Raw genomic sequence first — 57,671 nt, 5'->3', positions numbered from 1 at the left:
ATTATGATTTGCGGGATAGTTTGAAGGACGCCATCCACGAAGTCTTTGGCGAACAGATCTGGCTGGAATGCAATCAGAACTACTGGTTTGATTCCCGCTATATCAGCCGTGAAGACCTTGTGGAAAGTTGCATCAGCCAGATGATTTTAGGCGCGGACGTTTCAGTGCAGAAAAGGTGAGCTTGTCACCTTATTCGCAGACGCCATCCAGCGACGCGAAATTATTCAGCTCTCGATACGACTCAATCCTTTGGCCTCCGAATTTCTTATCATTGTACTTAAAGAAATAGCGCGATTCCGTGGGGATGCCGGCATTTTCATAAGCCTGGGCATCCGTATCGGTATTGCCGAAGGCATACGCGATTTCAAAGCCTTTATCGACCAAACGATTCAGAGCATCCGACTTATAAGCCGCAGCCTTACTGCCGGTCAGACCAAGGAGCGAAGCCAGACTGGTTTCAATGCGGCCGTCCGGAAACGCGCGTTCCTCAACAAAATCCCGCGTCCGTTGCACCGATAGCTCCGGACGCGCCGTCAGGTAAACCGGACGATAACCTTTGCTCACCAAACCTTTCAAGGCCTCGGCCGCTCCATCATTGGCATCGGGTGTGGCACCGGTTATGGTGGATCCCAATTCTGCCAGTTCCGAAGTGGTCAAGGTCCCATCCACATCGCTGACAAAAAGAGGCACGCCGGCCGGCATGACTTCGATAAACATTTCCGTAGTCGTATGATCCCCGGCGACGACAAGGTGCACGCGATGCCGTCCGACATCCAGCTGTTTATCGACCGGGATCTGGAAGTAGACACGACCGCCATCGTCTGGAATGCCCTCAATGGTGGCGCCACCGCCGTGGGTTGTCACTCCAGTGCCTAATTTTTCCCAAGTATCCCCACAGCCGCGCAGCAGATAGATATCCACCTCTTCGCCCTGCAGGTCCTTGCGCGCGAGCAAATTTCCGTAATTGAATTTGCCGATGATCCACTGGTCATCACCCTGCTTGAAGTACTGATCATGACCCCGGTGCCAGGCATTGCCACTCGGTTTTCGATTTTGAAAGGGACGGAACGCTCCGGGATCAGGTGCCTTGGCGTCGCAGGCTGGAATCGCCCGACAGTTATAGGCAAGCGAGGATGCGTCCTGCATCTGACTCGAATCAGAGGGTTGGCACCCACTCATTACCATACCGAGACCGAATACATAAATCATGGAATGGGCGTGAATCCGCATGAAAACTCCTTTTTTGATCCTGATTATCTGCTTGAAGTGGAGGTACCATAACGCAGAAGACCGGAAAAAAAGAAGTGGCAAACGCTGAAGAAAGATCAATATCTTGAATTGACGCTCGGGAGCTTATGCAGGAGGCGAGGGCCAAGGGATCCACTGGATCCCTGACAGGAGATTAAGCCGGATCAGACGCTGGCGCCATGGCAACCGGAGCCGTTGGGGAGCGAACCGGAGGAAGCTTATCAGCATCGGGATTCATACTCACAACCAGACCTTCGGCAATCTCACGCAAGGCTGTGACAGCTTCTTTGTTCTTGGTTTTGACCAAAGGAGTTTTGCCTTCCATCAGCTGGCGGGTCCGGTGCGAGGCAACCGCGACGAGCGCAAAGCGGTTCTCGATATATTGGAGGCAGTCTTCTATGGAAACGCGGGCCATGTACCACTCCTTTGAAATAAAGAAAGGCTGAAAGGCTATTATAAACAATCAGCTGAGTCAATCAAGTTATGTCTGCATATCCTGCAAGTTTTTTAGGCAGCAACCGGTCAAAAATGCCCACCTTAGCGCTATACCAGTCTCTTTGGTATAATCAAACGAGACAGAAGAACGTACCACGTAAAGAGGCTTGATGAAGGCACTGATCCAGACCGCTGGTCTTGTGACCGCCCTCTGGGGGATATCCATCCCTTTGGCAGGGCTTGTGCCGTCGTCACCCTTGTGGGCGGCCGCCGTCAAGACTCCAGCCAAAAACGCCGTGCTCCAAAAACTTTTCCGCCGCGGCATGGATGCTTATGAAGCCAAGTCCTACGACGATGCCGTGGACCTGTTTTCCCAACTCCTGCAAAAGCAGCCGGATTACGCGCCAGCCAAAATCCAGCTGGCTCGCTCCCTTTACCAACTGAAACGATTCACAGAATCGTACAAACTCTTCCAGCAGGTCGAGGATATTAGCATACTCGAGCCAGATCCGAGCTACGAATATGGCCAATCGGCTTTTCGTTCCGATGATTATGCCAATGCCCTGAAGGCCTTTCGCAATGTTCCCAACGGCCATCCCCTGTTTGACCTGGCAGGTTACTACGGTGGGATCGCAGCCTTCAAACAGGGTGAATATCAGCTCGCGCTCGACCTTTTCGAGCAAGCCGTTGTCCTGCCATCCAAACTTTTGAAGTCGCAAAAGCTTTATCAAAAGGAAGCGGAAAAGCTGCTGATCCAGCAGCAAAAGCAGGAGCTGCAGAACACTGTGCCACCTGCCACGAATCGACCCAATGGTGCTGGGACTGCAGAAGCCGCAGAGCCACCCAAGCCCTTCCGTTTTCTGTCGGCGAAGCGTCAGGTCCAGTTCATTCCACGAGCCAGCACGCAGACCCGTCAGCGCGTGGATAATCAGAGCAGCGAGCATCAGATCAAGAGCGGAACCCTGCAGCTGGATTTAGGCGCTGAGCGCAATGCGTCGGCACAGAAGGCTCCCCATTGGATCTTTCAAGCTGATATATCCGTACTTGGTATTGAAGGTGGGACCGACGAAGTCCTCGTCCTTCCCGATGCACGCACCGAGCAGGAACGCTTTCTTCTACAAAAAAATAAGCCGCGAGGCCTGTTCTGCGTTGGGGTGGGTGCGGCCGTGGAATGGTCCATCGCCACAGGAACCAGTCTCGGGTTGAACCTTGGCGGCCGTGGGCTCGTGCCCGGTGGTGCGGATGAACCGCAAGGCGCCGGCATCCCGCAGGTTGGGATTTTCCTGGCCCAGAAAAATAACAACCTGGAGACTCTGCTGAAAACAGATTTCCATGGTTACATCTATGATGGCGATTTTCTCTTTTCGAATGCTCGACAGGTCGGGCGCATCGAATATGTCGCCATGAATCGCATTCGCTTCGGTCTGCAGGGCGAACTTTCGGAATACGCCTACAACGTGGATCGCGTCAATGGACCCGATTGGCAAGGCCGGATTCTTTCGGAAATCGGTTATGGCCATGATCAGGGATTCCGCGCTGCCATTGGAGCATTCTTTGAAATCACTGAGGGTCAAAGGTTTCACGACCTTGGCGAGGTTTCGGTAATCGAATTCAATCACAATACGTTTGGCGCCCGATTCCGTTCGGACGTCACGTTGGTGAAAGCGGTTGATATCGGTTTGGAAGCCTCGGTCATGGATCGCAGCACGACCGGACTCAGTCCCAGCAATGAAAATACCATAGCGGCCCAACGCGCGATTTTCCCAACTGTGGTCTCGACACTTTCATTGCATATCAATATCCACACAGGTTTCTAAAAAATTTTAAGGAGGTGGGTCATGGATCGTCAATGGGTCAAGATCCTTGCCCAAGCGAGCCTTGAGGGTGGTGCGTGGAAACTCGGCAACCCGGCGGCTGCCCATGAACATAGTCGGGCGACCTTGCAGAAAACGGTCACGCAGCTGTTTCAGAACACCAAGGAAGCGGTGGCGATCTTCAATGACAATAGCCGCAAGGATAAAAAGCTGAGTCTTTTTCCGGTTTATGCCAAAGGCCGGGAAACCATGGCTGGCTTTGTGCTTGTCCTGGGTCGCCTGCAGCTGCAGCTCATGCAAACTGACCTGAGTCTTGAAATCCATCTGTCGCGACTGCAGGGTTTTCAGCAGAGCAATGAGCTTCTCCATCGATTCGATCCCCACTGCGACCCGTTTGGAGGAATCTCCTGGATCATGGATCAAAAATCTATTATGACAGATGAAATGATTGTGAAACAGCTTCTCCATGACCTTTGCCGGGAAGCTTATGCCAGCGAATGGTAATCCTGGTGTGATAAGGAAATCTTCATGCAGATCCAGTTCTCCGATAGCGATCCTCAATCTGTCATAAAAAAACTGGAAGACGCCATGGGCGGCCGCCAGCTGGGCAATATGGTCCAATTCGGTATGAGTGGCAATGACATGATCGTCACCATTTCCAAACTGGGCACCTCCACTCTGACCTTCAAATGCGATCAAACCCCCAAAGGTTGCCATTTCGCCCTGACCAAGGAAAAAATTGCCCTGACGCATCGGCCGCTCAAGGGTGAAGTCACCGATAAAATCGTCAAGGTCATCCAAAAAGCCGGTGGCCAGGTTAGCGGAAACTAATCCGTGATCTGGGCTGGCCAGGTCGCTCGAGACATCGATCATCTCACGACGACGCTGCATGGTGTCCCCTCGCTCGACCTGATGGAAGAGGCGGGGCTTGGCGTTGCGCGACTGGCCATGGAAATTTGGAAACCTGGACTCTCCATCCTCGTGGTGGCGGGTGCGGGAAACAACGGCGGTGACGCTTTGGTCGCAGCCCGATATTTGAAAGAAGCGGGTTTTGCGCCTGCGGTTTTTGATGTCAGGGCGGCAGACACTCAGGAAACACCCGATCGCCAAACCCAACGCCTGCGTTATGAAAAGCTCGGCACACCCTGCCTTCCCTATCGTGATGCTCACGATTTTTCATCGTTCCCATCATCCACTTTGATCATCGATGGCCTTGTGGGCCTTGGCCCCAAACAGCTGTTGCGCCCAGGTTTGGTGCGTCAGTGCCTGATCGATCTTAGGGCCCTGAAAGCGGAGCGGGTCCTGGCTATCGATTTACCATCAGGTATGCTGGCAGATGTCTGGCAGCCGGATGAAGTTCTCTTGCCTGCCACGCACACGATCACGTTCGGATCTGCCAAACTTTTACACGTTCTGGAACCCGCACGGTCCTTCTGCGGTGAACTGCGCATCATGCCTTTACCGTTCCATCCCGAGGCCATTCAGAGCTGTTTGAAGCAGCAAGGCTTTCATCTGGATCACGATACAGCTGTTCTGCCTCGCGTTTCGCCCTGGCATGATCTGCCTGCGGATGCCCACAAATTTACCCGTGGGCACCTGCTGATCATCGGCGGCAGCCAGGGAAAACTGGGAGCCCCTCTTCTTGCTGCCGAAGCAGCCATGCGAGCCGGCGCCGGCTGGGTCAGTGTTGCTCTTCTGGATGCCCGCGATCGACCTGCTTTGCCACGTTTCTTGACCTATGAAGACTGCGGTGCCGATCCTCAAAAACTGCTGCCCTTTCTTCGCGAACGTCGGGTCAAGGCGCTGGTCATCGGCCCAGGAACCATGCAGAATCCTTTGACGCCTGAACTCCTTAAGGCCTTGCAAACCGAGCAGCAGAATTCAGGACTTTTTCTGGTCTTTGATGCAGGCGCCTTGAAAAATTGGAGCACAATGGCTCGAGGTCTCATCTTTGATTCCGATCGCACGCTCCTGACCCCACACCCTGGCGAGTGGCGAGCCATCGATAGCTCCCACAGCGACTTGAAAAATTTGGAATCACTGACTCAGGCCTGGACATTCTGCGAGACGTTTGGTGTCAGTGTTTTCTATAAAAGTGCCACACCCTTTACAATGGCATCACAGAACGGCAGGCGTTTTCTGCTGAATACCGATGGTTCACGTGCCCTGGGCAAAGCAGGAAGCGGTGATGTTCTGGCAGGAGTGGCGGCGGCCTTCGGTTGCGCCGGACGCAGTGCGCCCCTGGTTGGCAACGAAGCCCAAAGAGCAGTGGCCAAGGCAGCCCAAAAAGCGGTATTGCAGTGGGGAAGAGATGGGCTTGGACCCGAGGATTTGATTCAAAATCTGGGGCAGGCTTTTAAGGAGTGATCAATGTATCTCATGCCAGGATCCACCCTTCTGCCTTATAAGGGCAAACTGCCGACTCTCGGCAAGGGCGTATTTGTTGCCAGCGGTGCTCACATTATCGGCGATACAGAAATCGGCGAGGACAGCAGCATCTGGTTCAACGTCGTCATTCGCGGTGACTGCAATTACATCCGGATTGGCAAGCGCACCAACATTCAGGATGGAACGGTGATTCACGTCACCAACACCTATTTCCCTACATTCGTCGGGGATGATGTCACGGTGGGCCACGGCGCGGTGCTGCATGGATGTCGGATCGGCAATCACTGCTTGATCGGCATGGGCGCAACGGTGATGGACGATGTAACAATTCCCGAGCGTTGCGTGGTCGCTGCTGGATCACTTGTGCCTCCGGGAAAAAAATACAATCCCGGCACCTTGATTAAAGGCAATCCTGCGCGCGAAGCTCGGCCATTAACTGATAAAGAACTTGCCGATCTGGATCGTTCAGTTCAGTATTACCTCGAGTATAAGCGAGGTTATGAGCCAAATTGAGACTGAGCAAAGATTTGCCATTGGCCGCCCTGAACATCCCACATCTCCCGATGGTGATCGAAGAGGCTTTTGCTGTGCTTTGCTGGCAGTCTGGCTCAAGACAGGACAAGACAACCGAAGACGTACATCACTGGACGATCGCTGACCTTGCCGATCGCGCCCGCATGCCTCTGGAAGGAGTCGTAAAAAGATTGGAACAGATAGCCACGATAGCCGATGAGATTGAAATCAGCGCCATATCCCTGAAGGACCTTCTGCAAAAAAACCCGGAACGGATTTTTCTTTTGGATGTACGGGAACCCTGGGAATTTGAAATCTGCCGCGTACCGGGCTCACAATTGATGGCTCGTATGGATCTGGCTAGAATTTTTGAAGGCTTGAAGGAGCTGACGGTTGTCACCATCTGTCACCACGGGGTGCGTTCTTTGTCGGCCGCTTTCTATCTGCAGGAAGCGGGTTTAAGGCGGGTCAAATCCCTGCAAGGGGGCGTGGAAAGCTGGGCGACGCAGGTCGAGCCCAGCATGATACGTTACTGATTACTTCTTGGCGCTCAGGCGGTCTTCCGCCTGGGTCGCTGCTGGATAATAATAATCCATCGTGGCTTTGATATTCAGTTGATCCGCTGTTTTCAGATGAAAACGCTCGGAATTCGCCAGCTCATGCAAATAGGCTTCGCGCTCCGCCTGCAGAGTGCCATCCAAACCCATCAAATCCTTCATGCGAATCACGGCAAAATTCTGCCGACAATGAACTTCAAGTTCATGGGCCAGAGTTGAACCCAAAAGAGCCCAGCTGGTGAATGCTGCGGGTCCGACTGTCACATCGAGTTTGCTGCCCCAACCGTTCAAGGTTGTCAGGCCGCGGTCTTCCAAAGTCATATCCAAACGGGGTGCATTGGCGTTGACCGGCACCTTGATTTCAAAGAGTTCCATGGCGATATCAATGCTTTCTTGAGTCATCGCTGGTTTGGTCGAAGGCGGCACAACCGTGACCGAGCGCAGTTCTTTCGCAAAATGCTCGCGCTGATCCATGGACTGCTTGGCGAGAAAAATGCCACCAGCAGCTGAAAATACTAGGCTTAGGGCCAGGATTCGGAACATCGATGTGGAAGCAGCATTCAGAAGCATAACAACTCCGCAACAGAAGGAGAACATCTCCCGTTATCTGTTGCAAGCCGAAGGCCAGACCCAAGTCCCTGAATCCATAGTTTAACTTTCCGATTGCGTGCCAGAAAATAAGGGCAGCTGTCTGAGGCTCTGACACTTACTTTTAAGAAAGGAATATCAAAGAAAAAAGCGGCGATCCGGAGATCGCCGCCCAATCACAAGGAGTATGACTCAGAGATATTCATTACAGGCACTTGGCCCATAAGACTTCAAAACGATAGGGGCTACTGCCCTCGATGCGCAGGTCCCCATGGGAGCCGGACCCACTGGAATTCAAGGACAATGCGGTATCGATCCGCAATTCGCTCTGACCACTGCAGCTGGACCATACGATGTTCTGATCCGCGACGGTGTGATCCAAACGCAGGGGCTTGTCCGAATAACGAGTCTCCAGAGTCTTCTGGATGACCAAAGGATTTTTATCTTGGATGCCATAGGATCCATCAAAAACTGCCTGGGAATCAACAGGAATTTGACCCATGAGCGGAACTTCGACCCGGCGGATGGCAAAGGCGTAACCCTTTTTATAGGCGACCCGGATCTGCATGCGGCAGCGGGCGGCCTGGTCTTGCAGATGCATCGATGCCAAGTTCATATCCCAGGAAGCCAGGGACACATCATTCATGCCACCTGCCGTAAATTTTTCCAGGCATATCCCGTCGTGGTTCTGCACAATGCCATTGTCATCAAAACGCGGATTCAACCACGAATTTTGCTGTATAACCACGATCTGGCCCACAGCGAGATTTGCGGTCTGGCATTCCTGGCTTTGGTTGACGCCATCAATATTGCATTGGAGATTGGTATCGATTTGAGTTTGGGCTGTGGAATCAGAACTCTGGTTTTCAATAACCACAGGCACGTTTTTCTCGGTTTTCTTTGTGCCGCAAGCGAGGATAAAACAGGCTGGAATCAATGCTGTTGCCATGATCACATGTTTCATGAAGAACCCCTTGCTGGATAAATCCGTCTAAGTGACCAGCTTTATGACACAGCAATATCGACATGGCAACAGTTTTTTTATTCAATTGTTTCATCTACTTGGGAGGACCCTCATAAAGGAGTAGCCCTCCAGCGTCGCCAGAACCCGGCCCCAGCTCCATAACCCAGTCTGCCGCCTGGATCACCTGTTGGTCGTGCTCAACGATAACCAGAGTTGCACCCTGTGCCACCAGAGATTGCAGCTGATCCAACAGCAAAGCTACATCACGGAAATGCAAACCGGCAGTGGGTTCGTCCATGAGCAGCACCGTTCCGGGCACTGTTTTTTTCGCCAGATAAGGGACGAGTTTCAAACGCTGGGATTCACCACCCGACAAGCTGGAGGTGGGCTGACCCAGCTTCAAATAGCCAAGGCCCAGTTGAACGGCTGGTAAAAGGCGCCTTTGAATCAGGCGATGGGTTTGAAACATTTCCACCGCCTCGGCGATCGACAGTTCCAGAACTTCCGACAGATTCAAGCCTCCGTACCGCACCTCCAAAACCTGGGGCTTATAACGCTTGCCGGCACAGATGGGACAAGGCACCTCGGCATCCGAGAGAAATTTCATGGTCAGGATCAGCTTGCCTCGGCCCTTGCATTCCGGGCAGCGTCCCTCTTCATGCGAAAGGGAAAAGGATCCGGCATCCAGACCCATGATTTGGGCTTCCGGAACGCTGGCAAAGAGCTGACGCAATTCGGTGAAGATGTCGAGCCAGGTTGCAGGCATGCTGACTGATGATTTCGCAATCGGCTTGCGTGATATCAGAGTACAGGCCGTCACCGCATCGGCACCTTCGATCCGACTGACAGCAATCGGCGCTTTGCGAGGGCCTTCCCGCAGGATCTGCTCGATATTGCGATACAGGGTTTTCAAGACGAGGCTGCTTTTCCCGGCACCGCTGACGCCTGTCACCACCGTCATGGCCTGCATGGGAAACCGGGCTTTTTTGATCCGAAGATTATAGAGCTGGGGTTCATGCAGCGTAATGTAATGATCGAAGCTGCGGCGCTTGCTCGACTTCTGAACCGGAGCCTCCTTCTGTCCCGCCAGATAACGGGCGGTGAGCGATTCATTCTTATAGAGTGCCGCATCCTTCGGCGCAAACTGTGCGAGCAGATGCCCACCCTGACGACCCCCATCAGGTCCAAGATCAATGATCCAATCACTGGCCTGCATGATATGCGGATCATGATCCACCACCAGAACCGTATTGCCCTGATCACGCAGGCGCCGCAGGGCTTCGTTGATGCGTTCGATTTCACTGGAATGAAGGCCCTGACTGGGTTCATCCAGGACATACAGCACGCCGCGCAGCTGTTCGCTCAGGATGCTGCTGAGACGAAGCCTCTGCGCCTCGCCGTTGGAAAGCGAAAGAATACGCCGGCCAAGGCCCAGGTATTCAAGACCAAGATTTTTGAGTCGGCGCAGGTGCTGGACCAGCTGCTCCAGAACCAGTTTTTGGGCGGCTGTATCCGGGGGAAGACTGACGAGGGCGTCATGGAAAAAGCTTTCAAGTTCGGCTATCGAACTTTGATAGGCCCGATGAATCGAACGACCCCGAAATAAAATCGCCTTAAGGTCAACCAGCAGTCCGGTTCCACCGCAGGTCCGGCAAGGATCCGGTTCAAAAAAATCACTGCTGGTGTCCAGCTCATCATCATCCTTTTGCAAGCCCCGTCCCTCACAGGATGCACAGCGACCCAGCGAGTTGGGTGAAAAATGCCGGGAATCCAGTTTCGGCCAGCTAAAGGAGCACACAGGACAGCCGGCATGCAGTGACAGATGCTGCCTTGTTTTTTTATCAAGCACACCTTTGGCATCAGCCTGACACAGGACTGCGGTGCCTTCACCCAGGGTCAGCGCCGTCTCCAAGGATCGTCGCAGACGAGCCTCGCGACTCGGTTCCACCTTGGTGACATCGATGACGATATCGATATCGTGCTTTTCCTCTTTGGCCAGAACCGGGATGGGTTCGAGCGTCACGAGATCACCGTCGATATAGGCGCGGGCATAGCCTTTTTTCTGATAGTCCTCCAGGACCTTGCGGAACTGGCCTTTTTTCTGATCAGCAACACAGACCAGGACAGCGACTGTTTTACCAAACAGCTGAGCGCGGGCATGGCCAACCAGATCTTCGATGCTGCGGGATTCTGTCGGCAGATCGTGTTTGGGACAGCGTTTTTCGGCAAAACGCGAGAAAAGAATGCCCAGCAGTTCACCAATATCGGTAAGGCTTGCCACCGTGGCTCGCACAGATGGCTGCGTTTCATTTTGCGCCAGGGCAATCGCGGGTGATAATCCACTGGCCGAGCGCAGAGCCGGCCTCGAACCGAGATCCAGAAATTGCCGGGAATAGTGGGACAGAGTGTAAAAAAAACGTCGATTGGCTTCGGCCAGAATCGTATCAAAGGCCAGCGAACTTTTTCCTGATCCGCTCACCCCGGTAATGACCGTGATCCGCCCGCGCGGAATGTTCAGATCCAAATGCTTCAGGTTATGCTCAAAGGCGCCACGAATTTCAATTGTGCTGCGTTCCATAGCTTTTACCACCCTAGATAGTGACGAGCCTGCTGCAAAGCCAAACGGAAACTGTCTGAACGCGCTTCATTGCGGCCATAAAGTTCGGCGGCCGGACCATGATCCGGGGACAGGCGCAAATGCGCAAGACCCCCGGTGACGTTGATGGCATCATAAAAATGCAGGGATTTGAGCGGCCCCAGGCCCTGGTCATGATACATGGCCAGAACCCCATCAAAGGCGCCGGAATAAGCCCTAAAAAATATCGTATCGGCCGGTAAAGGACCCACGATGTCAAGCCCCAATCGTTTGGCTTCCTCAACCGCAGGGACCAGAATACGCGTATCTTCGTCGCCAAAGAGCCCGCCGTCCCCACAATGCGGATTGAGTCCGGCCACCGCCAGCCGAGGTTTTTGCAGACCAAAAATACGTTGCAAAGAACCCTGCAAAAGACGGGCTTTTTGCACGATCAAATCCGATCGGATCGCCGCCGGCACATCACGCAATGCCAGATGATTGGTGGCCAGCGCGACCCGCAACTTGCTTCCCGCCAGAATCATGATGCCCTGCGCGCCCCACAGGTCTTCAAAAAATTCGGTCTGGCCTGGGAAGCGAAATCCAGCTTTGGCGCAGCAGGATTTATCGATGGGACTGGTCATGATCGCGAGTGATTTTTGATCCGGCGGCAGGGAACGTAGCGCAGAAAGCGCTGCAAAAGCTACCTGCCCACGCTGCTCATCCGTCAATTGCCTGGGATCCACAGCCGGACAATCGGGACTGCTATCGAAAAAATACAGGCCCGGCCCCGAGATCGCCGCCCACTGTTTGATTTCCTTGAACCTGAAGGGGACAGAAGACTGCTGCAACCATTGGGTGCGCGCGCCAACCACCACCACAATACGGGTCGGATCATCGGCCCAGAGGTTTTTTTCCCGCACCAGGCATTCCACCGCGACACTCAGGGGATCGCCCAGGGTAATAATCAACACAATCAGACCCTCCAGTGCCGCAAAATGTAACGGGGTTCGGGGTTGAATTCCAACCCATGCCCCAATCGGGTCAGTCCGGTGCCTACGAGCAGCGCATCAATCCCGTAATTTTTCGCTCCGAGTATATCCGTTTCCAATTGGTCACCGATCATCAGCAGTTTTTTATGACCGGCTCTGCGTTCCGCCTCGGCAAAAATCGGTGCAAAAGGCTTGCCGAGTTTGGCAAAAATCGGTGCATCCTGGCCCAGTCGCAGTTTCAAACCGGCTTCAAGTAACAGCGCCAGGGATCCTGCCGTAAATCCATAACTCTGTCCGGATTTGGGATAAATCAGATCCGGATTGGTCAGAATGAGGTAACAAGGTCGTCCGGCCTCAACTCGAAGACAGACATGAGTCAGCACCGCATCCAAGGTTTCGAGCAGCGGGTATTCGGTTTGATTGGCTATGATGACCACGGCATAATCATGATGCTCGAGGGCTCCACAGGGAATGCCTCCGGCTTTTCGCACCAGTTCATGCGTCGCGGATGTGCCGAGGACGCAGGTCAGCTGCCCACGCAAGCCTTGCTCTTCGAAATAACGAGGCAGAAGGGAACCGGACGTGATGACCTCATCCAGAGTCACATCAAGTCCCATGGCCCGATACGCTTCGGTTGCCTGTTCGGGTGTTCGTGAGCTGCCATTGGTCAAAATCCAGCAGGATTTGCCGCGTTTACGCAGGTCATGCCACACCTGAGCCGCGGCTGGAATCAGACCCGATCCATCGAGCAGAACGCCATAGGCATCGAATAAAAATCCTTCATAGCTGTTCTCAATTTCATCCAAGGAACTCAGTTCGTGCGATGCCATTTCTTTTGCCTTCGCGCTTTGCCTCGACTATGATCCCCACCAGCCACAAGCCCGCGGAGACTGCCGTTTTATGCAGGAATATGTGTTGGCCTTGGGGGCCAATCTCGGTGATCGAGAGTATTACATAGGTCAGGCCATCGAAGCTATCCGCACAAGTTGCGGCCCTATCCAGCGCCAGTCAAGGCTACTGGAGACGGAAGCGATGGGCGCGGCGGACCGTCCTTTTTTGAATGGCGCGCTGGTCATTGCCAGCGAACTGACCCCCGCAGCCCTCCTCACGCACCTCCTCCAGATTGAGCAAAGCCTGGGCCGCACCCGCGAGCTTCGCTGGGGCAATCGCACGATCGATCTCGATATCATTTTGTGGAAGGATGCGCGTGGGCGGTATCCAAGCGTCAAAACTTCGACGCTGACCATCCCCCATCCGGAGATGCAGAACAGACTCTTCGTCCTGGAACCGGTGGCAGAAGTGGCTGCCGACTGGCTGCATGCGGAACGGCACATAACAGTGGCCGAACTGCTCAGGGAAAAACAAAAAAGCGGCTAAAAAGCCGCTTTTCTTTAAGACTCCTACGCGGAACTTTGGTCAAGCCCCACGGAGTCCCAACACTCAGACCATATCTTTCAGAGCTTTCAGAGCGCGAACTTTGACCACGTTGCGTGCTGGCTTGGCTTTGAAGGTCATCTCTTCACCAGTGAAGGGATTGGTGCCTTTGCGAGCTTTGGTGGCGGGTTTACGAACCACGGTAACTTTCATCAGACCAGGAACGGTGAAGGTTCCTGGGCCTTTTTTCAAGTCATGGCCGATCAGCTCGCCCAGAGTTTCAAACAGGGAGCTGACTTCCTTTTTGGACAGGCCGGTGTTGTCAGAAATGGAAGCCAAAACCTGGCTCTTGGTGCGGGTTTTGCTGACTTTATCGAAATTTTTTGGGCCAGTGGGGACGACCCGTGGCTCTTTTTTCTTTTCAGCTTTAACCTTGGTTCCGCCTGCTTTTTTAACAGTTTTCTTGCCAGCTGCTTTTTTTGTTCCGGCCTTCTTCTTCGCCATAAAAACTCGACCTCCTAAAAAGTATGAAAGTGCGATGGGTGCATACCCTATAAATTACGTTAAGCCAGCAGTGAAAATCAAGCTTCATTGATAGCATCTGCTGCGAAACAGAGAAGATGCAATACCAAAGAACATTGGATAGAGGCAACTGTTTTGGGCAAAATAAGGCGTTTTTTTACAACTGGAGCCCCCACCCCTAGGGTTCCTCAGGGTGATCGACTCAATTTTTCCTGATAAACGCCGAAACCTAAGCTGGTCCTTCAGGGAGAAAAGTCATGAAATCCGGGTTTGGGGCCCGCAATTTCCTCGGGAATCAAAGCGTTCTTATCATAGAGCCGACCCTGAACTATAAAAACTCTATGAAAGGCTTTCTCAGTAATCTGAAGATTACCAACTACAAATTCGTGTCCACGGTTCGCGATGCCAAAATCAGCCTTCTGACGATGGACGTCGGGCTTTTCATCTGCGAATGGAGCCTGAAGGACATGAATGGCATCCAGTTCTGCCGGGAAATTAAAGAAAATCCCCGTCATCAGCAGACTCCCTTTTTGCTACTTTCTGTGGAAAACCTCAAGAAAGACATCATCTTGGCCAGTGAGGTCGGGATCGACGGCTACCTCCTGAAACCTTTCAGTTTCGAGGAATTTCGTGACAGTGTGATGAGCGTCCTGCGGGTCAAGCGTGCCCCCAATCTCATCAATAAGACCATTGATGAAGCCCTGGAATTGGTGCGGCTCAATGAAATCGATCGCGGCGAACTCCTCTTTGAACAGGCCAGGCAGGCCAATCCTCAATCCGCTCGCGCGCTCTGTGGACTGGCTCAGATCGCTGAATTACGCAACGATTCAGCCCGGGCCATCATGCTTTTGAAGCAGGCGCACCATGCCAATCCCGATTACGTCGACGCCATTCGCCATCTGGTGGAACTCTATTTGATCCGCGGACCCGCGCGCGAACTGATCGAGATGGCCGAGAAAGCCCATAAAATCAGCCCGGAAAATCCCAAATATACCCTGATCCTGGCCAAGGCATTTTTGGAAGAAGAAGACCTGCCCAAGTCGGAACTCTTCTTTAAAAAGACCATTCGCCTGTCCCCAAAATTGGCCCAGGCCTATAAGGGTCTCGGCCGGCTTTATTTGATTCAGGATGACTATGATTCGGCCATGAAGAACTTCGAAAAAGCCCTGGATTTCGATGAAAAAGACGTGAGCGTCTTGAACTCTTTGGGCCTGGCCTATGTCAAGCTGGAGAAATACCCTGAGGGTATTGAAAAATACATGGCCGCACTCAGAATGCGGCCGAATGATTTTCGGATCATCTTTAATTTGGGATATGCCAAGGAAAAACTAGGCGATCTCGAAGCCGCCCGTTTTTACTATCAGCAGGTTCTGACTCATAATCCCGAATTTGACAAGGCCAAACGTCGACTCAAGAACCTCGGTGCCGCCTAACGCCAGCGCTCGTATTCCTGCAAACACTCTGGATTGACAATCGCCGACACATTATCGAGTGCCTCCCGATGCAGAATTCGGGTCACCGCCAGTTCGAGTTTTTTCCCACTCCGGGTATAGGGAATATCATGGACCTGATGGATGGCGGCGGGCACATGCCTTGGCGAAAGCTTTTGTCGTAGCTCCTGCTTGATGTTCCGCACCAGCTCATCCTGGAGCTGCAGACCTTCTTTTAATTTTACAAAGAGGACCATCTCCGCATCGCCGTCTCTTTGTCGCGAAACGGCCAGAGAATCCTGAACTTCGGGGAACTGTTCCACCTGGCGATAGATTTCGGCCGTTCCAATGCGAACACCACCCGGATTCAATGTCGCGTCGGAGCGACCATAAACGGTAATCCCGCCGTGTTCGGTGATTTCGATAAAATCACCGTGTCGCCACACTTCCACATGGGGATAAAAGTTGAAGTACGCGTCCTGATACCTGGTCCCATCCTCCCGCCAGAAACCGATGGGCATCACCGGGAAAGGCTTGGTGCAGACCAATTCCCCGCGTTGCTGCCGGAGCGGATGACCGTCTTCATCCCAGCAATCGACGGCCATGCCGAGACCAGGCCCTTGAATCTCGCCCATGTAAACAGGCAGCCAGGGATTGCCCAGCATGAAACAGGAAACAATATCGGTTCCACCACTGATGGACGCCAGATGAAGGTCCGATTTCACGGCCTGGTAGACCCATTGAAAATGTTCGGGCATCAGCGGTGAACCCGTGGATAGCATGGTTTCCAGGCGCTCCAGGCGCAGCGTGGAACCCGGTTCAAGCCCGGCTTTCATGCAGGATGCAAGAAATTTGGGGCTGGTGCCGAAACAGGTGACGCCATGATCGGCCACGGCCTGCCAGAGCACTCCAAAATTCTGTCGATTGATGGAGCCTTCAAAAAGGACCAGATCGGCTCCGGTCGCTAAAGCTGACACCATCCAATTCCACATCATCCAGCCACATGTCGTGAAATAAAGCAGGCGCTTCGCCGGCCCCAAATCGGTGTGCAGCATCAGTTCTTTTTTATGCTGAAGCAGGGTTCCCCCCACGGAATGCACGATGCACTTGGGTTTGCCGGTGGTGCCAGAGGAGAAAAGAATAAACAGAGGATGATCAAATGGGGTGGCGACCGGTTCAAATGCGGCGAGAGCCTCTTGGGGTTCCACCTGAGCCAGAAAATTTTGCCAGGATACAAAGGGCGCCGGGTGCTCTCCCACACTCAAGGGATCGATCATGATGCAGGACTTCACCGTGGGAAGCTGCCGGCTTACATTCAGCGCTGTGTCCGCACAATCGATGAATTTATCGCTGTAAGAGTAGGCGCGAGTGGCGAACAGTACCGTAGGCTCGATCTGGGTGAAGCGGTCCAGGATTCCTTCACTGCCGAAGTCAGGGGAACAGGATGACCAGATGGCTCCGAGCGCACTGGTTGCCAGCATGGCAACGATGGCTTCGCTGGTGTTCGGACAGATTCCAGCGACACGATCACCGGACTTTACCCCAACCTTCTCCAAGGCAGCTGTGCATTGAGCCACCTGGGTTTTCAGGTCCTCACTTGAAAGAACGACGGGGTCCCGCAGACCTTCTATTATAGATATGATCTTGGCCGGATTTCCATCCTGATGAGCTAACAGATTTCGAGCAAAACTCAACCGACCATCGGGAAACCACTGACCGCCTCGCATTTTTCCAGCGGGTGGCGCCTGGAACACCTTGGATGCAGGCTGATCCCAGATGATCCCCAGATAGTCGGCAGCAGCGCCCCAGAACGTCGAAGGGTGATCAATCGACCATTGATGCAACTCATGATAATTGGAGAAGGAGACACCCGTTTGGGCTTCCACACGGCTCTTGAATTTCCACATGTGGCTGGCATGCAAACGCTCGCGCCCTGCCTGCCACAACGCATTATCGTCCCTGGCCATACTGCCTAACCCCCTTGGCGAGAACCTCCTGTGCCTAGGATTTATAGGCGAGACTCAGTCGTAATGTCAGCAAAAAAGCTCGGATTGGTGGGATTTTAAGGATCAACCGATTTATCGATTTTTCGTGCGATGGCGCGGAGTCGACTGAGTCCTTCGCTGGATTTCGGCGTCGCTGGTTTCGCGGCCGATTCCTCTTCGCGCCGATAGTGGGAAGCCGCCACCGATTTCTGCGCTTTTTCCAGACTGCTTTGCTGGGGCTTCGGTGTAGGCTTTGGTGCGGGCTTCGCCGCGGGCTCCGCTGCTGGCGTCTGTGCAGCTTCAGTCTGAGTCGCGACGAGCTCAAGCTGGGCAAGACGCTGCTCCATCAATTCCGGACGAACGTTAAAAAACGCGGCCGTGTCACGAGCGGTTCCCAGGGTTGCATAAGCTTTCTTTACCATTCCACGCGGCATCAAGAGGGCATTTGCAAAAGCATCCGCTTGCAACTCTTCAGGTGTGCCTGATGGCTTTTTGAGAAAACGACCAAGCGCGCCGCTGCGCTCCCGCACTTCATGTGTTTTCAGTTCACCCTTGGCCATAAGCGGCTGGATTTCACACAGGAAATGCCCGAAGAGGTGCGCCAAGGTAAAGTTCACTTCACCGGGATCACGAAGACTGGGTGAAAGGATCAGTGATGCATGCCAGGCCCCACGGTGATCAGCTGCAAAGAGTCGCGCAGCATCCCCGATATCATCCCGTGATAATTCCAATCCGGCATTGATCAATAAGGGTTCCACCCGTAGGCGTGGACTATAGATCTGCTTATCCGCGAAATATTTTCGAACCAAACACGCCAGAGTTTCCAGATCGCCGCTGTTGACCATATGAAGAATCTCTGGGAATAAGGCGAGCATGATCATCTTCCTTCGCTTGTTTATTTTATTGTACCAGACTTCAAAAATTCCCGATTTCCACCACCCTGCAATGCTCGCTGTAACAGCATGAAATTAAAAAATGAATTGGCTTTTTTCAAGTTCCTTGCGTGGTCGCCGATAGTGTATTTAAGTCACCGCTTACACATGGGGGAAAGCTATATGGGGGATCCGGCATTGGATGAACAGAGGCGATCGCCTCGTCGCGTACTCACGAAACTACTCCCGGGACCCTTGCTCGATCATGAGCAAAAGATCCTTCACTGTCGTCCCATTGACCTTTCCCAGGACGGCTTGTCGATCCTCACGGAGGTCCAGCTGAGCATCGGTGCGCAGCTGACCTTGAAAACCCACAATCAGATAGTGGCCCTTGAGGTCATGTGGCAAAGACCGGATTTTGGCAAGCAGGGTCTGACTCGTTACGGACTCCGCTCCATCGATCCGACGTTCGATCTTGAACAAATGTTTCGTTCCGCAGGCTGCCTCAAGTGAAACAGTTGCGGCTCATGCCGCACACCACTCTCTGATCACCCACCTCTGACCACCTCACTCCAGAAAATTCCACAGGTCGATCAATGCACATCGTGAAAAAGAATTTTTTTTCTTCGATAAAGATTGAAATGCGAATTATTTTTCGGTAACACTATACCTAGCACAGTCAAGCGATAGCTCAACTCTTAGGAGAGAACCTTGGAAGAGAACATGAACGCCGAAGAAGGCCAACAAGAAGCGAAGACCACCAAGAAGAAACGTTCCGGCAAGAAGAAAAAAGCTGGCAAGAAAAAAGCCGCTAAGAAGACCGTAACGAAGAAGAAGTCTGGCAAGAAGAAGGCAGCTAAAAAGGCTACCAAGAAAAAGGCCGCTGGAAAAGCGACCAAGAAGAAAGCCGGAAAGAAAAAAGCAGCCGGAAAGAAAAAAGTAGCTAAAAAAGCTACCAAGAAAAAAGCTGCAAAGAAGAAAGCCAGAAAGAAGAAGTAATCTTTCCTGGATTTCAGTCGTCTGAGCGGTCTACGCGGCCGTTCTTGCGAAACAGCGCGGGTTAGGGAGCTATTTTGCCCTCTATTCCGCGTTTTGCTTTTGGGGGCCTCAAGTGCCTAAATGGCAGAGAATTCTGAGTCTTATCGTCCAGCACAATAAACAAAGCTTCACCCGTATCCGCTATGACTGGGGCCGTGAACTGGTTGTGATCGCCAGTACAGGAATTCTCCTCGGGCTTTTCTACTATATGTTCCATGACTTTCTTCAGGATAAACTGCAGGGTCTCCCCACCAGCCTACGCGAAATGATTGCGATAAGGCTGCGGGCGGCTGTGATGCTGGGCCTTGGACTTTGGGTCGGCGGCCGTCTGTCCAATCTCTTTCGTGACGAGCCTAGTTGGGCGAATTTTGCTCAAAGATCCGGGGAAGACCCGTGGGTGGTCAACGCCTTTCGCCTGGGCCAGGCTTTGATCCTGATCCTTGTGAGCTACGGAATTTTCTGGCGCTTTTTCGCCCCGAGTCTGGCGCTGCAATGCGGAAGTCTGGCTTTGGCCGGCTTAACCTTTGCCATCATGCGGACGAAAAAGGAAGGCCAGGGGACCCAGAGTTTGAAGCCCATCCTTCGCGATGTCGAGGAAAGTCGCTCGCGCACACTCCGGAGCTGGCGCTGGTTTCAAATCGTTCAAAGAAATCGCCTCTGCCGCCTCTGTCTCGGGATGAGTCTGGTTCTGCAGCTTTTGATTGGGGTGATGCATGGCTTCGGCTGGCCGCTCTTCCTGACCGTTCTCGCCACCATGCTGGCCAGTGCGTTGCTGTCCTGGTCCGTAGCCTTTCAACTGGAAGAGGATATGCGCGCGGTCTGGTTTGAACGGCAACTCGGTTGTTCCCATGAAGAGTTCGTGAAAGTTTACCAGGAAATTTGCTGGATGCTCGGCCTTGGCCTTGCAGCGCTTTCGCTCGTAACCGCTCTGATCACCGGCGTTCCCGGCCGCGCTCCCCTCTCGGAGTGGCTTAAACTCCTGCCCATAGCAGCGCTCTTTCCCATCATCACGCCGGCCGTCATGTTTCAGGTGGCGCCGGAGCGTCCCTTGCTGCAGATTCTGATCACGGGTTTGATTGGGCTGTTTTTGGGAACCGCGATTTACGCCCACTACCTTTCCGTCTTCCTGGTCCCCATCGCCATCACTTATGCCAAAAATTATCAGAAAGATAATTTTTATCGTTCGTAGGGAGAACCCCGCATGCTGACACTTGAGATCGCCTCCCTGAGCAAAACCTTTGCCCAGAGCCAGTTCCGTCTGGGTCCCATGAATCTCCAGATGCACGAAGGCGACAGCCTTGCACTCTTTGGTAAAAACGGAGCCGGCAAGTCCACTCTCTTTCACCTGATCACCGGTCACCTGCGGCCTGACGAGGGTCGTATTCAGGTCTTTGGTGAAACCATGAAGGTCGATGCCTTTGCTTTGAAAAGACGAATGGGATATCTGCCGCAGAATCTGGATCTGCCGCGGTGGGTGAGTGGCTTCGACATCATCACCTATGCCATGAAATTGCATGGCATGCAGCCGCTGGCGGCGACACGTGACCGTATTCTCGAATACTGGGATTGCACGAGCTTCGCGCATAAACCACTCGCCGCCTGTTCCTATGGAATGCAAAAACGTATTGCCCTGGCTTTGGCGTCGATGCATAAGCCGGATCTTCTGATTCTTGACGAACCGTTTTCCGGCCTCGATCTCTTTCATATTCGGGCGTTGGAAAATCTTTTGGAAGAACGCCGCGGTCGACAGCTGACGATTGTCAGCACGCATGTGGCGGCTTATGCCGCCAAGCTGAGCAACAGAGCCGCGACGATGCGTGAGGGTCAGGTGGCGGAACTCCAGCGCTGGCCTGAGGCAGACTTTATGGCTCGCATTCGTCTCATGGAGGAGCAGTTTTTTGTTCCAGGATCTGAGGTCAGGACATGATCAGTGTCAGCCTTCGACGCTTCACTCGACTCTTCGCCGTTGAACTTTGGCCCTGGTACCTGGGTGGAACGATTTTCCTGGCTATCACCAACATCATCTCTCTGGAAATTCCCCAGCTGGCCAAAGAAGTCGTCAATGCCTTGCAAAATCAGTTAGGCAGCGATGATGGGCACCTGACGCGGGTGGCTTTGGCCATCATCGGCCTCGGCTTGACTCAGATTATTGTGCGCAGCTTTTCCCGCATTCTCATCTTCTGGCCCGGGCGCAAGCTGGAAGCCACGTCCAAGTCCTATCTCTTTGCCCGAGCCCTTCAGCTACCCCAAACTTTTTATGATCGCTTTGGAATGGGTGATCTGATCTCGCGCCTATCGAATGACCTGGGTCAGCTCCGGATCTTTTATGCCTTCGCGGTCCTGCAAGTCCTGAACCTCATATTCATTTCCGTCTTCACTCTCTACAAAATGCTGAGCGTTCATCCGCAGCTGACTATGGTTGCGCTGTCGCCCATTCTGGTTATGCTGGTCATTACCCGCTACGTGATGCCGCAGCTGCAGAAGTTTACCAAGAAAAACCAGGAGGCCATCGGCACCCTCACCAATCGCGTAATGGAAAGTTTTACCAACATTCATGTCATCCAATCCAATGCCGCGGAGCGCAGCTTTCACCGCCTGATTGAGGCGGAAAACCAAAAGGTTTTTGACTCCGATATGAAGGTGCTACTGCTGCGGACTCTATTTTTTCCCTTGATCAGCAGCATGACAGGACTGGCTCAACTGATTGTGCTGTTTCTGGGCGGCAGGCTGGTGGTTCGTGGTGAATTATCCGTGGGGGATATTCTTGCCTTTAACATTTACCTCTCGTATATGGCCTTTCCATTAACCTCGATCGGCATCATTATTTCCATCTATCAACGCTCGAAAACCGCTCTGGAACGACTCGAACCCTTGTTTGTGGAACCTCAGGAAGGACCTGCGGAAGCCCGCGCGAAAGCCAGCACGGATGAGCCTATCCTGTCGCTTCACAACCTGAGTTTTCAGTATCCAGACACCGCACAGACGGTCCTCAAGGGCATAACCCTGAAGGTCAAGTCCGGTGAGATGGTCGGCATCTGTGGACCGGTGGGTTCAGGAAAAAGTACGCTCTTTCAACTCCTCACCCGCATTTATAATCCCCCCGACGGGACCGTTTTTTATCGAGGCGTGGATATCAATCAACTGCCGCCGGAACAGCTGCGCACCGAAATTGGTTTCGGCCTGCAAAGGGTGCATCTTTTTTCGGCGAGCATCCGCGAGAATCTCGGCTTCGGCATGGAACCCAAACCTACGGAGGCACAGCTCGATGCCGCCGCACGCTCAGCGCAGATTGATCGGGAAATCGCCTCGTTTGTGGAAGGCTGGGAGACGCAGATCGGGGAAAAGGGCATTCGCCTTTCCGGTGGTCAGAAGCAGCGTCTGGCCTTGGCTCGTCTGTTTCTGCGTCATGCGCCGGTCCTGCTGCTCGATGACGTTCTCTCGGCGGTCGATAATATTACCGAGGCGCGCCTGATTACGGAATTGCGTAAGCGGGCCAGCACCATGTTGATCTGTTCGCACCGCAGCTCCGTGCTCCATCTCTGTGATCGAGTGCTTCTGCTCAAAGACGGCCAATTGCTCGATGAAGGCAGCTTCCAGGATCTCATGCGCCGTCACCCTGAGCTTCAAGAGGAAATTCATGACGAACCCAGCCCTGAATCAGTTTAAAAACCTCGGCTCGGATTTTAAACAGTTGAAAAAACTTTGGCCCTTCCTGTCCCAACAGAAGGGTACAATCCTGGTCGCCTGCTTTTTGATTCCGGTGATATCACTGCTCCAGATGGCCATCCCCTTTATTCTGAAACGAACCGTGGATCAGGGCGTGTTGGCCGGCAATCTGGATGCCATCACCTGGGGTGCCCTCACCTACCTGGCTGTTGTCCTCGTTGAGTACGCAACCCGCGCCAGCCAAACCATCTTGACGTCACGCGCCGTTTTTCGAATGGTTCGCTCGATGCGCATGAGCCTGATCGAACACATCATGCGACTCTCCGCACGCTTTCATGACCGCACCATGAGTGGGGCACTTGTCACCCGGGCTACAAGCGACTTCGATAATCTGAACGAATCGCTGAATCAGGGTGTATTGAGTTCAGTGGTGGATCTTGCCGTGCTTGTGGGCGCTCTGGTGGGACTTTTTCTGTTGGATTGGAAACTGGCCTCGGTCACTCTGATCATTTTGCCGATTACAGTGATGATTATTGTCCTCTTCTCCCGTGCCCTCAAACACTCGATGCTGCTCGCCCGCGTGAAAATCGCCGCGTTGAATGCTTTCACCCAGGAATGCCTCTATGGAAGCGGCACGATCAAGCTTTTGAATGCCCACAAGGACAGCAATCAAAGGTTTCAAAAGCTGACCATTGAGTACCGCGACGCCCAAATGAAATCCGTGGTCGCGGATGCCGTGCTGTTTGCCATGCTCGACGGCGTGTCCTCGATTACGATCGGGATCGTCCTTTGGCTCGCGGTTTCAGAAATCTATGGCAGCGCCGTCCTGAGTGCTGGTGTCATGATCGCTTTCGTGCAGTATGTGCAGAACCTGTTTGATCCTTTGAAACAGTTGGGCAACAAGATCGCCATGCTGCAAGGTGCTTTTACGGCGATCGACCGGATTTTTGGAATCTTCGAAACCCGCGAATTCGTCCAAGGTGATGCTCCGGTCGCAGGATTGGAAGGCACGGTGGAATTCAAAAATGTCAGCTTTCAGTACCTGGCGGACCAAAAAACATTGCGCGATGTTTCGTTCCGTTTGCGTCAGGGTCAATCCTTGGCCATCGTGGGTGCGACAGGTTCCGGCAAATCCACGATTATCAAGCTGCTCAGCAAGCTCTATGATGGCTATGAGGGAACCATTACGGTGGATGGACTGAACCTGCATGCAATGAGTGGGCAGGAACTCAGGCGGCATATTGCCATCGTACCCCAGGATATTGTGATTTTTCAGGGCACGGTGGCGTTCAATATTGGTTTGGGGGAAGAACAAACCGATATGGAACGCATACGCTCCGCCGCCCGTTTCGTGGGTGCGGATCGCTTTATCGAACAGCTGCCTCAAGGTTATGAATTCATCGTGCGGGAAGGGGGCGATAACCTATCCCAAGGGCAAAGACAGCTGCTGGCCTTTGCCCGCGCGATTGCCAAGAATCCTCGTATCATGATTCTGGATGAAGCGACGTCGTCGGTGGATCCAGCCTCTGAGGCTCTGATTCAACAGGCCATCGAGCGGATTTTTACTGGACGCACATTGATAGTGATCGCACACCGTCTTTCCACCATTCGGAAGTGTAACCAGATCATGGTTCTGGAGCAGGGTGAGGTGATGGAAGTGGGATCTCATGATGAGCTGTTGGCCAGGCGCGGACGCTACCATGAACTGCATCAGAAAATGGCACGCGGAGCGGAATGAAAAACGGGGACTTTCGTCCCCGTTCCAAGTGTTCATCGTTGATTGTTATTTCTTTTCAGGCTTGGGCGGGTTCTTGTTATCACTCACCGACTTGTCGCCTTTGCCAGCGGGCTTGGTCGTCTGCGCTGCAATCATGGCAGGCAAGGCCGGTTGACCTTCCAGCTTTTGCTTGCGAAGCAGCTGCACATAGTCCGCGGCCACACGCAGAGTTTCTTGCAAATAAACGTCATCCTTGAGTGAGAACTCGGTGGACTCGTTCAGCAGTTCCTCTTCCTTGGCCTCTTTCTTGTCTTTCTTGTCGTCCTCTTTTTTCTCTTTCAGCGAGACGCGGGAACGTTCTTCCTTGTTCTTTCTGAACTTCTCGATCTCGTCCTTGACCTTCTTGAACTCGCCATCGGTGGCCATCCGCGTATCCGAACGACGCTTCAGCTCAGGAACAAAAGGTTTCGTCAGATTGAATTTGGAATACTTGGCCGTTTTGATCTCTTCGTAAGGCAGAGCGTAGTCATAATACTTTTCGCCGATTTCCAGCTCATCCACGATACTCGGCAGAACCAGGTCCGAATTCACACCCTTCAGCTGGGTGGAAGCACCCGAGGCGCGATAGAACTGATTCACAGTAACCTTCACCGCACCGAGCTTTTGAGCCAGATCGTTCAGGTTCTGCACGGTGCCTTTGCCAAACGTATGCGAGTCGCCCACGATCAGACCGCGGCCATAATCCTGGATGGCGCCCGCAAAGATTTCCGAGGCGGATGCCGAATGACGGTTGATCATGACCACCAGCGGACCTTCGTACCAGGTGCTTTCATCAGGATCGTAATAGGTTTCCGTTTCGCCGTTCGAAGCTTTCACCTGCACGACTGGACCGGCGCCAAAGAAGAGACCGGCTGTGCTGATCGATTCATCCAGACCACCGCCGCCGTTGCTGCGCAAGTCGAGGATCACAGCATCCACACCTTTATCCTTCAAAGCCTTGAGCTGTTCCTTGGTATCATTGGACGAGGAACGATAGTTTTTCAGACGTTTTTGTCGGCCTTCAAAGTCGATATAGAAGGACGGCAGCGTAATCACGCCCACTTTCAGATGTTTGGTCTTGCCGCCTTCTCTGGTATCCACTCCCACCACATGGGAGGACGCCTGCTGCTCGACCAACTGGATCTTTTCGCGAACAATCGGCACGACTACCTTTTTCGAGGTATTCGATTCTTCCCGCAGAACAGTCAGCTTGACGACGGTACCGCGAGCCCCGCGAATTTTCTTGACCACTTCCTGAAGATCCATATCGATCACGTCCGTGGCTTCGCCATTTTCCTGACCGACGGCAATGATCTTATCGTTGACCTTCAGCATGCCGCTTTTTTCAGCGGCCCCGCCTTTCACAAGGTTGGCTACGATGGTAAAGCCATCTTCACTTCGCAGACTGGCGCCGATCCCTTCCAGCGACAGGCGGGTGCGGATGCGGAAGTCTTCCAAATCTTCGGCAGGCATATAACTGGAGTGGGGATCCAGCGCCGCGGAGAAGGCATTGAGGAACACCCCATAAACCTTGTCCTTGGTCAAATCGTTATGCCGCCTAACCAGGAGCTCGTAGCGTTTTTTCAGCTTTTCGCGAGCTTTTTCGACCGTATCAACGCTCATCTTCAAGTTCAAAAGCTGGAACTTGATCTGCTTGCGCCAGCGCTCGTTGACCTCTTCCACGGTCTTGGGATAGGCCATGTTCTTACGGTCCACATTTAAGTATTCATCGATGGTGAAATCATGCTTTTCGTCGATCACCCGATTCACGAACTGACTGCGCTCGTTGAATCTCTGGGTATACTTATTCATGATTTCATCGATCACCGAGCAGTTCATGTCGCGACCGATGAGATCATCGAGACGGTTGGCGTATTTGCCGGTGAAGTCATCAAAATCAGACTGATAGAAATACATTTTCCCTGGATCCCACGACTTCAGGAAATTGTCGAGAGTCCGGCGGGAAATATCATCTGTGAAGGAGTTGTAAGAAAAGTGCATCTTGAAGTACAAAAGCACGAGCTGCCTCACCTCTGAACACGTCAGGGCAGATGCAGGCCCTGAGCTACAGAGCAGCAAGACGGCCAACAGTGAATACCGCAGATACCGCCCAACTCTGTTCGCTTGTAATAGCATTCCGTCAACCTCCCAAGAAATCCCCCAGGTCCCCGCCAGCGAAACCTATTCCACCAGTATAGCAAACCGCTCATTTTTCGTATGGATCATTTTTACACAGCGAACGGGCCATCGGCAGAGACTGCCCAGGGTATAGCTCTTTTCTTTGTAACAGGAGTCCAGGGATTAGGGTATGGGAAAGTGTAGAGGAAAACGGTGAGAATGGCTTAAGAGAAGCCGGACGGGAAGCCCCGTCCGGTGTTGATCACCAGGCTGTTTCCACTGCGGATTTTGCACGTTTTTTGCGGGCTTTCGGCAGCGTCGTTGAAACCTGACTCACAGCCAGATTCCAGACATCGGTCACGTCACGGGTTTCCTCTTGAACAGGGGCCTGGGCTACAACAGTTGCCAGTCCTGTGACAGACGAAAACTCTTCGGCCGCACCAGCGTCGTCGCGGTAAAGTTTTTCCTCTTCGACTTCGTACATCTTATAGGCTGAACGACGGCGGAGCAGCACGACCAGGAAACCAGAGACCAGCATGAGGCCCAAGGCCGAGCCGGAATAAATCAGATCTTTATAGCGCTTGGGTGCAGTCCCGTTCAATTCCGTGGAGAGCATGGCATTCCAAGCCTGGTTCATGGCGTCTTCATTGTTCTGAAAGGCGTCAGCCAGATCCGTATAGGTCAGGAGCGCTGAGTTTTTGGAGCCCGAAAGAAAGATATGCATCTGACTCATCGGAAAACCGTTCAACTGAAACGCAGTATAAAGCAGAATGCCATCGGCTTTTTGTCGATAATCGATGAAACGGTGTTCAAGCACTTGAAAGTCCCTAACCCCAGCAGCTTGACCGAAATCCTTTTCCAGCTTGGTGCGCAGGGTCAGGGCTTCGGTTTCGTCGATCGGTCGCGCTTCATGGATAACAGCTAAGGTGATATTCCGATTATAAATCGGCTTGCTGTAGTCTTTGATTTTCTCCTGTTTAGGAACAGGCTGAAGCACGAGGGTTTTGCCCATGTGATTGGGTTGAATCTGCCAACCTGTGGGTGGCGTCAGACTCACACCGATATCAGGTGCCATCCAGGGGCGACCTTCAGCAATTTTAGGGAGTTCAGCAGCACTGAGAGCGACGGCTGTAAGCAGGATCAGCGTCGCCAACACGGTCTCAAAGGCAGTTTTCTGTAAAAGGCGGACTAAAGGCTTCATCGACTTCCACTCCACAGCAACAGGATCCAACAACAGCAAGGCCCAGGAGGTCTGGGATGGCTGCAAAATGGCATATCAGCGGATATATGTCAAGAGATGTTATGACAAAAAGGCGCCATAAACCGAGGCTCGGTCGACGGGCTCGCTAACGAATTGATTTTAATGAGAATTAACTACCACTGCCGGCAATAGCCGCCATCCCAAAGAGGGCCTTCAGGTCCTGATCATTAAAAGTAAGACCCGCCCCAAAGAAGTAGTTGGCCTGGGGATCGATCTTGGTCGTGCCCGCTTTGAAGCGCGTGGGGTCATCAATCCCGGCCATGGCCATCAGGTGATCAAAGAAGAGGACGCTGACGTAAGCCTTGATATGAGCCGTCTGTCGAACTGTCTCATTTTTCTTAGCAAAATCATAGACTTCCGTTGAAATCCGGAAGCGATCTTTCCATAGATACACGTCAGCGGCGGCACCACCCGTGGTTTCGAAGAGTCCCAATCGCGCGCCAATCCATTTCCAGCGTTTCGCCATCTGCAGATTGAAGCGCAGCGCCTTGTCATCCTTGATGCTTTCCCGCGTCCGCGTATTGGTGGGGCCAAGACCATCATCGATCGTCTCGGTGCGGGTTTCGACGACCCGCTCTGAATAATCGGTAAAGCCGATCAAATAATAGGAATCAGGTCGCGTGGTGAACCGCAGATTGAAATAGGTCTGACTGGTATCATCACGTCGCATTTCAGTATGGGTGTCCACAGAAACCTGCAGCTTGGTCACAGGAGCCAGAACCTGCCGTAGGTCTTTCAAAGCGCCTTCGATTTCTTCCAGCGCGGTATCATCGTTCACCAGACGGCCAATGGTACCCTGGCCTTTGTCGATTTTTTCCGAGATCTGTTTGATATTGGTCGTGGCAACCTTGACTTCTTCCATCGATTCATCGAAATTCGCCAGAATGCGATCGATTTTGGCCCGATTTTCCGGGTCGGTGATCTCTTTCAACGAGGCGGACACCTCGCGGATATTGGAAACCATGGCCCGCACATCTTCGCGATTTTCAGCGAACAAAGCCTTGGCATTGGCCGTCAGCTCTTCGATGTTATCGACGATATTGCTGATCTTTTGCTCGCCTTTTTTATCCCCCAGCACGGACGCCAGGTTTTCCGTCACTTTCTTCACATCGGCGGCAATGGAGCCCACGAGTTTGACGACTTCAGCGATATCCGCGGAGTCGGGTGAACGCGGAATAAAGCCATCATCGGGCAGTTTTTCCCCTGAGGCGTTTTCCGGGCGGACGACATCGATATACTTGTCACCCAAGAAACCAACCGTACGAACGGCAATCTGGGATCCAGCCGGAATCGGCACTTCCTCCAGGACTTCCAGTTCAACCCGGGTGGCGGTTTCGCTCAATTTGATGCGCATCACACGGCCGATATTCACGCCGTTGGTTTTCACGTGCGTGTTTTCCAAGATACCGGAGGCGTCTTTAAGGATCGTATAGTAGGTGACTTTGGTTTTGCGGTCGAAGAGTTCGGGGCTCACAAAGAAAATGGCCACTGCGGTCGCGGATAGGCCTAGCAACGTAAACAGGCCAACTTTAAATTCCGTTCCCATCCGGCTCATGAACTCTGAACTCCTTCTGTTTCCATTCAGGCAAACAGCTTATCGGCTACTGGGATTGTAACTTAACGAATCGCAAGGCCCTTCGTCCAATGAATAAACCACAAATTTCACGCTTTCTGTCCGCTGATCTGTGCGTTTGCAAGCACAGCTGTGCAGACCAAGACTCAGAAAAACTCCATAGGTCCGTCGACTTTTCCGGCAAAAAACTGCCGAATCACGGGATCCTTGGAATTTCGAAAAGCGTCCGGTGACCCGGCCAGCTGCACACGCCCCTTGTACAGCATCACGCAGTTATCGGCGATGTCCAGCGCCGCTTTCAAATCATGAGAGATGACCACAGAGGTCAGCTCAGGATTCTGTTTGGATACTTCCATGATCAGACTGTCGATCATTTCCGAGACCAAAGGATCCATCCCGGTCGTCGGTTCATCATAAAGAATAATCTTGGGCCGATGGACCAACGCCCGAGCCAGGCCAACTCGTTTTTTCTCGCCGGTGGAAAGCGTATCGGGAAACTTGTTTTGAATCCCGGGCAAACCCACCTGTTCCAAAACTTCCTCGGCCCGATCCTGCATCTCTTTGAGCTTCATCTTGGTATGTTCCCGCAGGGGAAACATCACATTTTCGCCCACCGAAAGGCTGTCGAACAGGGCTGCCTGCTGGAACAGCATTCCGAACTTTTTTCGATAATGCAGGAGCTCTTCCTCATCAAACTCAGTAATATCATCGCCGTCGACCACCACCCGGCCCGTGGTCGGCTTCAAAAGCCCCATGATGTGCTTGATCGTCACCGATTTGCCTTCTCCCGACTTCCCCAGGATCAGAGTGATTTTTCCCTTGGGAATATGCAAATCCAGCTCATCGAGCACGCGAAAGGAGCCAAAAATTTTTGTAACCTGTTGGAAGTCAATCATTTCCAGACGATCTGTAAATAGGTGATTACGAAGTCCACGCTTAAGAGAGTCAGCAGCATCATCACGACGGAATTGGTCGTCGCCTTGCCCACGCCCTTGGCACCACCTGAGGCTTCGAGCCCGTAACGGCAGGCCAGCAAGGAAATAATCCCGCCAAAGACAAAGGCCTTTTCGAGCCCACTCCAAACGTCACGCCAGGTGACGATTCTCGCCATTTTATCGAAAAAAACGCCCTGATCGATGTCAAAGATATTGAGGGCGATCATGAGCGAAGCGATCTGTCCTGTCAGGTTGAAGAGGGCCACCAGCAGGGGCAGCATCAAAAAACTGGCCACCATCCGCGGCACAACCAGATAGCTGATGGGGTCCACCGCCATGGCTTCCATGGCGTCGATCTGCTCATTCACTTTCATGGTACTGATTTCAGCGGTGATGGCAGCGCCTGCACGACCGGCGATCAGAAAGCCGGCCATGAGCGGACTTAATTCCCGGGCCAAAGCCTTGGCATTAGCGGCACCCAGCATACTCTGCGCCCCGAAGAGGACAAAGATGGTGCCCACCTGGAGGCTGACGGCGGCTCCGATGAAAAAACCGCAGAGCAGTATGATAAAAGTGGATTCGTAGCCAATGAACTGCATCTGCTGCAGGATGAGTCTAAGGCGGAAGGGTCGGCTGAAGAGCTCACGAAAGGCGCGGCCCACAAAGACCAGAAATTCCCCCAGCCCTTCGATCAACCCCGTGACCACGTGACCAATCCCGGTGATGGATTGAATCATGAGATTACTGAGTGAGCGTGGAACGGCCATGGACAAGGATCTCCGACGTTAAGCCCACGAGGGACCTGAGCTTAGTTTATCAAGTCCAGAAAAGGTAGCGAATACCGCCAAGTTTTTGACCGGCCCTGGTGTCAGCCCTGGTATTGACGGGCTTTCAGCAGAGCATCAGTAAACTGCCACAAACTCTCTTCACTGTGAATCATCTGCCTTTGTTCTTCCAGCAGTAAAAGAGGGACGGACTTGCCGAAAAGTTGCTGCGCCTGGGCCGCAAGTTTTCCCGCCTGGGTCGCCGCATACCGATGGCGCCGGCTGATGACTTCAAAGCCGGGGCGGATTTCGGTCCAATGGCGATCACTCTGGTTCCAGGCCTCGGCCGCTTCCTGCAAGGCAAAAGGCAGGTTACGATTCATGATGACAGTCAGCAGCGGATACTGATTGGTCTTCAATTCCTGCAGCAGATAAGCCGCGGAACGAACCGCATTATCCGTCGGAGCGGACACCAGCACGAAGCCCGTTGAGTTTCGTTTCAGCGCCACGGAGACTTCACGCCCCACTCGATTGAAGCCGACGATGACCTCTTCCATGAGCACCAAAAATTCGGCCAGCAGCTTCAGCATCTTCATGCCGGTGATCGACGAGATCCCTGCCATCACCTTGCCACCCGCCTTAAATATAGCGCCAGCGCCGAGCTTTTGTGCCAGGTGGAAGGGTTTGATCATCCAGCTCATGACGCCATTTTCAATAAAGCCATGCAAAATATTGGGACGGGCCAGGAAATCCAAGGCATGCGTATCGGGCGGTGTATCGAGGACGATCAAGTCATAGCGTCCCTGGCTCAGCATGGTCTCCAGTTTGGCCAATGCCATATACTCAAGAGGCCCCCCCAGGTTGGTCGAGACTTCCTTATAAATCGAATTATTAAAAATTCGGTCAGCAGCCTTGGTCGAGGGCGCAAAGCGTCGCACCATATCATCAAAGACTGCTTTTTGATCGAGCATCGCCGCTTCCACATGACCTGGAACCTGACGCTGCAGCCGTACGGGGGAGAGTTCACTCCCCAGGGGAATGCCCAGGGCATCGGCCAGTCGCTTGGCTGGATCGATACTCAGAAGCCCGACGCGCAGCCCAAGTTTGGCGCCGAGCAAGGCTAGCGCGATACTGGTCGTCGTCTTGCCCACACCGCCTGATCCCACCGTGACCAGAATGCGCGATTTTCTTAACCAGGATTCAAGACCTTCTTGATCGACTGTTGTCATACGCGCACCGCCGCCTGCATCCAGGCCAAGAGTTCATCTTTAGGGACAGGTTCGGAAAAGGCGCCGAATTCAGGAAATTGATACACCGGCAAGTCTTTGTTAAATTTGCTTCGGAATTCCGCCAGACCATCCTGAAGGCGCGTGATCGCTGCCTGTTCACTCGCGGCACGCTCGCGCCAGTACTCAAGCCCAGGCACGAGGTTGGCAGGATAAGCTTCGGGATTCAGGTTGCCCGGCAGGGGTGGAAAGCTGCGATTGAGCATCACACCCGCCAGCTGCGCCGGAGTTTCAGCCTGCAGTTTGCCGACAAAATCGAGCGCTTCACTAACCACCAGATCCTCGGCGACGGCCACCAGCACGACCGCTGTTTTCTGCGGATCGGCGATGAAGTCCCGGACGCGTTTCGTTTCCTCGATCACCGGGCCCATCATGCCCGAATGCATCACCGCATCCGGAGTTTTCATCAGACTGTGGAAATGTCCGGAGGCAAAACCATCCAGAATCACCAGATCGAAGCGGTCTTCGACATCGAGCTCGGAAAAATAATAGAGCCGGCCGAGCAGAGTCAGCTCGGCAATGCCGGGCATCATCTGAATAAACGATCGCACCATCGGCCTGGTGAAGACTTTTTGGAACAGGGTCGCGAAACCGAGATGCTTGATCACGAAATCGCGGAAATTATCCTGGGGATTGAGATTGATGACATAAATGCCGGGCCTTAATTCGCGGAGGTTATGACCAATTGGCTCAGAACCAAAGAGCGGTGCCAGCTGATCATGTGCACTGGACTCGACAAGGCAGACGCGTTTGCCCATGGCGCTCGCCTTCTGGGCTAGAGCAAAACTGGTGAGGGTTTTTCCAATCCCACCCTTGCCTGTTACCATCACAAGTCGCTTGTTCAACAGCTCAGAAAACAGATCCTGCAAGAGCACCCCCTCAGACAAGATGAACCCGGCAACATAGACGAGGGTCGATTTCAGCTTTTTGTGTCGTCTTTCTTATTCTCGTCGGGCAGACGTGCCGTATCATCCTTCACGCCTCTTTTAAAATTCTTAATACTTTCTCCGATGGCTCCGCCGAGTTTTGGCAATTTGGTCGTGCCGAACAGCAAAACGATCACAGCAGCGATAATGCTAATTTCCAACCAACCCATTCCCATCATTCCCAATCTCCTTTGTCTACTCGGTCTTTTGCCTACACCGTCTTTTGCCTACACCGTCATAACCAGCTGGTTATCATATGCTGAGCCTTTTTCAAAGAACAGTCAATTTATCCTGCTCGATCCAGGCCGGATTGCGAAGCCGCAGGTTGCCCGTTCCAGGCTGCAGCCACAAAATACCTCGGCATGTGGGCATCGATCAAATTTTGTTTCAAATATTCGCGGAAGGTCCATCGCTTCTGCTCCCAGTTCATGGCATCAAAATTCTGTTCCTTCAGACCCGCAAGGTTCAAGCGATCCAGTTTGCTGGAGTCATGAGCCAGAATGTAGACACCTTTCTGCATCGTGCTTCCATGCACTTTCCAGTAGCGGAGATAGCGGCCGTTACTCAAATGAATGACCACCTGGTTCTGGGGTGTGACTTCATTGGAGGCACCCAGGATCATGGGACGGGCCGAACCGAAGTGTCCACTCCAGACTTCACCCTTCTGCCGATGGATAATGCTGAAGGATAGGTTAATGCTCTCTAAATTCTGGATGCCTTGATAGGAATGGAATTGGCGCTCCACCGCCTCCTGCACATCCCCTTCGCTGATCTGGTCACGGCCCACACCCGAGAAGAGGGTTCGCAGAACGAGCATCTCATGCCAAAGCACCGACGCCAAGGGCGCACGCAGGTCTTCCGGCCCATTGAGACGGCAATAAACAATCAGGTAGCTTTGCTCACTCATGTTGATGCCCAGATACCAGACCGATTCCCTTGCACTGCGCAGATGGCCTTCCGTCCAGACATGCAGCCAAGGACAGGATTCGAGATGGTAGCTGCCTGGGCCGTAACTTAAGAGTGGCAGTCCACCATGAGCGGCCTCCCCACCCAAATACGCACGCAGCCAAATGCCCATCTGGGCTCCAAAGGTATCGAGCAACTGCCGAAGAAGCGTGGAATCTTCATCCTGCAAACGACTGCGTTCTAAAAATAAAACACCCAGACCACGGTTGGCGTAACGGATGGGGACCATCGTATTCATGCTGCGTTGGGCCAGCCTGTCGCCGACCATCTCGCTCGGCCGCGGGCGATCGCCTGCCATCGGCAGGCGATCGCCGGCTACCGGCAAGGGTTCGGGATGGGATAGGACCAGGGTGCTCTCCACATCTTCGGCCACATCATTGTCAGGCATCGGGGACTGTTCCTGCTGGGCAAAGAGCACCGGGCGACGTTCCACAATGGACTGCATGTGGCCTTGCATCCACGGAGCATCACCGACGGGAATGGTCAAAGACGAACGCAGATTCAGGTAGGGTCCAAGATAGGCAATCATTTGCTGCAGGCGATCACTGGGGGGGCGACCCAGGGCATCGAATGCGGCCACATCGTTGGCTGTGATCAGGTGCAATTCTGCAAACACCAAACGATCATTCAAAAGGTCGTAGATTTTATTCTTCGCTTCAACAAGACCCATGATATCCGGTTTCAGTTGCGGCAGCAGCAGCATGTGCTGACGCAGAAGCGGATCAATCGCTTCCATGGTGACGCCCGGCTCCAGTCGGCTGTGACCGGTCAGATCATCGGCAGTCAGATGACCCAGATCATGCGCCGTTTTACGGGCCATGGCCACGACCAGATCCAGGCCGAGTTTTTGGGCCTGCTCGGCAGCTTTCTGCACGTAATCCACGCGGACCACGGCCCGCTCCTGGAAGAGGTGCCGGCCAAACCAAAGTTCGGTCAGCAATTCCACCAGGGGCTGCTGCATGATTTTGGAACGCTTCAAAGCAATATCAAACAGGGCCTTGATATCCTTGCCGCCCATGACTTCCTGCAGGCGTGCCACGGTCAGGATGGGAATGGCCCGACGCTTCTGCCGAGGCTCTTCCGCGAGCTTCATCAGGCGGATCAGGGTGGGCTGCACCGAAGACGTCATCAGCAGTTCCTCGCCATACTCGAAGGCGAAAACTTCATGGAACAGCGTCACGTAGAGCAGAACAAAATCGATTTCAAAGGGCAGCAGCAGAGGATTATTCAAATCATCATGGAACAGGAGCATGGCTTCATAGTAGGCGCTGCGGGCCTTGTCTTTTTCCCCGGCGGCAAAGCTCACTATGCTTTCTGTGATACGCATGAACGTATCCGCGCGACGATTGGTGGCCTTGCTGCGTTTTTCAATGAAACTGCGATAGCTCACAATCAGATCACGCTGACCGGAGAGGAGCAGCCAGAAAAGATACATGGCCACAGCGCGTGGCGTCAGCCAATGCCGGATGGTCAGCATGCCCGGCAGGCCTTGAATCATGCGCGTCAGGTCCTTGCCCTGCGCCTGGGTCAAGGCGAGGAAGATCCGACTGATTTTTTCCTGCATCGCCGGCAGCAGGAAGTCGGGACTTTCCAGGCCCTTTTGCATCCGCTCCAGGTTGCCACGCGGATCCTCGAATTTGCCCTGGTACTGATCGATGATGAGCGTTTGAATGAACGACAGATAACCGATCACGGCTTCCCAACGCTGATCATGGGCTCTTTCATGAATGATATCGAGGAGGCGATAGGCCCGTTCTTTGAAGCCTATGAAGCCCAGGATCAAGGCATGATCGCACAGCAAACGCAGCGCCAGATCCTCAGGAACAGGGACCTTCTGACAACGGGCCAGCAGCGCCGTGTGATAGACCAGTCCGAGACGTTTGTCATAGTTAAAGCCCGCAGACTGTCCAATAAAATACAAAAGAAAAGGATGGAACGTCTGCTGATCATGGCGGGTCGTCACCGGTTCCGCCTGCCGAAGGATTTGCAGGGGCAGACTGTAGGACAGCGGCATAGCCACGGATTTGAACATGACCCAGGCAGCTTTCAGATAGCTCAGAGCATTGAGGCGTATGACGGGAAACTTCAAAGCCTGAAAGGCCTGAACCAATTCGCGCAGGGTGGAAGCCACGTGACCGCTGACCAGACTGAGGTGCAGGAGCTTATAGGTGGCATAGGAATATTCCATCTGATTCAGCCGGAGCTGCTTCAGTTCCTTATAAATTTGCGCCGCTTCCGCATAATCGCGCTGAGCAAACAGGATATCAGCCAGGCTATGCAGGATGGTTTTTTGAGCCTGAACCGTCGCTGTGGATTCATCGTGCCAGTGCAGGACCAGCGCCCGCGCATTCGCGTAATAGCGCTGCGCCGTCAGCAGAGCCTTGACTTCGATAGCTTTGGCTCCGGCGCGCATATTATAGACCAGAGCCTTCTCCACCATCTTTTGATCCGACGCTATATCAGTCGGCAGAGCCTGATAGAAATGATGAGCCAGAGTAAAGATGGTCTGGGCCCGCCCTTCGCTTGGACTTTGCTCCAGACGCAAAGCCACTAAACGGTGCAGCTCACGGCGTCGCTGCAGGGGAATGGTGTCAAGGATCATTTCCCGGATGCTGCGATGAGTGAAGGCAAAGGCGCGGTTTTTAGTGCCTGTGATCGGATCCTGGCTGCGCATCACAAGGCCCGTGAGCAGGGAAAACTGGAGGGCGCGCATGACCGCTGTGTCATTAAACTGAGATTGGACCCGCAGGGCATCCGCGGTGAAATGCATCCCGACAATGGCCGCCACCTCCAGCACCCGGCGGTCATTGGCATCCATTTCATTCAAACGATTCAAGGTCAAATCGATGGAGTTGGACTGAATTTCTGCGTTCTCAATCTCATCGAGATTGAAACGCCAGTAACCCTGATCATCAAGGCTCAGCAGCTCCTGGGTCACGAGACTTCGGTGCACTTCCAGGAGATATAGGGGATTGCCGCCGGTCTTCTTTTGCAGAAAACTCAGGAATTCGGGATCCATGCTCTGCTGAAGATTGAGAATGGAGCGGTTGAGGCGAGCCACGCCGTCTTCATTGAGTGTGCTCACTTCGATTTCTGCGTAACGGCGCCTCAGCTTACTGAATTTGGCTAAAAAACCTTGAAAGTTGGCGCCTTCATCTTCACCCAAAGGCCGATGGCCGATGATGACGAAGAATCGCTGGGAATTATTATGACTGAAGAAGCGGTCGATCAGTTCGAGACTCTTATCATCAACCCACTGCATGTCGTCAAAGAAGAAAGCGACCGGCTCGGAGTCACTCGCCAGACAGCGCGTAAAATCAGAGAACGCCTTGGCAAAATCATTGAAGTCGAATTCGCGTTCCTGCTCCAGGCCATTGCGAACATTTTCATCTTCCTTTTCTTCATCCAGATAAGGCTTAAGCCCCTGAACGATCTGCGCCACGAGCGGCGCAGTGGGACCCAGCAGCGTCCGTACCTTACGCTTGATTTCCTCGGCTTCGACGGCCTGGGTTTTATACACGTGAATCAAATATTCGTTGAAACCGTTGGCCAGCGCGTTGAAGGGCAGGTTGTTCTCGTGACGTGAAAAACTGGTGCTGATATAGCGAATGCGATGGCGAGCCAAATAAGCCCGGAACTCCTTGAGGAGTCGGGTTTTGCCCGTACCAGCAGGACCGCGGATGACGGCCAGGCGGCTCCGGCTGTTTTCCTTGGCTATGGCGTTGTAATTGCTGACCAGGGTTTCAAATTCCTCCTGGCGGCCGACCATTTCCATGTTGCTGGGCAGAATGTTCAGACGATCATACCGCCCCAAAAGAAAGCGCTGATACGTCCGTCCCGAGGCCAAAATCTTACGGACGCGCTGCAGATCCACATGCAGACCGAATGCGGTTTGATAACGATCCCGAGGATGCTTGGCAACGAGCTTCATGACGATGTCATTGACGATACCAGGGATGTCGGGACGCAACGCTGTCAAGGGTTCCGGGGAAGCATGGGCATGATCACGGGCCAGCTTTTCACGCGTGTTACCGAGGAAAGGTGGACGACCGGCCAGGACTTCATAGAGCATACAGCCCAGCGAATAAAGGTCCGCGCGATGATCGATGGGCGCGTCCAGGTATTTGCTGTTCTCGGGTGCCATATAGAGCGGTGTACCCGCGATATCCAAAAGACTGTCATCATTGGAGTAAAGATCAAGTTCTGTCAGATGAGCAATCCCAAAGTCCAGGACCTTGACGAGCAGACTCTCATCGCTGTCCGTCGTGCGTTCAATGATGATATTCTGCGGTTTGATATCGCGGTGAATGATGTTCTTGGCGTGCGTGTACTCAAGCGCCGATGATACCTGCATCCCAAGCTGAAAAAAGAATTCCAGCCCCTTTCGGCCACCCTTGGTGAGGGATTCTTTCAGGTTGTGACCCTGGGCCACCTCCATCACGATGTAATAACCGCTGATGACGGACTTGCCCGAGGAGCGATCGGGTTGGTAAAGTCCCAATTCGTGAAAGGCAATGATGTTCGGATGGCGAAGGCGGCTCATCAAGGCGGCTTCCCGCTGGAAGCGCAGAACATCCTCGTAATCGAGGCTGTCACGCTCGATCACTTTAATGGCCACCTGCTGCGAGGGGTCAGCAAAAGGAATGGCACTATAGACGCGACCCATCCCGCCCCCACCGATTTCCCCGGTGATGCAGTAACGATCGGCGATATTTGTACCTACCCAAAGACTATGCCGGCTCACAGATTTATCCTTATATTTGCCGAAACGACCTAAAAACCTCCCCGATTGTCATTGGACCTTACTGGTTTTTCGGCTTAGGTTCGAAAGTCCTTAAGGTCAGGAATTTTTCCTGCTAGAAAAGTGTGGACGCTTGTAGCCCCAATGCTGTTTCTGGATCAAGAACTCGGAAGGAATCTTATGGCTAATTTGGCAGGTCAATCAGAGGCCCCGTTGAGCAAGAATTTTGTCTTCGACAGGCGGCACACCAAGATCATCGGCACCCTTGGTCCCTCTTCGTCGACCTATGAGGTGCAGAAAGCCCTTATTGAAGCCGGTTTGAACATCGCCCGTTTGAATTTTTCTCACGGCGACCATGAGACGCATGCTAAAAATATCGAATCGATCCGACGCGCCAGTGCTGAGCTCGGGCGTCCTGTGGCCCTTCTGCAGGATTTGCAGGGTCCCAAAATTCGTGTGGGTCGCCTCATCGGCGGTCAGATGGAGGTTCAGACCGGAGAAACCTATCGTCTCCGGTTTGGCATTGAACAGGATGATCCCAAGGTTATTCCCATCGATTATCGCGGCCTCGTGCACGACGTCAAAGTCGGCCAGCGCGTGATGATGGATGACGGCCTGCTGATTCTTCAGGTGCACGCCGTGAATGATGATTCGGTCACAGTTCGTGTGGAAGACGGCGGTCTTCTGAAAAACCGCAAAGGCGTGAACTTCCCCGATTCGAAACTGTCCCTGCCAGCCATGACAGACAAGGACAGCAAGGATCTTCTGTTCGGGATCGCCAATCGCGTGGACTACGTGGCTCTGTCTTTTGTTCAAGACCCGGCTGATATTTATCAGATCAAGGCCATGATCAAAGCCCTGGGATCAGATGTGCCGGTCGTGGCCAAGATTGAAAAACTGCCCGCGCTGGACTTGATCGATGAAATCGCCAAGGCTGCTGATGCTCTGATGGTGGCCCGCGGTGATTTGGGGGTCGAGGCCAACGTGGAACGCGTTCCCAATCTGCAGAAAAAAATTATTGCGGCCGCGGCTCGCGCTGGCAAGCCCGTGATTATTGCGACGCAGATGCTGGAATCCATGATCACCAACCCAAGAGCCAGTCTTGCAGAAGTGGCTGACGTAGCCAACGGTGTCCTCGACGGCGCTGATTGCTTGATGCTATCGGGTGAAGTGGCGAGCGGACGCTATCCTGTGGAAGCTGTGAAGCGGATGGCGACCATTATCGAACAGGTCGAAAATTGGACTCTGAAAAGGCCTTCGCGCTTCAATATGATCGAGCCCTTGAATAATGCGGAAACCTGGGAAGTTAACGAGACGATCGCGATTTCGGCTTGTGAGGCTGCTGACACCTTGAAAGCCAAGGCGATCGTCTGCCTATCTCTGACCGGATCCATCGCCCGTTCGATTTCCAAATGGCGACCGAAAACGCCGATTATCGCGATCAGTCCGCGGGCTGATGTGGCCCGAAGGCTGTCGATGGTGTGGGGCGTGACAGGGATCCCGAACCAGGCTTTTTATAATACGGATACGCTGCTGCAGAATTTGCCTGTGGTTCTGAAGGACCTAGGCATTGTGGACTCGGGGGACATTGTGGTGATTACGGCAGGAATCCCGATCAACCAGATGCGGCCGTCCAATATGATTAAAATCAACCGGATACCTTAAGACCATGCCGCTGACCATGTTTCTGCCGTGGCGCTTGCTACGGTAGAGCATGACGTCAGCACCCTTGATCACATCATCAGATTTGCCTTCAAAACCAGGATCCACCCAGCACATTCCAAAACTGCCTGTAAGCTTGATCGTATACTGCTCTTTCTTGAAAACGCTGCGCATGATCAGATCCTGAATGCGTTCGGCGATATCCCAGACCACCGACACGGAATCGGTGGGAATGCAGACGATATATTCATCACCACCGTAGCGCGCCGCCACCGCATCCTTGCCCAGGACACCGGAATGCGCGATCAAGCGTCCAATTTCACCGATCACAAAACTGCCCACCAGATGGTTGGCGCTGTCATTGATCGTTTTGAAATGATCCAGATCCAGCATGATCACGCCCATACCATGCTCACCTTTACGGCAGCCTTTGATAAGCTTCTGATAATCAATATTAAAGGCTCGCATATTGCTTAAACCGGTCAGTTCATCGGTCAGACTCAGCATTTTCAAACGATGATTGACCGAACGCAGGCGATCCGCCATCGCCTTAAAACGGAAAACCGAGTTCACGCGCGCCACGAATTCGCGATCGGAGGCTTTGGCGTCGATGAAGTCATCCCCACCGTGTCCGAGCACGCGTTCAAAGAGGCCGTCATCGTTTTGAACCTTCTGACTGCTAAAGACAAAACCGGTATGTCTGTCTTTTTCCCCACTCCGGGCGTTCTTACAGAAAACCAGGCTATCTTCGCCACCATGATCCAGGTCGATCACAACCAGATCGGGATGCAATTTATTGAAAACTTCTGTCGCCTGTTCACCGCGCGTAGCGCTGACGACATGATCTATGCGATAGAGGGAATCTGGGTTATTATAATGTCGAGGATCAGCAAATATTGTCCATAGCCGACTGGGTGTGCCCGTTGCCGGTTCGATGATCAATACTTTCATCGATTTTTTGCCAGGTTGCTTCACAGTAAACCTCAAAGTAAAGCTGGGCCACTACCTTTATTGAGATATCGGCCATGCACCTTATTGTTTAAGGTTTTTTTAAACGTTTCAGTAAGTCTTGGAAAGTTCTTTGGTCTTCCGGTAAGAGCGGGCGTGCATTGCATGTCTTTCCGGATGATGCTTTGGGTTCCTAATGTGTTTCCCGTTCTAACCCAGAAAAATAAATGAAGAATCCAAGAAAACCGAAAAACTTACTGCATGTAAGAAGCCAAAAGCTGTGGCAGCGGCTTAAATCCGCCTATTCTGAGCTGCGCAACCGGTTCCCCAGCGATCGGTTGCCCGCATGGCTGGCCTTGCGAGGCAGCGACCGCCGCAAGCGTGTGCTCATGGTTTTGGGGGCCCTGGGCCTGGTCATGCTCGGGACTCTGATGTGGATGGCGCTGTGGCTGCAGCAGACTGGTGTTCTGCATCTGGATGAATCGCGGCTCACCGTGATCATTGATTACAAGCATTCTGACAATTCCTTGGTCTTTGACCGCAACGGTGAAAAGATTGGTGAATTTTTCAGCGACTATCACGTCTTCGTACCGTTCGACAAAATTCCAAAGCCCCTGATCGAAGCCGTGCTGGCGGTCGAGGATCGTCATTTTTTCGAACACTACGGCATCGACTTGCGTGGTATCATGCGTGCCTTCCTCGCATCCATGCGCAGTCGCGGTTTCACTCAAGGGGGATCCACCATCACCCAGCAGGTGGTCCGCAATTTCCTGCTGAGTCCTGAAAAAACATTCGAACGAAAAATCAAGGAAGCGATTCTGGCCATTCAGCTGGAACGCCACTTGACCAAGGAAAAGATCCTCGAAATCTATTTGAATGCCCTCTTTCTGGGCCAGGGTGCCTATGGCGTCGGCGCCGCAGCTGAACGACATTTCGGCAAACCTTTGCAGGAACTCGAAACGCACGAGCTTGCCCTGATCGCAGGACTCTTTCAATCGCCGAGTCGCTACAATCCTCATAAAGCTCCCGATCAGGCCAAGCGGCGGCAGAAGCAGGTGCTCAAGGCGATGGTGCAGGCCGGATCATTGACGGCCGATGCGCATAAGGTCGCCCGGAAAAAGCCCCTGGTTTTCAAGACCCAAAATCAATTGAACACCACCTTCGCCCCTTACTTCGTGGATGCTGTTCAGGAGCAAACCGAAAAACTTCTGACCGGCGATGTGCGAGGCCGAGGTCTGCGTATTCATACGACGCTGGACGTGCATCTGCAGGAGGACGTGAATAAGGTCATTGAGCAGTCGAAAGATATTTTCGACGGCGCGGCCTCGAAACTGGTGAATGTTCCCAAGGGCACCCCTAAGATTGTTGAAACGGCAGCTGTGGTCCTGGATCATAAAACGGGTGATGTCCTGGCCATCGTCGGGGGGCGTGACTATGATCGTTCGCAGTTCAATCGGGTTCTGAAAGCCAAGCGCCAACCAGGCTCTTCGTTCAAACCGGTGGTCTATGCCCTCGCCTTGCAGTCCGGCATGAAGTGGTCGGATATGTTTTACGTCGGTCCTGTGGTGATTCAGGACTATCGGCCGCGTAACTATGCAGGGGAATACCTAACCGAGGCTACGCTTTTCGCCGCTTTCTACCGCTCGATTAACTCCCCTGTTATTGAAATTGGATACCGCCTGGGAACCAAGCGTGTGATTGATCTGGCTCGTAAAATGGGCATCAAAACTGAACTCAAAAATCAGGCAGGCACCCTCCTCGGCGGCTCGGAAGTCACTCCCATGGATATGGCCAGCCTCTATGCAACCATCGGTAACGGCGGCGTTCAGGTCGACCCTCGCATGATCCTGAAAATCACCGATCGTGATGGGACAGTTCTTTACTCGGCTCCACAGCCCCCTAAAAAGCCCAAACGTATTTTACCCGAACAGATCAACTATCTGCTGACCGATGCCATGCGCGGTGTTTTCAAGTACGGAACCGCAAGTCAATTTGGTGAAATGGGCGCCTATGCGGGCGGCAAAACCGGAACCACCGATGAGGCCAAGGACAACTGGTTCTGCGGCATCACTCCCAACCTTACGGCCGTGGTGTGGGTTGGTACGGATAACAACTTGGCTTTCAGCGGGACCGTCGCGGCCAACACGCTGGCCCTTCCGATCTGGGCGAAGATCGTGCATAAGGCGCGGAAGCGCTATCCAGCAGACGAGTTTGTGGTTCCGGAAGGCATCAAGACGCTGAAAGTGAATCCGCACTTTGGACATTTGGATCCGAGCGGGATTGATATGAGTTTTATCGAAGGACGGGAACCCAAGCGGATGGAATCAGCCCTCTCGGTGGTCCGGGAGACAGGCAATTTCCGCGATTTTTTGGATCGCTAACATATGCCGGTTCGCTTCATGCTTCTCCTGCTCGCCTGTCTGAGTTGGCCGCTTCGCGCTCAGACCAATGCAGAGGAACAAAGTGCAGTCAGCAATGACAGCGAACTTTGCTCCAAACTTTTTGCCAAGACCGTGGTGGCCTACCAGGACTTGCATCGCAAACTGCCGCCCAATGCGATCGTGCCTGCAAATTCTCCGCTCGCACCGCTTCTGGGTCTGCATGCCGAAGATTGTGGCCAGCCCGGAACCATGGAACTGATTGAAAAAGCTCTGACCACGCACAACGGAAAAGTTGCGCTGCTGCTGCCTTTTTCCAAAATGCCGAAATCGGCAGGACAGGATGTCTTGCGGAGCGTTCATGAATGGATGCAAAGCAAAGGTCTGGTGCCTGGTCGCCTGATCATCTGGCGGGATACGGAAGGCAATCGGGAGAAACTGGAGCGTCAACTGGCTCATGTGATCTGGGTTCAGGGGGCTTCGATCGTGATCGGCGGATTGTTTCAAAATGAAGCGCCTTTCTTAACGCAATGGGCCGATCGCCTGCGGGTGCCGGCCATCATTTTAAACCGTCGACCCGAGGGTCCTGCGAGCAAATATACCTTCTATATGGGGCCTGATTATCGCCTGTTGGCGTCCGGTCTGACCCGTTATGCCCTGGGGCGCAATATCAAACGCGTTGCGATCATGGCTCCGCAGTTTTCTCACGATGAAGCCCTCATCGCAGCGTTTCGCGCCCAGGCGCAACACCTCCGCATTCAAGTCACCGGTCCCCTGATTTACAATCCTGCGGACTATTCCTCGATCGATGGCCTCCTGCGCAAACTCTTTCACATCGATGATGAAAGTCGTAATGAGGAGCTCCTGGAACTCGTCAACAAAGGCAAGGAAGCAGCGGAACAACTCGGCGTTCCCTTCGATGCCAAATCAATCGTGTTGCCCCCTGTGATTGATGTCGACGCGATCCTCATTGCCGACCATTTCAAGAACGTTCGCCATCTAAGCAAGTCCATGGCCTTTTATGGGGTCAAGCGCCTGCCTCTCCTGGGCATTCCCAAATGGCGAGCCTTTGAATTGATTGAACCCGCGGATGAAAACCTGGTGGGTTCTGTTTTTGTGGATTATCTCGGCAGCTATAAACAGTTGCCCTATGGTATTCAGGTTCCGACCGTGGATAAGGAATATTTTGCAGAAGGCCCCGCAGCAGGGTCGGTTGATCTGCGGCTGGTCGTACATCACGCTTTGTTTTCCGCCCTCCAGGCCCTGGGCGGTCCACGCAGTCCACGCTATGCGCTCTATAAAAAACTGGAGACCAGCGCTGGTCCCCGTGAGAGTTTTCTATCGGGTCCTCAAATTTTTCGCGCCGATCACAGTGCGAACTGGCCTACATTTTTATTCGGAGTGGGCAGCGGATCCATCTCCGTTCTGCAGGTCTGGAATCCTCTGACAGGCCCCACCCGCACCAGCTCGTCGCGGCCTTGAGTTAGAGTTGCAGCAGAAGATGCAGGTTGGCTGTTCCGCCGCGCAACTCTTCACTGCCCAAACCAAGCACCTGCAATCCATTCAGATATCGGTAAGAAACCCCTGCACCGATCTGCATCCAGGGTGTGATATTCACCCCTATACCAATCTCGGGCTCAAGCACAAAGAGGAGCCGACTGGTCCGGGTTTCCTGGGCTGTTTCCACCTTGGCCTGGCCGGTTCCGACCAGCATTTGAAAATATCCTTCGGTGATGCGATCGCCCTGCGGCGGATCACCAAAAACGACCCCGCCGTAGCTTAATTCATAACTCGTACCCGCATCAAATCGCGTGGACCCACTGCGATAAAAAGCCAAGGCCAGCTGGCGTTCACCGCCTTCACTCAGGCCCAAGCGAAAACCATGCAGCCGCAGCGTATCATCGCCCGGATTGGATTGCTTGGTCGTCAATTCCAAAAAGGGGCGGAGGCTGCCGCGGGCCAGTCCTTCGCTGATGGAACCGGCCTGGTCCTCACGCGCATTCCTGGACTTTTTATCGTCGTCATCGGCAAAGGCGGAACCGCTGAGAAGGCCTGTCCACAATAAGACACAAGTCAAGAGGCGCATGGTGTTTCATCTCCCATAAAGAAACAGCCCCACGATAGTCGCGGGGCTGGCTCTTTGTCAATGACGGGGATTTTCCACACGCAGCGTCTCAAAGATCATCCACATCGGTGATAAATACGGCTTCGGCGCAACTGCCTTGGGCTTTCACCAGCGGCGGCAGATCTGACTCACAGACCGAGGCACCTTTGAGCATGACGCCTTCAAGCCGAGCGTTGCGAAATTTGGCCTGCATAAGGTCAGCATCCAAAAGGCGCGCGCCACGCAGGTCGGCCCCGATAAAGGAAGCCCCGAGAGCATTCACCTTTTGCAGATTGGCCTGCGAAAAATCGGCTCGATCACAGCGGGTCCCCATGAGGCTGGCATGACTAAGATTGGCTCGATGCAGACGCGCTCCGTCCATCTGAGCATTATTCAAGTTCGCTTCCAGAAGCAGGGCCATGGAAAGGTTGGCGCCACGCAGATCCACGGATTCAAGATTGGCTCGACTCAGGTTGACTCCCGTGAGGTCCGCGCCTTTCAAAATACTGCTCGCCAGATCCACACCCATCAGCACCTGGCCCTTGAGATCCGTACCGGTGAAGTCGGTGGCAAAAAAATTGGCCTCGCGCAGGCGAGCGCCGGAGAGTCTGGCTTCGGTAAGTTTGGTGCCATTGAGCTGCGCGCCCTTAAGATCCGCATCGCGCAAGTCGGCTTTGCTGAGGACAGCATCCACAAGAATGGCCCCGCGCAGGTTAGCTCCGCGAAGTTTAGCGCCCACCAAATTGGCTTCGGAAAAATCAGCTTCAGAAAGGTTGGCCCCGCTCAGGTCAGCGCCGCTGAGGTTGGCTCCTTTGAAGTTGGCATGACTTAGATCACGCCCGGCAAGGCGCATATTTTTCATGTCAGCCTGTTCGAAAAGAACACTGCGCAGGTCGAGTCCTGCGAGGTTTTCACCTTGCAAACGACAGCCCTTGCAATTGCGGGTTTCAACGATGCGGGATTTGGTTTCACTATCCAGGGCCAGGGTTGGTGCCGCCCAGAGGCCTAAATAAAGCGCCATCAATGCTCGCACCAGACTATGGTTGCCGCGTTGGGCGTTCATGGTATAACCCTCTTTTTGCGTCTCTAGTTGTTATTTCCGGCTGACAGCCGTGCATAGTTTCCATATCGGATCCCTTCCGAACCGCCGAAAAGAATCATGCAAAGCCTTTCTTTTCAGGCTTTTGCCGTTTCGATTAAAGTTTGGTTTTTTTTCGTCGACAGGCGAATTATTTCGGCGAAGCAGATTCTTTCGCCAGGATCAGATGCTGGGCTGGTAGAAAGCCAAGACTTTGGAGATAGGGCTCCAGTTGATTGATCCCAGCATCCAGTGCCGTAAACAGGATATCGCGCGTGGGTTGGGACGCTGGTGGAGTCTTCTCCAAAAGGGTTTGAACGCGCTGCGCAATGGCGGCCCCGGAGTCCACCAGCTTAATCCCAGGGAGCACAGTCTCCAGTTCCAAAGGGACCAACGGAAAATGCGTACAGCCCAGGACAATCGCATCGGGTCGCGGCGTCGCTTCAAGGAATGGCTGACAAATACGCTGCAATTCATCCAAAGGAATGGCCTGACCGCGGAGTTTGGCTTCGACCAATTCCACCAGACGCGAACTGCCAACGCGAATCACATGGCAATCCTTGGCAAAGTCCTGGATTAAACCGTCCGTATAGGCACGGGCCACCGTCGCGGGCGTGGCGAGTAATCCAATCACCCGATTTTTGCTGAAGGTGGCTGCCGTTTTAATAGCCGGCACCACCCCAACCACCGGAAAGGTGACCTCCGAACGCAGCTGAGGCAGGACCAGCGTGCTCGCTGTGTTACAGGCAATGACCAGGATTTTAGGAGTATAGATCTTCAAAGACGAGGCTATCACGGCACTGACCCTATGCTGCAGCCAATCCGCGGATTTATCACCATAGGGCAGGCCCGCATTGTCCGCGACGTAAACAAAACTGAGGCGTGGATTCAGCCGCAGGATCTCGCTGAGGACACTGAGTCCCCCCACGCCGGAGTCAAAAACAAGGGCATCAATCGGTTGTTTGGTCAGGCTCATGACTCTCACTACGTAAAAACGTCGTTGAAATGATCATACGTAAAATTCATTGCTCTTGGAAGGTAAAGTCTCCAGAATGAAAATCGGATCAATACCAGGATGAGGCCCTCGTGCTGGCGGAATTTCGCCAACAACTCCATAACTTGCCGCGCGGATTGCGGACGCGTTTCGCGCCGAGTCCGACTGGTTATCTGCACCTCGGCCATGCAGCATCGGCTGTCTTTGTCTGGGGTATCGCGAAAGCTATTGAGGCGGATGTTGTTCTGCGCATCGAAGATCACGATCGGGGCCGGGTGAGGCCCGAGTATGAAAAGGCCATTCTGGAAGATCTGACCTGGCTGGGGTTAATCCAAACACCGGATTTTTTCCGACAAAGCGATCACTGGGATCGTTATCAATCCAAAATGGAAGAGGCGCGCGCCCGAGGCCTAATTTATGCGTGCACGTGCAGTCGGCGCGAGATTCAGGAGCGCACCGGGGAAGAGTCCCGAGATGAACTTCGCTATGATGGACACTGCCGCTTTCTGGGTCGGGCCGAGTCGCAGGCTGGATTGCGCCTCCAACTCGACGATCGGGCCTTTGCCTTTCACGATCTGTGGGCAGGACCGCAGGTTCAAAAACCCCATGAGCAATGCGGTGATCTCTTGATTCGGGACCGGGATGGCAACTGGACTTATAATTTTGCCGTGAGCGTGGATGATGCAGCCGAAGGCGTCGACCTGATTATACGTGGCCAGGATTTACTCACGGCCACCGGGCGTCAGCTGCAGCTCCGGTCGTTATTCGGTATCACCCAACCGATCCAGGTGATCCATCATCCTTTAATCTGGGAAAGTCCCGAGCGCAAACTTTCCAAGCGTGATGGCTCGACCAGCCTCAGGCATCTGCGTGAGCAGGGACAATCACCAGCCATGATCCTGGGTCAAGCGGCGTTTTCTGTGGGACTTCTGGATCGGCCGCAACCTCTTGCAGCCCACGAACTGAAAGGGCTTTTTGCATGAAAGAGAATAAAATCATTGAGCAGCTCAAGCAGCAATGCCCGGATAATGCCAGTGTGAAACTCGGCATCGGTGACGACAGCGCTGTGTTGAATCCGAGTGATCGGGAGCAGCTCGTCTGTGCCGACATGCTCATGGAAGGCGTGCACTTTATCCTGGATTCGCACAATGTTGAAAAAATTGGTCACAAAGCTTTGGCTGTAAATCTTTCGGATATCGCGGCCATGGGCGGTGAAGCTCTCTCAGCTTATATTTGCCTGGCTTTGCCGCGATCGCATGCTGAGTCACGATTTATGGAACGTCTTTACTCTGGTTTTTCGAGTCTGGCCCAAAGGTTTCAGGTGGCCATCGCCGGGGGTGATACCAATATTTGGGAAGGTCCTCTGGTGATTTCCGTGACGGTCGTCGGTGCCGTTCATCCCAAAGGGGCCGTCACGCGCCGTGGGGCTCGCGTGGGTGACGTCATCATGGTGACGGGCGAACTGGGCGGCAGTATCGAAGGCCATCATCTGGATTTTACGCCTCGTCTTGCCGAGGCGAGGATACTCATGGATGGCTATAAATTGCATAGCATGATCGATGTTTCGGATGGACTCGGCAAGGATCTGCGCGATATCTGCCGACAAAGCGGAGTGGCGGCCAGCCTGGATCCTGAGCTTCTGCCTCTGCGTGGTCCGCTTCTTAAAATGCCGCGCGCGGAAGCTCAACAGCGCGCCCTGTCCGATGGTGAAGATTTTGAACTCTGCTTTACTTTGAGTGAAAAGGAAGCCGAGCGTCTGGAAGCGCGCCGCGATATAAGCTGTCACCGCATCGGTCGCATCATCGCGGGTGAGGGTCTCTACTGGGGACATAACGAGAAGACCTGGGAACCTATTCACGTTCAGGGTTATGAGCATTAAGGCACGGAGGATTCATGAAGGGTCCCGGTTTAACGGAAACATTTGAAGAGTATTTGGAAAAATGCTGGACGCAGCAGCTGGTGCGTGAGGCGCATGAGGCGCTTTCGTATTATCGTATCCGCATACCCATGCCGGTTTTTTTGCTGAGCCGCGATAGCCAGCGCTATGGAATCTTTGATCCGCAGCGTTATGCGATCAGCATCAGTCGTCATTTGATCGAAGCCCACCCCTGGGACCTTGTCATCGAGGTCTTAAAACATGAACTGGCTCATGCGCTGGTCTATCAGCAGTACGGGCATGATGATAGCATGCACGGGGAATTTTTCGATAAAGCCTGTCAAAGGCTGGGCGTTGCGCCCTGGGCCCGGCATGCCACGATCGAGCTGGATCCGGCTGCAGCCGTAGCAGCGCATCGTGAATTGGCACCAGAAGAAGAAAGGCTCCTGAGACGCGTTGAAAAACTTCTCTCTCTTGCCGCCAGCGGCAATGAAAATGAAGCCAGCCTCGCCATGCAGCGGGCCCGTGAGCTTTGTGCGCGGCATCATCTGGAGTCTTTGGCCGCCCACAAGAAGCAGGATTATACCTATGTGGTGATCCACCATCGCAAAAAACAAATAGCGACCTGGCAATGGAGTATCTTTAATATTCTCAATGAATATTTCTTTGTGAATTGCATCTCACGCAGTCTCTTCGATGCCAAAGACCTCACCCATTATCGAGTGGTGGACATCATGGGCACGCGCGAGAATGTGCAGATGGCAGAATACGCCTATTGGTTTTTGTATCAGCAGCTCCCGCTCCTGTTTGATCAATTCCGCAAAGACAAGTCGACCCAGCCCCGGAATGCCCGCAATTCCTTTTATATGGGTGTGCTACGCGGCTTCGCTGAAAAGTTAAAAAAGCAGCAGCACGATATGGTACAAAAAACTGAAATTCGCACCCATACGGAACTGGTCCTGGTGGCAGAAGCCGAGCTGGAAAATTTTGTGCGTGGACGCTTTCCTTCGATCACAGGTGGCAGTGGACGCAGTGTCAGTGTCTCCGAGGAAGCGTATAATTCCGGCAAGGACCGCGGTCGGGAATTGACCCTGCATCGGGGGCTGCATCAGCAGCACAGTGGTGGAGTCCGACTCCTGCGTTAAAAGCCCTTTCTGGACCTTTATTCACTGTCGACGCTCTGGACATTCGGCCCCGAGCGCTTCGCCTTCTTTTACCTGCCAGCAGTCCCCTTTATCCGCTCGATCAACCTGGAATGGCTCTTGTAACAAGAGGCTGAAGCCAAATGCTTTTATGAAATATTTCCTGAGGTAAGAAGGAGCCGCCATGAAAACTGCCAAGGTAACGGCCGGACGTGGGATCAGCTGGATTAAGTCAGGCATCGGTTTCGTCACCGATCGACCCGTCGTCTGGATTGGTGGCACGGCCGCGACGATTGGCCTCAGCATTGTGCTGAATTTTATCCCGCTCCTGGGTCAAATCCTGAGCCAAATCCTGAGCTTCGGGATGGGAATCTTTTTTCTGAGTTATGCCCAAAAGCAGAAAAATAAAGTGGAATTCGACCTCGATGTAACCTGGAATCAGGTCAAAGGCCGATTGCCTCGCTTGATCCTGCTGATGCTCCTGAGTAGTGCACTGGCGTTCGCGTGCGTGCTTCTCGTGGTCGGCACCCTGGCAGTCGTCGGCGGTTTGCAGTATGCATCGCAGGGCCGATTTCCTTCGACGCTGCCCACGGGTTCCTTGATAGCGCTCGGCATCAGTGGCCTGATCGCGGTCATCGGCTTTTATTACATCATGGCCGCGACCAGTTTTACCACACCGCTCATCCTTCTGCAGAATCTGTCCATCCGGCAGGCTTTGGGGTTGAGTCTGCAGGCTGTCACGCGGAATGTTGGGCCGCTGTTTGTTTATTTTTTGCTGCTGGCGCTTTTCATGCTGATCTGCATCATTCCTTTCGGTTTGGGCCTTTTGCTCGGCTTTCCGGCCATAACCGCCTCCTTTTATGTGGCCTATGAAGAGCTTTTGGGCAGACCGGACACGCTGTGATAGAATGGGTTTTCAGCGCCGCCAACGATAGGCTTGAATGCGATGAAAACTCTCGGCAGGATCATACTTGTTCTGGGTCTGGTAGGACTCCTGGTCACGTTCATACGCTGGCAGTTCCGTGACTTTTCATGGACCCACTGTGCGCAGGTTCAGCAGTACTTTCTGCAGATGGGGTGGACCGCACCCTTGCTTATTTTTATCGGTTTTGTGAGCGCGTCCTTTGCCCTGATGCCGTCGACGCTTTTGGCTTTGCTCACGGGTTTGATTTATGGCTGGGGCTGGGGCACCGCGCTGGCGCTTTCGGGAATTGCCAGCGGCGCCTGCCTGGCTTTTTTCATCAGTCGTACGTTGGCTCGTCAGCCGCTTGAGCAACGGCTGAGGCACCGCAGCTGGTACATTCGCCTGCAAAGCATGCTGCAGGGCAACGAATTGGGTTTTGTCGTACTGGTCCGGCTGGTCCCGCTTTTTCCCTTTACCGGATTGAATTTTGCCTGTGGCCTTCTGCCCATCCGCTTCGTGGATTTTGCCTTGGGTTCCCTGCTGGGCATGCTTCCCGGCACCTTTGTGTATGTTTACCTGGGCCATACCGGCTGTCAATTGATCGAGCCTATGATGCTTGGCAAATTTCGTGATGTGCACATTCCTATCGAACTGCGCTGGCAGCTGGGTTCCGCTCTTTTCTTTTTGCTCCTGCTCAGCAGCACGCCGATCCTGTGGCAGCTTCGAAACCGCAGAAAACGCTAGTTTCATCGAGCAAATTCCAGCATAATCCCCCCCATCTTTTGCCCCACGCTTGGCCAAGACTAGCAATCGTGACGTGGCCGTTTGGAAAGGAATTCTCAGCATGGCTTTTGATAAGTATCTCTACTACGAGCGTTCGGTTCAATCACCGGATGTGGATGCAGCTTTTTTGGATCGCGTTTATCGTGAAATCCGCGGTCAAGAAGCCAAGGTTCTAGGCGAAGATTTCTGTGCCGCCTTTGCCCTTTGCTGTGAGTGGGCCAAGCTCAATCCCGAGAAAATCAGCTACGGCATCGATCTCGATCCAGAGCCTTTGGAATATGGCCGCTCCCATTATTTGAATAAGCTCACGCCCGAAGAGCAAAAGCGTGTGCATACCCTGCAGACCGATGTCATGAATCCCGAACTGCCACGCGCGGATATCATTGCACCGCTGAATTTTTCCTTTTTCGGCTTCAAGCAGCGGACTGAGCTGAAGCGGTATTTTCAAGCCGCTTACAACCGTTTGAATGATCAGGGTCTGCTGATCATGGACTGCTTCGGCGGCCAAGCCTGTATGGAACCCAATGAACATGAAACGGAATACGATGATTTCAGTTACTACTGGGATCAGGACACGTTTGATCCTTTGACCAATGAAGCCATGTTCTATATTCATTACCGGCCCAAAGGCCAAAAGAAGATCAAAAACGTCTTCACCTATGACTGGCGCCTGTGGAGTCTGCCTGAGCTGCGGGAGCTGCTCGAAGAAATCGGCTTCAAAAAAGTGCACTACTACTGGGAAGGCACGGATGATGAAGGCGAAGGTGATGGTAATTTCAATAAAATAGAAAAAGGCGAAATCTGCGATAGCTGGGTCGCCTATATCGTTGGCGAAAAGTAAGGTTCGTCCATTCAAGTCGGAAACGGCCCGCTCCGGGCCCTTTCTGCTTTTTTTTCGTTTCCGCAATTCCTTGCCAAATTCACGTGTTAGCAAACAATACGTCAGGTTCACGTCGGTAAACGTCTGACTTTCCCGAGACTATTCCTCAGGTTTTTTTCGAATTTGCCGAAGTCCCTCCTGCAAAGGGGTTTGTGCGACGATCGAGCCTGGAGGAATCATGCACCTGCTTCAATCCATCCTGTTGCTAATAACCGTGATCATGCCGAGTGCATGCAAGCATGGCAATGCAACGCCATCTTCTGCCTCTCAGGATTTGAGCACGGCTCCGCGAGGCAAGACTTACAACGATTATGGTGATTACCTGATCGATGTGAACGACCTTCTCACGGTTCATGTTCAAGGCAATAAGGATATCACGGGACAATACCGTGTTTCGCCTTCGGGCTACATTTCCCTGCCTCTGGCCGGCATGGTTCGCGCCAAAGGACTTTCTGAAATGTCGCTTCGTGATTCCATCATGATCAAACTGCGGCCTCACCTGACGGGACCACGGGTCTCGGTCGCCGTGACGGAAGCGAATAGCTACGTCGTTTATTTTTCCGGTCACGTGCAAAAACCAGGCACCATCCACCTCGGTGGCCGAACCACGCTGCTGCAGGGTTTGTCTCTGGCTGGCGGCTGGACTGATCAAAAAGCCTTTCGTGTCATCATCGTCCGGGAAACGCCGGAAGGTGTGAAGAAGCGCTACGAATCTGCTCTGGATAGTATTCGCCTGGGCAATGCCTATGTGGATAATTTTTGGCTGGAACGCGGCGATTTAGTCATCATCGAATAAAATCGCTGGAAAGGATACGCCTGTGATCAGGACGCACTTTTCTTTCAAATTCCTGCTGGGCAGCATCTTAATGTGTCACAGCCTCGTGGCTCTTGCTCAAGGCGAGACCGATGGCAGCGATTTTGGAGTCGACCCTGGCTTGCCTGCCGAGGCTCCCGCGACGCCGGCATCACCGCTGGTGGCGCCAACACCAGCGCCGAGGAATCCACGGCCAGCTCCCAATGCAACCCTGCCCGCACCAGCCCCCGAATCTTTGGTCCAACCTTATGATGGACCAGCCGCACCTGTGACGCCTGCTTTGCCATCCGCGCCGGCGCCTAAACCGCGTCCTGCTATTACGGGCAAGCTGGCGGAATTGAATTTAAGCCAGGAGCAGGCACAGCAGATCATCGAATTGCGGCGCCAATGGAAGCCCGAGACTGAAAAGCGTCTCAAAGAGGATTTTCTGTTTCTGAAACAGAACCTGGCGCAAGCCATGGCCGACAATTCACCTGGCGAGGAAGTGCGTCGGCGCTTTGAATTGATGCAGAAGAAATATTTGGAACTGCAGACAGTGAAGTTTGAGAAGCTGCTCAGAATCCGTGAAGTCCTGACTCACGAACAGCGCAAGAAGTTTGCCGAGCTAAGGTCACGCCCCGGCAAGAACAATAGCAATGATAATGATTAAGTGATGGGATCGTTGGGCGGCTTCAGTCGAAGAGGCCGTTCAACTGATGGCCGGCTTCGATGGTACAGCCCGTTCAACTGATGGCTGGCTTCAATGGAACAGCCCGTTCAACTGATGGCCGAGCTTCTGCATCTTGGTCTTCAAATAATCTTCATTAAACTTGTTCACCTCAGCCAGCGACGGCACCCGCTCACGAATGACGATCCCCAGATGGGTGAGAGCCTGGATCTTATCCGGATTGTTGGTATTCAGAATCACTTCCTTAACACCCCGTTGCCTTAAGATAAGTGCCGCGCCTTCAAAACTGCGAAGGTCGGTATCAAATCCCAACTGATGATTGGCTTCAATCGTATCGGCGCCCTGATTCTGCAGGTGGTAGGCCCGAATCTTATTGCCAAGCCCAATACCCCGGCCTTCCTGGCGCAAATAAATAATCGCGCCTGAACCACGCTTTTGAATCTCGGCCAAAGCCAGGTTCAGCTGGTCGCGGCAGTCGCATTTAAGCGAACCCAACACTTCGCCCGTGAAGCACTCCGAATGGACCCTGACAAAGGGGCACGAATCGGGTGTAAGATTATAACTTATTAATATTGCTGTCTCTTCTTGATTCTGATCCCGATAGACGGTGGTAAGGAATTCCCCGAATACGGTCGGCAGGCTGGCTTCGGCATACTGTGTCAGAATCAGTTGAGTTTTCGATCCCATCTTTTTCCCAAGATTGGTGAGAGCGCGGCCTATCCTGTGCAGCAGCTTATTCATGAACCCTACCTGGAGTAACCCGTCGCCCGGAGCAACCTGTATAGCAGGATGGCGCTGGAACGTCAATCTTAGGAGAATGCCTGAAAATCGAGGCATTTTTCATCCCTTCCAGGATTCTTACATGGAACGTGTAGGCAAGTGTTGCACGAAAAAACAAAAAAATTTCAAAAAAAATTTGACCCCACACCTTGACCTCGAAGAATGCGCACTTAAATTCCCAACAGAAGGAGCGATGACGCTCCACTGAAAAACCAAGAGATTGATGATATATAAGAAGGAGATTGTTATGGGCAACCTTGAGCTTTGGCGCACAGATCGCGGTCCTTTCTCACTTCTGAGAAATTGGGATAGCATCACCAAAGAACTGGACAGCTTCTTTAACGAATTTGATAAATCCGTGGGCGAATCTCGCAGCGGAGCAAAGGATACTATGCTGGCTCCAGCTGTTGACGTCCAGGAAGATGAAAAGGGCTTTCTTCTGAGCTTCGATTTGCCAGGCTTCAAAAAAGAAGACGTGAATGTCGAGGTCATAGGCAATCGACTGACGGTGAACGGCAAGCGGACCCGTGAGGCCACAGCGAAGGATTCCAAGTTCCATAGGATCGAGCGTAATCACGGTGAATTCCGCCGAGTTTTCACCCTGCCCGAGAACGCCAACGGCGACTCGATCGAGGCAAGTTATGAAAACGGCGTGCTTTACCTCTCGATCCCCAAAGCCGAAATTGAACGCCCTAAGAAAGTGGAAATCACGGAGGGCAAGGGTAGCTTGAATAAAAAGCTGGTCGGCGTCAAGGGTGAGGAGGAATCCAGGAAGACTGTCAATTCCTAATACAGTCCGAGGAGCGTTGAAAGAGAGGGCGCAGCGATAAGCTGCGCTCTTGTTATATCCCCTTCAAATTTCCTGGAATCTCTTTCCAAAAAGTCATAGTTTGAACCATAAGCTTCCTAAAACCGAAATCGATTTCACCGATAAAGCTTCATCAGTTGTTTATCAAGGAGCCGGTGATGCGTTACAAGGATCTGTCCATCCGATCCAAATTGTTATTGATGACGGGTCTAACCGTAGCCTTTATCATGGCCGGCATGGGCGCAGCTTTCCTGGGCACCCGAACGCTGCAAACGCGCTACAACGCGATGATACAGCAGTACGATTACTTTCAGATCCTGATCTCCAATATCAGTGATCAGATCCATACCATCTCGCGCGAAGAGCTGGCTTATATCTACACGATGAACGATGCCTCCCTGCAAACCCGGGACGCTGCCTTTAGCAAGGTCGATCTGTTCGTGATGGAAGTCGACAGCGTGAAGCAGGACTTCGTGAAAAGTGAGGACATTCAAAAGTTCAAGGATTCCATTGCCGCCTATCGGGCTTCCTTTCAACCCATGGTCGACAAGATCAAGGCTCAGGGCGAC

52 protein-coding genes (1 of these 52 running past the window's edge) are annotated in these 57,671 nt (G+C 53.2%); 28 read left to right on the top strand and 24 right to left on the bottom strand.

What is annotated here, in order from left to right; all coding sequences use genetic code 11:
* Positions 1–179, top strand: partial view of a hypothetical protein gene (locus VE954_RS08050; RefSeq protein WP_324951476.1) — the final stretch only. The gene continues 187 nt to the left of window position 1, outside the view; the window shows 179 of its 366 coding nt (coding positions 188–366); the start codon falls outside the window, past its left edge; its stop codon occupies positions 177–179.
* A 10-nt stretch (positions 180–189) separates the two neighbouring features.
* On the opposite strand, the gene VE954_RS08045 is transcribed toward VE954_RS08050, so the two are convergent.
* Together VE954_RS08045 and rpoZ are read right to left on the bottom strand one after the other, a co-directional pair.
* Positions 190–1,230, bottom strand: coding sequence for an LNS2 domain-containing protein (locus VE954_RS08045; protein WP_324951474.1), 1,041 nt, complete (start codon positions 1,228–1,230; stop codon positions 190–192).
* Positions 1,231–1,402: 172 nt separating this feature from the next.
* Complete coding sequence (rpoZ, locus tag VE954_RS08040; RefSeq protein ID WP_324951472.1) at positions 1,403–1,663, bottom strand: DNA-directed RNA polymerase subunit omega; 261 nt, start codon at positions 1,661–1,663, stop codon at positions 1,403–1,405.
* Between the two features lie 190 nt (positions 1,664–1,853).
* Between rpoZ and VE954_RS08035 the strand changes: the two genes are divergently transcribed.
* The 6 genes from VE954_RS08035 to VE954_RS08010 are packed head-to-tail and all read left to right on the top strand — an operon-like array spanning position 1,854 to position 6,934.
* A complete protein-coding gene (locus tag VE954_RS08035) occupies positions 1,854–3,500 on the top strand; it encodes a tetratricopeptide repeat protein (RefSeq protein ID WP_324951470.1) in 1,647 nt (548 codons plus the stop codon).
* A 21-nt stretch (positions 3,501–3,521) separates the two neighbouring features.
* On the top strand, positions 3,522–4,001 hold the full coding sequence (locus VE954_RS08030; RefSeq protein WP_324951468.1) for a hypothetical protein: 480 nt from the start codon (positions 3,522–3,524) through the stop codon (positions 3,999–4,001).
* A gap of 24 nt (positions 4,002–4,025) precedes the next feature.
* On the top strand, positions 4,026–4,328 hold the full coding sequence (locus VE954_RS08025) for a hypothetical protein (RefSeq protein WP_324951467.1): 303 nt from the start codon (positions 4,026–4,028) through the stop codon (positions 4,326–4,328).
* 3 nt (positions 4,329–4,331) lie between these two features.
* The gene (locus tag VE954_RS08020) at positions 4,332–5,864 is read left to right on the top strand and encodes an NAD(P)H-hydrate epimerase (protein ID WP_324951465.1); all 1,533 of its coding nucleotides are present in this window, start codon (positions 4,332–4,334) and stop codon (positions 5,862–5,864) included.
* Between the two features lie 3 nt (positions 5,865–5,867).
* Complete coding sequence (locus VE954_RS08015; protein ID WP_324951463.1) at positions 5,868–6,398, top strand: gamma carbonic anhydrase family protein; 531 nt, start codon at positions 5,868–5,870, stop codon at positions 6,396–6,398.
* Positions 6,395–6,934 carry a rhodanese-like domain-containing protein gene (locus tag VE954_RS08010; RefSeq protein ID WP_324951461.1) on the top strand — a complete coding sequence of 180 codons (540 nt, stop codon included), beginning with the start codon at positions 6,395–6,397 and terminating at the stop codon, positions 6,932–6,934. Before VE954_RS08015 ends, VE954_RS08010 begins: the two co-directional genes overlap by 4 nt.
* Here VE954_RS08010 and VE954_RS08005 read toward each other — a convergent pair whose 3' ends face one another.
* The 5 genes from VE954_RS08005 to VE954_RS07985 all read right to left on the bottom strand — a co-directional run bounded on the left by VE954_RS08005 (position 6,935) and on the right by VE954_RS07985 (position 12,901).
* The gene (locus VE954_RS08005; protein WP_324951459.1) at positions 6,935–7,525 is read right to left on the bottom strand and encodes a hypothetical protein; all 591 of its coding nucleotides are present in this window, start codon (positions 7,523–7,525) and stop codon (positions 6,935–6,937) included.
* A gap of 223 nt (positions 7,526–7,748) precedes the next feature.
* Complete coding sequence (locus VE954_RS08000) at positions 7,749–8,507, bottom strand: DUF4360 domain-containing protein (RefSeq protein WP_324951457.1); 759 nt, start codon at positions 8,505–8,507, stop codon at positions 7,749–7,751.
* 94 nt (positions 8,508–8,601) lie between these two features.
* Entirely contained in the window at positions 8,602–11,085 is a 2,484-nt protein-coding gene (locus VE954_RS07995; protein WP_324951455.1) for an excinuclease ABC subunit UvrA, read from the bottom strand.
* A gap of 5 nt (positions 11,086–11,090) precedes the next feature.
* Positions 11,091–12,053 carry a 4-hydroxythreonine-4-phosphate dehydrogenase PdxA gene (locus tag VE954_RS07990; protein WP_324951453.1) on the bottom strand — a complete coding sequence of 321 codons (963 nt, stop codon included), beginning with the start codon at positions 12,051–12,053 and terminating at the stop codon, positions 11,091–11,093.
* A 2-nt stretch (positions 12,054–12,055) separates the two neighbouring features.
* Entirely contained in the window at positions 12,056–12,901 is an 846-nt protein-coding gene (locus VE954_RS07985) for an HAD-IIA family hydrolase (RefSeq protein ID WP_324951450.1), read from the bottom strand.
* Between the two features lie 70 nt (positions 12,902–12,971).
* Here VE954_RS07985 and folK point away from each other — a divergent pair, with 70 nt between their 5' ends.
* Complete coding sequence (gene folK / locus VE954_RS07980; protein ID WP_324951447.1) at positions 12,972–13,448, top strand: 2-amino-4-hydroxy-6-hydroxymethyldihydropteridine diphosphokinase; 477 nt, start codon at positions 12,972–12,974, stop codon at positions 13,446–13,448.
* A gap of 63 nt (positions 13,449–13,511) precedes the next feature.
* Here folK and VE954_RS07975 read toward each other — a convergent pair whose 3' ends face one another.
* Positions 13,512–13,949 (bottom strand): HU family DNA-binding protein, encoded by a 438-nt coding sequence (locus tag VE954_RS07975; protein ID WP_324951445.1) that lies wholly within the window; start codon positions 13,947–13,949, stop codon positions 13,512–13,514.
* Between the two features lie 275 nt (positions 13,950–14,224).
* Here VE954_RS07975 and VE954_RS07970 point away from each other — a divergent pair, with 275 nt between their 5' ends.
* Complete coding sequence (locus VE954_RS07970) at positions 14,225–15,400, top strand: tetratricopeptide repeat protein (protein WP_324951443.1); 1,176 nt, start codon at positions 14,225–14,227, stop codon at positions 15,398–15,400.
* On the opposite strand, the gene VE954_RS07965 is transcribed toward VE954_RS07970, so the two are convergent.
* A complete protein-coding gene (locus tag VE954_RS07965; protein ID WP_324951441.1) occupies positions 15,397–17,364 on the bottom strand; it encodes an acetoacetate--CoA ligase in 1,968 nt (655 codons plus the stop codon). The genes VE954_RS07970 and VE954_RS07965 overlap by 4 nt on opposite strands.
* A 95-nt stretch (positions 17,365–17,459) precedes the next feature.
* Positions 17,460–18,257: an ImmA/IrrE family metallo-endopeptidase gene (locus tag VE954_RS07960; RefSeq protein ID WP_324951439.1), complete on the bottom strand. Its 798-nt coding sequence runs from the start codon at positions 18,255–18,257 to the stop codon at positions 17,460–17,462.
* A gap of 180 nt (positions 18,258–18,437) precedes the next feature.
* Between VE954_RS07960 and VE954_RS07955 the strand changes: the two genes are divergently transcribed.
* From VE954_RS07955 to VE954_RS07930, 6 genes are all read left to right on the top strand, one after another.
* Positions 18,438–18,767, top strand: coding sequence for a PilZ domain-containing protein (locus VE954_RS07955; RefSeq protein WP_324951437.1), 330 nt, complete (start codon positions 18,438–18,440; stop codon positions 18,765–18,767).
* 198 nt (positions 18,768–18,965) lie between these two features.
* The gene (locus VE954_RS07950) at positions 18,966–19,253 is read left to right on the top strand and encodes a hypothetical protein (RefSeq protein WP_324951669.1); all 288 of its coding nucleotides are present in this window, start codon (positions 18,966–18,968) and stop codon (positions 19,251–19,253) included.
* Between the two features lie 112 nt (positions 19,254–19,365).
* On the top strand, positions 19,366–20,481 hold the full coding sequence (locus VE954_RS07945; RefSeq protein WP_324951435.1) for a hypothetical protein: 1,116 nt from the start codon (positions 19,366–19,368) through the stop codon (positions 20,479–20,481).
* Positions 20,482–20,493: 12 nt separating this feature from the next.
* Positions 20,494–21,219 carry an ABC transporter ATP-binding protein gene (locus VE954_RS07940; protein WP_324951433.1) on the top strand — a complete coding sequence of 242 codons (726 nt, stop codon included), beginning with the start codon at positions 20,494–20,496 and terminating at the stop codon, positions 21,217–21,219.
* Positions 21,216–22,958: an ABC transporter ATP-binding protein gene (locus tag VE954_RS07935; RefSeq protein WP_324951431.1), complete on the top strand. Its 1,743-nt coding sequence runs from the start codon at positions 21,216–21,218 to the stop codon at positions 22,956–22,958. The genes VE954_RS07940 and VE954_RS07935 overlap by 4 nt, the downstream gene beginning before the upstream one ends.
* Positions 22,930–24,696 (top strand): ABC transporter ATP-binding protein, encoded by a 1,767-nt coding sequence (locus VE954_RS07930; RefSeq protein WP_324951429.1) that lies wholly within the window; start codon positions 22,930–22,932, stop codon positions 24,694–24,696. Before VE954_RS07935 ends, VE954_RS07930 begins: the two co-directional genes overlap by 29 nt.
* A gap of 45 nt (positions 24,697–24,741) precedes the next feature.
* Here VE954_RS07930 and VE954_RS07925 read toward each other — a convergent pair whose 3' ends face one another.
* From VE954_RS07925 to VE954_RS07885, 9 genes are all read right to left on the bottom strand, one after another.
* Entirely contained in the window at positions 24,742–26,733 is a 1,992-nt protein-coding gene (locus tag VE954_RS07925) for a carboxy terminal-processing peptidase (protein ID WP_324951426.1), read from the bottom strand.
* 361 nt (positions 26,734–27,094) lie between these two features.
* Positions 27,095–28,033, bottom strand: a complete 939-nt coding sequence (locus VE954_RS07920; protein ID WP_324951424.1) for a hypothetical protein — start codon at positions 28,031–28,033, stop codon at positions 27,095–27,097.
* A 169-nt stretch (positions 28,034–28,202) separates the two neighbouring features.
* A complete protein-coding gene (locus VE954_RS07915) occupies positions 28,203–29,648 on the bottom strand; it encodes an MlaD family protein (RefSeq protein ID WP_324951422.1) in 1,446 nt (481 codons plus the stop codon).
* Positions 29,649–29,812: 164 nt separating this feature from the next.
* On the bottom strand, positions 29,813–30,562 hold the full coding sequence (locus tag VE954_RS07910; protein WP_324951420.1) for an ABC transporter ATP-binding protein: 750 nt from the start codon (positions 30,560–30,562) through the stop codon (positions 29,813–29,815).
* Positions 30,559–31,368, bottom strand: a complete 810-nt coding sequence (locus tag VE954_RS07905; protein ID WP_324951418.1) for an ABC transporter permease — start codon at positions 31,366–31,368, stop codon at positions 30,559–30,561. Before VE954_RS07905 ends, VE954_RS07910 begins: the two co-directional genes overlap by 4 nt.
* 101 nt (positions 31,369–31,469) lie before the next feature.
* Positions 31,470–32,594, bottom strand: coding sequence for an ArsA family ATPase (locus VE954_RS07900; protein WP_324951416.1), 1,125 nt, complete (start codon positions 32,592–32,594; stop codon positions 31,470–31,472).
* Positions 32,591–33,520, bottom strand: a complete 930-nt coding sequence (locus VE954_RS07895; protein WP_324951414.1) for an ArsA family ATPase — start codon at positions 33,518–33,520, stop codon at positions 32,591–32,593. Before VE954_RS07895 ends, VE954_RS07900 begins: the two co-directional genes overlap by 4 nt.
* 50 nt (positions 33,521–33,570) lie before the next feature.
* The gene (locus tag VE954_RS07890; RefSeq protein WP_324951412.1) at positions 33,571–33,756 is read right to left on the bottom strand and encodes a twin-arginine translocase TatA/TatE family subunit; all 186 of its coding nucleotides are present in this window, start codon (positions 33,754–33,756) and stop codon (positions 33,571–33,573) included.
* A 107-nt stretch (positions 33,757–33,863) separates the two neighbouring features.
* Positions 33,864–39,287: a protein kinase domain-containing protein gene (locus VE954_RS07885; protein ID WP_324951410.1), complete on the bottom strand. Its 5,424-nt coding sequence runs from the start codon at positions 39,285–39,287 to the stop codon at positions 33,864–33,866.
* A gap of 177 nt (positions 39,288–39,464) precedes the next feature.
* Here VE954_RS07885 and pyk point away from each other — a divergent pair, with 177 nt between their 5' ends.
* Positions 39,465–40,949: a pyruvate kinase gene (pyk, locus tag VE954_RS07880; protein WP_324951408.1), complete on the top strand. Its 1,485-nt coding sequence runs from the start codon at positions 39,465–39,467 to the stop codon at positions 40,947–40,949.
* Here pyk and VE954_RS07875 read toward each other — a convergent pair.
* Positions 40,848–41,921, bottom strand: a complete 1,074-nt coding sequence (locus VE954_RS07875; RefSeq protein ID WP_324951406.1) for a diguanylate cyclase — start codon at positions 41,919–41,921, stop codon at positions 40,848–40,850. The genes pyk and VE954_RS07875 overlap by 102 nt on opposite strands.
* Before the next feature lie 200 nt (positions 41,922–42,121).
* On the opposite strand from VE954_RS07875, the gene VE954_RS07870 reads away from it, so the two are divergent.
* On the top strand, positions 42,122–44,275 hold the full coding sequence (locus VE954_RS07870) for a PBP1A family penicillin-binding protein (protein WP_324951404.1): 2,154 nt from the start codon (positions 42,122–42,124) through the stop codon (positions 44,273–44,275).
* A 3-nt stretch (positions 44,276–44,278) separates the two neighbouring features.
* Entirely contained in the window at positions 44,279–45,754 is a 1,476-nt protein-coding gene (locus tag VE954_RS07865) for an ABC transporter substrate-binding protein (RefSeq protein ID WP_324951402.1), read from the top strand.
* Between the two features lies 1 nt (position 45,755).
* Here VE954_RS07865 and VE954_RS07860 read toward each other — a convergent pair whose 3' ends face one another.
* The 3 genes from VE954_RS07860 to murI all read right to left on the bottom strand — a co-directional run bounded on the left by VE954_RS07860 (position 45,756) and on the right by murI (position 48,430).
* A complete protein-coding gene (locus VE954_RS07860) occupies positions 45,756–46,358 on the bottom strand; it encodes a hypothetical protein (RefSeq protein WP_324951400.1) in 603 nt (200 codons plus the stop codon).
* An 88-nt stretch (positions 46,359–46,446) separates the two neighbouring features.
* Positions 46,447–47,439 carry a pentapeptide repeat-containing protein gene (locus tag VE954_RS07855; protein WP_324951398.1) on the bottom strand — a complete coding sequence of 331 codons (993 nt, stop codon included), beginning with the start codon at positions 47,437–47,439 and terminating at the stop codon, positions 46,447–46,449.
* A 166-nt stretch (positions 47,440–47,605) separates the two neighbouring features.
* Complete coding sequence (gene murI, locus VE954_RS07850) at positions 47,606–48,430, bottom strand: glutamate racemase (protein ID WP_324951396.1); 825 nt, start codon at positions 48,428–48,430, stop codon at positions 47,606–47,608.
* Positions 48,431–48,540: 110 nt separating this feature from the next.
* Here murI and VE954_RS07845 point away from each other — a divergent pair, with 110 nt between their 5' ends.
* The 8 genes from VE954_RS07845 to VE954_RS07810 all read left to right on the top strand — a co-directional run bounded on the left by VE954_RS07845 (position 48,541) and on the right by VE954_RS07810 (position 55,496).
* The gene (locus tag VE954_RS07845; RefSeq protein WP_324951394.1) at positions 48,541–49,431 is read left to right on the top strand and encodes a glutamate--tRNA ligase family protein; all 891 of its coding nucleotides are present in this window, start codon (positions 48,541–48,543) and stop codon (positions 49,429–49,431) included.
* The gene (locus tag VE954_RS07840) at positions 49,428–50,327 is read left to right on the top strand and encodes a thiamine-phosphate kinase (RefSeq protein WP_324951392.1); all 900 of its coding nucleotides are present in this window, start codon (positions 49,428–49,430) and stop codon (positions 50,325–50,327) included. The genes VE954_RS07845 and VE954_RS07840 overlap by 4 nt, the downstream gene beginning before the upstream one ends.
* Before the next feature lie 14 nt (positions 50,328–50,341).
* On the top strand, positions 50,342–51,469 hold the full coding sequence (locus VE954_RS07835) for a DUF2786 domain-containing protein (RefSeq protein WP_324951390.1): 1,128 nt from the start codon (positions 50,342–50,344) through the stop codon (positions 51,467–51,469).
* A 181-nt stretch (positions 51,470–51,650) separates the two neighbouring features.
* Positions 51,651–52,370 carry a BPSS1780 family membrane protein gene (locus VE954_RS07830; RefSeq protein WP_324951388.1) on the top strand — a complete coding sequence of 240 codons (720 nt, stop codon included), beginning with the start codon at positions 51,651–51,653 and terminating at the stop codon, positions 52,368–52,370.
* 42 nt (positions 52,371–52,412) lie between these two features.
* Positions 52,413–53,114, top strand: coding sequence for a TVP38/TMEM64 family protein (locus VE954_RS07825; protein WP_324951386.1), 702 nt, complete (start codon positions 52,413–52,415; stop codon positions 53,112–53,114).
* A gap of 100 nt (positions 53,115–53,214) precedes the next feature.
* The gene (locus VE954_RS07820) at positions 53,215–53,994 is read left to right on the top strand and encodes a class I SAM-dependent methyltransferase (protein WP_324951384.1); all 780 of its coding nucleotides are present in this window, start codon (positions 53,215–53,217) and stop codon (positions 53,992–53,994) included.
* A 217-nt stretch (positions 53,995–54,211) separates the two neighbouring features.
* Positions 54,212–54,829, top strand: a complete 618-nt coding sequence (locus VE954_RS07815; protein WP_324951382.1) for a polysaccharide biosynthesis/export family protein — start codon at positions 54,212–54,214, stop codon at positions 54,827–54,829.
* A gap of 22 nt (positions 54,830–54,851) precedes the next feature.
* Complete coding sequence (locus tag VE954_RS07810; protein ID WP_324951380.1) at positions 54,852–55,496, top strand: Spy/CpxP family protein refolding chaperone; 645 nt, start codon at positions 54,852–54,854, stop codon at positions 55,494–55,496.
* 90 nt (positions 55,497–55,586) lie between these two features.
* Here VE954_RS07810 and ribA read toward each other — a convergent pair whose 3' ends face one another.
* Entirely contained in the window at positions 55,587–56,255 is a 669-nt protein-coding gene (ribA, locus tag VE954_RS07805; protein ID WP_324951378.1) for a GTP cyclohydrolase II, read from the bottom strand.
* Between the two features lie 286 nt (positions 56,256–56,541).
* Here ribA and VE954_RS07800 point away from each other — a divergent pair, with 286 nt between their 5' ends.
* On the top strand, positions 56,542–57,084 hold the full coding sequence (locus VE954_RS07800; RefSeq protein ID WP_324951376.1) for an Hsp20/alpha crystallin family protein: 543 nt from the start codon (positions 56,542–56,544) through the stop codon (positions 57,082–57,084).
* Positions 57,085–57,260: 176 nt separating this feature from the next.
* On the top strand, positions 57,261–57,671 hold a 411-nt coding region (locus VE954_RS07795; protein WP_324951374.1), incomplete at its 3' end, for a hypothetical protein.

It is taken from the genome of Oligoflexus sp., from assembly GCF_035638955.1.
Classification (GTDB): Bacteria; Bdellovibrionota_B; Oligoflexia; order Oligoflexales; family Oligoflexaceae; genus Oligoflexus.
This window is presented reverse-complemented; position numbering and strand designations above follow the sequence as displayed.

Coding starts and splice junctions, on each gene's coding strand:
- VE954_RS08030 (WP_324951468.1), top strand. CDS start 3,522: ATGGATCGTCAATGGGTCAAGATCCTTGCCCAAGCGAGCCTTGAGGGT.
- VE954_RS07830 (WP_324951388.1), top strand. CDS start 51,651: ATGAAAACTGCCAAGGTAACGGCCGGACGTGGGATCAGCTGGATTAAG.
- VE954_RS08000 (WP_324951457.1), bottom strand. CDS start 8,507: ATGAAACATGTGATCATGGCAACAGCATTGATTCCAGCCTGTTTTATC.
- VE954_RS07960 (WP_324951439.1), bottom strand. CDS start 18,257: ATGCTCGCCTTATTCCCAGAGATTCTTCATATGGTCAACAGCGGCGAT.
- VE954_RS07860 (WP_324951400.1), bottom strand. CDS start 46,358: ATGCGCCTCTTGACTTGTGTCTTATTGTGGACAGGCCTTCTCAGCGGT.
- VE954_RS08045 (WP_324951474.1), bottom strand. CDS start 1,230: ATGCGGATTCACGCCCATTCCATGATTTATGTATTCGGTCTCGGTATG.
- VE954_RS07890 (WP_324951412.1), bottom strand. CDS start 33,756: ATGATGGGAATGGGTTGGTTGGAAATTAGCATTATCGCTGCTGTGATC.
- VE954_RS08005 (WP_324951459.1), bottom strand. CDS start 7,525: ATGCTTCTGAATGCTGCTTCCACATCGATGTTCCGAATCCTGGCCCTA.
- ribA (WP_324951378.1), bottom strand. CDS start 56,255: ATGAATAAGCTGCTGCACAGGATAGGCCGCGCTCTCACCAATCTTGGG.
- VE954_RS07970 (WP_324951443.1), top strand. CDS start 14,225: ATGAAATCCGGGTTTGGGGCCCGCAATTTCCTCGGGAATCAAAGCGTT.
- VE954_RS08025 (WP_324951467.1), top strand. CDS start 4,026: ATGCAGATCCAGTTCTCCGATAGCGATCCTCAATCTGTCATAAAAAAA.
- VE954_RS07995 (WP_324951455.1), bottom strand. CDS start 11,085: ATGGAACGCAGCACAATTGAAATTCGTGGCGCCTTTGAGCATAACCTG.
- VE954_RS08015 (WP_324951463.1), top strand. CDS start 5,868: ATGTATCTCATGCCAGGATCCACCCTTCTGCCTTATAAGGGCAAACTG.
- VE954_RS07935 (WP_324951431.1), top strand. CDS start 21,216: ATGATCAGTGTCAGCCTTCGACGCTTCACTCGACTCTTCGCCGTTGAA.
- VE954_RS07985 (WP_324951450.1), bottom strand. CDS start 12,901: ATGGCATCGCACGAACTGAGTTCCTTGGATGAAATTGAGAACAGCTAT.
- VE954_RS07940 (WP_324951433.1), top strand. CDS start 20,494: ATGCTGACACTTGAGATCGCCTCCCTGAGCAAAACCTTTGCCCAGAGC.
- VE954_RS07870 (WP_324951404.1), top strand. CDS start 42,122: ATGAAGAATCCAAGAAAACCGAAAAACTTACTGCATGTAAGAAGCCAA.
- VE954_RS07855 (WP_324951398.1), bottom strand. CDS start 47,439: ATGAACGCCCAACGCGGCAACCATAGTCTGGTGCGAGCATTGATGGCG.
- VE954_RS07835 (WP_324951390.1), top strand. CDS start 50,342: ATGAAGGGTCCCGGTTTAACGGAAACATTTGAAGAGTATTTGGAAAAA.
- VE954_RS07900 (WP_324951416.1), bottom strand. CDS start 32,594: ATGACAACAGTCGATCAAGAAGGTCTTGAATCCTGGTTAAGAAAATCG.
- VE954_RS07820 (WP_324951384.1), top strand. CDS start 53,215: ATGGCTTTTGATAAGTATCTCTACTACGAGCGTTCGGTTCAATCACCG.
- murI (WP_324951396.1), bottom strand. CDS start 48,430: ATGAGCCTGACCAAACAACCGATTGATGCCCTTGTTTTTGACTCCGGC.
- VE954_RS07920 (WP_324951424.1), bottom strand. CDS start 28,033: ATGAAGCCTTTAGTCCGCCTTTTACAGAAAACTGCCTTTGAGACCGTG.
- rpoZ (WP_324951472.1), bottom strand. CDS start 1,663: ATGGCCCGCGTTTCCATAGAAGACTGCCTCCAATATATCGAGAACCGC.
- VE954_RS07955 (WP_324951437.1), top strand. CDS start 18,438: ATGGGGGATCCGGCATTGGATGAACAGAGGCGATCGCCTCGTCGCGTA.
- VE954_RS07800 (WP_324951376.1), top strand. CDS start 56,542: ATGGGCAACCTTGAGCTTTGGCGCACAGATCGCGGTCCTTTCTCACTT.
- VE954_RS07905 (WP_324951418.1), bottom strand. CDS start 31,368: ATGGCCGTTCCACGCTCACTCAGTAATCTCATGATTCAATCCATCACC.
- VE954_RS07865 (WP_324951402.1), top strand. CDS start 44,279: ATGCCGGTTCGCTTCATGCTTCTCCTGCTCGCCTGTCTGAGTTGGCCG.
- VE954_RS07965 (WP_324951441.1), bottom strand. CDS start 17,364: ATGGCCAGGGACGATAATGCGTTGTGGCAGGCAGGGCGCGAGCGTTTG.
- VE954_RS07975 (WP_324951445.1), bottom strand. CDS start 13,949: ATGGCGAAGAAGAAGGCCGGAACAAAAAAAGCAGCTGGCAAGAAAACT.
- VE954_RS07930 (WP_324951429.1), top strand. CDS start 22,930: ATGACGAACCCAGCCCTGAATCAGTTTAAAAACCTCGGCTCGGATTTT.
- VE954_RS07910 (WP_324951420.1), bottom strand. CDS start 30,562: ATGATTGACTTCCAACAGGTTACAAAAATTTTTGGCTCCTTTCGCGTG.
- VE954_RS07825 (WP_324951386.1), top strand. CDS start 52,413: ATGAAAACTCTCGGCAGGATCATACTTGTTCTGGGTCTGGTAGGACTC.
- pyk (WP_324951408.1), top strand. CDS start 39,465: ATGGCTAATTTGGCAGGTCAATCAGAGGCCCCGTTGAGCAAGAATTTT.
- VE954_RS07915 (WP_324951422.1), bottom strand. CDS start 29,648: ATGAGCCGGATGGGAACGGAATTTAAAGTTGGCCTGTTTACGTTGCTA.
- VE954_RS07815 (WP_324951382.1), top strand. CDS start 54,212: ATGCACCTGCTTCAATCCATCCTGTTGCTAATAACCGTGATCATGCCG.
- VE954_RS07840 (WP_324951392.1), top strand. CDS start 49,428: ATGAAAGAGAATAAAATCATTGAGCAGCTCAAGCAGCAATGCCCGGAT.
- VE954_RS08035 (WP_324951470.1), top strand. CDS start 1,854: ATGAAGGCACTGATCCAGACCGCTGGTCTTGTGACCGCCCTCTGGGGG.
- folK (WP_324951447.1), top strand. CDS start 12,972: ATGCAGGAATATGTGTTGGCCTTGGGGGCCAATCTCGGTGATCGAGAG.